The organism is Pseudomonas sp. GXZC (assembly GCF_026967615.1).
Lineage (GTDB): Bacteria > Pseudomonadota > Gammaproteobacteria > Pseudomonadales > Pseudomonadaceae > Aquipseudomonas > Aquipseudomonas azotoformans_A.
In genome coordinates this window covers 1997816-2054298 of record NZ_CP114115.1, presented here as the reverse complement: position 1 = coordinate 2054298, position 56483 = coordinate 1997816, and the positions used below count along the sequence as shown (strand labels likewise).

The window sequence follows — 56483 nt, the reverse complement described above, 5'->3', positions numbered from 1 at the left end:
CCTCGGCAATCGAAGCTGCCACCAGAAAGAACGCTGAAGAAGAAATATCCCCCGGCACTTCTATATGGGCAGCCGTCAGCGCATGACCGGACTCCACCGACGCCGTCGCGCCCTCCACCGCCACCGGATAACCAAAGCCACGCAACATCCGCTCGGTGTGGTCACGGGTCGGCGCAGGCTCGGTCACCGCGGTTTTACCTTCAGCGTACAACCCAGCCAACAACAGGCAGGATTTGACCTGGGCACTGGCCATCGGCATCGCATAAGCCAGGCCTTTCAACGACTGGCCACCGCGAATGGTCAGCGGCGGACGCCCTTCCGGCCCCGTCTCGATCACCGCTCCCATTTCCCGCAGCGGCCTGGCCACACGACTCATCGGGCGCTTGGACAGGAATGCGTCACCGGTCAGCACGCTGTCGAAGCTCTGCGCCGCCAGCAAACCGGACAGCAAACGCATGGAAGTACCTGAGTTACCCAGGTAAATCGGCCCCGGCGCCGGCTTCAAGCCATGCAGCCCCACGCCATGAATGGTCACGCGCCCATGATGCGGGCCCTCAATCACCACGCCCATGTCGCGAAACGCCTGCAAGGTCGCCAGGGCATCTTCGCCCTCAAGGAAGCCTTCGACCTCAGTCACACCCTCAGCCAACGAACCCAGCATGATCGAACGATGGGAGATCGACTTATCGCCCGGCACCCGAATGCTTCCGCTCAAGCGGCCACCCGGTTCCGCGAGGAAGGTCAACTCATCAGCGTTCACAGCGGTTTCCATGTAGGCCCGGCGCGCCAGGATCTTGCTGAAATGCTCACGCGCCACCCGCGCACGGGTGAACACGCCCAATAATTGATGGCCATCTCCAGCATCAACCGCGTCGCGCAAGGCGTCGAGGTCGCTGCGGAAGGTGTCCAGGGTGCGCAACACCGCTTCGCGATTGGCGAGGAAGATGTCGTGCCACATCACCGGGTCGCTGCCGGCAATCCGCGTGAAATCACGGAAGCCACCGGCGGCGTAGCGGAAAATCTCGAGGTTTTCGTTGCGCTTGGCCAGGGAGTCCACCAGGCCAAATGCGAGCAAATGCGGCAGATGACTGGTCGCGGCCAGCACTTCGTCATGGCGCTCGACCTGCATATGCTCGACATCCGCGCCCAGCTCACGCCACAAACGATCCACCACCGCCAACGCAGCCGGATCGGTTTGCGCAAGCGGCGTCAGAATGACTTTATGGCGACGGAACAGCTGCGCATTGGACGCCTCCACCCCGCTCTGCTCGGAGCCGGCAATCGGATGGCCCGGTACGAAGCGCGCCGGCATACCACCAAAGGCCAGTTGCGCCGCACGCACCACATTGCCTTTGGCGCTGCCGACGTCTGTCAGGATCGCCTGGCCCAGGTCCATGCCCGCCAGCACGGCAAGCAATTTCTCCATGGCCAGGATCGGGACGGCCAACTGGATCACGTCTGCACCCTGGCACGCGAGCGCCAGGTCCGCCTCACAACGATCGACCACGCCCAACTCAACCGCCAGCTTGCGCGATTGCGGGTCCAGGTCCACACCGACCACTTCGCCACACAGCCCACTTTCACGCAGGCCTTTGGCGAAGGAGCCGCCGATCAACCCCAGACCGACCACCACCAGGCGACCGATCATAGGCACAGCAGGTTGCAATGCAGTGACATCAACCACGGGCCAGAACCTTGGCCAGCGCCTCCAGGAAGCGGGCGTTTTCTGCCGGCAGGCCGATGGTGATACGCAGGTGGTTCGGCATGCCGTAGTTGGCGGTCGGACGCACGATCACGCCTTCGCGCAACAGGCCCTGGAACACCGGCGCAGCCACTTGGCCGAGATCGACACAAATGAAGTTGCCCTTGGACGGGATCCAGCCCAGGCCCAGCTCACGGAAGCCTTCCTGCAGTTGCAGCATGCCGCTTTCGTTGATACGACGACCTTCTTCCAGGTACTCGGCATCCTTCACCGCCGCACACGCCGCCGCCAAGGCGAGGCTGTTGACGTTGAACGGCTGACGCACACGGTTCAGCACATCGGCCACCACTGCAGTGGACAGGCCATAGCCGACCCGCAGCGACGCCAGACCATAAGCCTTGGAGAACGTGCGCGAAACCAGCAGGTTCGGGTACGCCGCCAGGAAGTCCAGGCCGTTCGGCAAATCACTGCCTTCGGCGTATTCGATGTAGGCCTCGTCCAGCACGACCAACACGTGTTCCGGCACGTCTTGCAGGAAGTCGTTCAGCGCTTGCGCGTCGAACCAGGTGCCGGTCGGGTTGTTCGGGTTGGCGATAAACACCACGCGGGTCTGGGCATCGATGGCCGCCAGCATGGCTGGCAGGTCGTGCCCCCAATCCTTCGCGGGAACAACGCGTGCATCAGCACCGACCGCCTGGGTCACGATCGGATAGACCGCAAACGCGTGCTCACTGAACACCGCGTTCAAGCCCGGCGCCAAGTATGCACGGCCAACCAGCTCAAGAATGTCATTGGAGCCGTTGCCCAGGGTGACCTGGCTCAGCTCGACCCGGCATTTTTCCGCCAGCAGTGACTTCAGGGCAAAGCCGTTGCCATCGGGGTAGCGGGTCAGTTCAGCCAGTTCTTCACGAATCGCCGCCAATACTTTTGGGCTCGGGCCCAGCGGGTTTTCGTTACTCGCCAGCTTGACGATGTTCGCCGGATCCAGGTTCAACTCACGCGCCAACTCGTCCACAGGCTTGCCCGGAACGTAAGGCGACAGTTGTTGCACGCCCGGCTGCGCCAGGGCGAGGAAGTTGCCACTCATGTTAAAGCCTCACAGAACCGCTTTCGGGTAAGAGCCCAGCACCTTGAGTGCCACGGCTTCCTGACTGATTTTCTCCAGCACACCTTTGACCAGTGGGTCGCGGTGGTGGCCGATGAAGTCGATAAAGAACACGTAAGTCCATTTACCGCTGCGCGAAGGACGAGTCTCGATGCGCGTCAGGTCAATCCCGTTATCGTGGAACGGCACCAGCAGCTCATGCAGCGCGCCGGGCTTGTTGCTCATGGAGACGATGATGGACGTCTTGTCGTCGCCCGTTGGCGGCACTTCCTGGCTGCCGATCATCAGGAAGCGCGTGGAGTTGTCCGGGCGGTCCTCGATTTTCTCGGCCAGACGCGTCAGGCCATACAGGCCCGCTGCCATATCACCGGCGATGGCCGCCGAGTTCCACTCACCCTTGACGCGCTTGGCCGCCTCGGCATTGCTGGAGACCGCCACGCGCTCGACGTTCGGGTAGTGCGCGTCCAGCCACTTGCGGCACTGGGCCAGGGACTGGGCGTGGGAGTAGATACGGCTGATGCTGTCGGTCTTGGTGTTCTCGCCCACCAGCAGGTGGTGGTGGATACGCAGCTCGACTTCACCGCAGATCACCATGTCGTGTTCGAGGAAACTGTCCAGCGTATGGTTGACCGCGCCTTCGGTGGAGTTTTCTACCGGCACCACGCCAAAATTCACCGCACCGGCCGCCACTTCACGGAACACTTCGTCGATCGCTGCCATTGGCTTGCTGATCACCGCGTGGCCGAAGTGCTTCATGGCCGCCGCTTGGGTAAAAGTGCCTTCCGGGCCGAGGTAAGCCACTTTCAGCGGCTGCTCCAGGGCCAGGCACGAAGACATGATTTCGCGGAACAACCGCGCCATCTCCTCGTTGCCCAGTGGGCCTTTATTACGCTCCATCACACGCTTGAGCACCTGGGCTTCACGCTCCGGACGGTAGAACACCGGGACTTCGCCTTCAGCCAGGGACGCCATCTTCACCCGTGCCACTTCCTGGGCGCACCGCGCGCGCTCACTGATCAGCTCCAGGACTTTCTCGTCCAGGCTGTCAATGCGTACGCGCAGGGCCTTGAGTTCTTGCTCAGACATTAGCCGTGTTCCTTTTCGAACTCTGCCATGTAGGCAACCAACGCGTTGATCGCGTGGATGTCGACGGCGTTGTAGATGGAGGCGCGCATGCCACCCACCGAGCGGTGGCCCTTGAGGTTGAGCAGGCCGCGTTCGTCGGCACCGGCCAGGAACGGCTTGTCCAGGCGGTCGTCAGCCAAGCGGAACGGTACGTTCATCCACGAGCGGTCGGTGAGGTTGATTGGGTTGCTGTACAGGCCGCTGGCGTCAATGAAGTCGTACAGGGTGCGCTTCTTCACTTCGTTGAGCTTACCCATGGCGGCCACACCGCCCTGCTCTTTCAGCCATTCGAACACCAGGCCGGAGAGGTACCAGGCAAACGCCGGCGGCGTGTTGTACATCGAGCCGTTATCCGCCGCGACCTTGTAGTTGAGCATGGTCGGGCACAGCGAACGGGCGCGACCGAGCAGGTCTTCGCGGATGATGTTGACCAGGATGCCGCTCGGGCCGATGTTCTTCTGCGCACCGGCGTAGATCATGCCGTACTTGGAGACATCGATAGGACGCGAAAGGATGTCCGAGGACATGTCGCACACCAGCGGCACGTCACCGACTTCCGGCACCCAGTCAAACTCCAGGCCGCCGATGGTTTCGTTCGCAACGTAGTGCACGTAGGCAGCGTCCTTCGACAGCTTCCACTCGTTCTGACCGGGAATGGCGAAGTAGTCGTACGGCTTGGCGGTACCCGCGACATTGACGTGACCGTAACGAGAGGCCTCTTCGATGGCCTTCTGACCCCAGATGCCCGTGTCGATATAGTCAGCCGTGCCGTCTTCCGGCAACAGGTTCAGCGGGATCTGGGCGAACTGCTGGCTGGCGCCGCCCTGCAGGAACAGCACTTTGTAGTTGGATGGAATGTCCAGCAAGTCGCGCAGGTCCTGCTCGGCCTTGGTGGCGATGGACACGAACTCATCGCTGCGATGGCTCATTTCCATCACGGAGAGGCCTTTTCCATGCCAGTCGAGGAGTTCACCCTGCGCACGCTGCAGGACTGCTTCAGGAAGCGCCGCGGGACCGGCACAGAAGTTATAGGCTCTCTTGCTCACATCCAATCTCACTCTGATCTGGTGGGGTGGTGCAATAAACAGGTGTTTCAATACTTTCAGAAGGGACAAACAACAAGGGGGCGAATCTTCATCCGCCCCCTGTGTGTCCGCTTATTCCTGCGGTTCTTCTTCGTCTGCGGCAGCGTCGAGGGTCGGCTCGTCGACGTTGTCATCGCCAGCTGCGATCACCTCGCCGTCAAACTCTTCACCTTCCAGCTCTTCGCCTTCGACTTCCGAAGGCTCCTGGACACGTTCAAGGCCAACCAGTTTTTCGTCCTTGGCCAGCTTGATCAGGGTCACGCCCTGGGTGTTACGGCCCAGGCTCGACACTTCAGCCACACGGGTACGTACCAGGGTGCCCTGGTCGGAAATCAGCATGATTTCCTCGCCGTCGAGCACCTGCACTGCGCCGACCAGACGGCCGTTGCGGTCGTTGCTGACCATGGCGATCACGCCCTGGCCGCCACGCTTGTACTCCGGGAACTCGCTGATGGCCGTACGCTTGCCATAACCACGCTCGGAAGCGGTGAGGATCTGGCTGCCTTCTTCCGGGATCAGCATCGAAATCAGCTTCTGCCCTTCCGGCAGACGCATGCCGCGTACACCACGGGCGGTACGGCCCATGGCGCGAACGTCGGATTCCTTGAAGCGCGTGACCTTGCCGCCGTCGGAGAACAGCATGACTTCACGCTCGCCATCGGTGATGGCTGCGGAGATCAGTACGTCGCCTTCGTCCAGCTCCAGGGCGATCAGGCCCACGCTGCGCTGACGGCTGAAGGATTCCAGCGGGGTCTTCTTCACGGTGCCTTTGGCGGTGGCCATGAAGATGAAGTGACCTTCGGTGTATTCCTCGACCGGCAGCATGGTGGTGATGTATTCATCACTGTCCAGCGGCAGCAGGTTGACCAGCGGACGACCACGGGCGGCACGGGACGCTTCCGGGATTTCGTAGGTTTTCAGCCAGTACACCTTGCCTTTGCTGGAGAACAGCAGCAGCGTGGTGTGGCTGTTGGCGACCAGCAGGTGAGCGATGTAGTCCTCATCCTTCACGCCGGTAGCCGATTTACCTTTACCGCCACGACGCTGGGCCTGGTACGCCGCCAATGGCTGGGTCTTGGCATAACCACCGTGGGAGATGGTCACCACGCGCTCTTCTTCCGGGATCATGTCACCCAGGGTCAGGTCGAGGCGGGCATCAAGGATCTCGGTACGGCGCACGTCGCCGTATTCGGCGCGGATCACTTCCAGTTCTTCGCGGATCACTTCCATCAGGCGCACGGCGCTGCTGAGGATGCGGATCAACTCGCCGATCTGGTTGAGGATCTCCTGGTACTCGGCCAGCAGCTTCTCGTGTTCCAGGCCGGTCAGGCGGTGCAGGCGCAGTTCCAGGATGGCCTGGGCCTGTTCCGGGGACAGGAAGTACTTGCCTTCGCGCAGGCCGTATTGTGGGTCCAGGGTCTCTGGGCGGCACGAATCGGCGCCGGCACGCTCAACCATGGCCACCACAGCGCTGGATTCCCAAGGGGTGCTGATCAGCGCTTCCTTGGCTTCCGACGGGGTTGGCGAAGCCTTGATCAGGGCAATGACCGGGTCAATGTTCGACAGCGCAACCGCCTGGCCTTCCAGGATGTGGCCGCGTTCGCGGGCCTTGCGCAGTTCGAACACGGTACGACGGGTCACTACTTCACGACGGTGACGAACGAAGGCTTCCAGCAGATCCTTGAGGTTCAGGATGCGCGGGCGGCCGTCGATCAGTGCAACCACGTTGATACCAAACACGCTTTGCAACTGGGTCTGGGCGTAGAGGTTGTTGAGGATCACCTCAGGCACTTCGCCACGACGCAGCTCGATCACCACGCGCATACCGTCTTTGTCGGACTCGTCGCGCAGCTCGGTAATGCCTTCGAGCTTCTTCTCTTTAACCAGCTCGGCGATCTTCTCGATCAGACGCGCTTTGTTCAGCTGGTACGGGAGTTCAGTGATGACGATCTGCTGGCGGCCACCGACCTTGTCGATGTCTTCGATCATCGATCGGGCGCGCATGTAAATGCGCCCGCGACCGGTGCGATAGGCTTCGATGATACCGGCGCGACCGTTGATGATCGCGGCGGTCGGGAAGTCCGGGCCGGGGATGTATTGCATCAGCTCATCGACGGTCAGCTCAGGGTTGTCGATGAGGGCCAGGCAACCGTCGATGACTTCACCGAGGTTGTGCGGCGGGATGTTGGTCGCCATGCCCACGGCGATACCGCTGGAACCGTTGACCAGCAGGTTGGGGATCTTGGTTGGCATGACGGCCGGGATCATTTCGGTGCCGTCGTAGTTCGGCACCCAGTCCACGGTTTCTTTATGCAGTTCGGCCAGCAGCTCGTGCGCCAGCTTGGTCATGCGCACTTCGGTGTATCGCATGGCCGCGGCGTTGTCGCCGTCGACCGAACCGAAGTTGCCCTGACCATCTACCAGCAGGTAGCGCAGGGAAAACGGCTGGGCCATCCGAACGATGGTGTCGTACACCGCAATGTCGCCGTGGGGGTGATACTTACCGATCACGTCACCGACAACACGGGCAGATTTCTTGTACGGCTTGTTCCAGTCGTTACCCAGCTCGCTCATCGCGAACAGCACACGCCGGTGCACGGGCTTCAAGCCATCGCGCGCATCAGGCAGTGCCCGACCGACAATTACGCTCATCGCGTAGTCGAGGTAGGACTGTTTCAGCTCGTCTTCGATATTGACCGGGAGGATTTCTTTGGCCAGTTCGCCCATGAGAAGCCTGATTCCTTTTTCGGGTGAAACCTCGTCACATCCATATGGGACGAACGAAGCTCGCCGCTGCCGGCAGAGTGCCTGACAACGACTTACGACAAATCAACGAGTTATGACACGGATCTGCACGTTATAGGCCACCCCTCGGGGCAACCCTGGAAACCGCCGGATGTTATCACAATCGCCGCCACGCACCTATCCCCCTGATGCGCATGGAGCATAGTAAGTTGACGGATGACAGGCTTGAGGGCGACGAGAGGGGCTCAGAGCTGGATCCAAGCCCAATTTTGATGACGAATTGGCTTAATGCAGGCGCTTACGGCACATCAACTTGGCCAGCTTGGCGGTGTCCGGCCGTTCGACCACGCCTTTTTCGGTCACGATCACGTCGATCAGGTCGGCCGGGGTCACGTCGAACACCGGGTTGTAGGCGCTCACATCCGCAGCAAAACGCTGGCCGGCGACTTCCAGCAACTCGCCGGTATCGCGTTCTTCCAGGGCAACGTCATCACCAGTGGCCATCATCAGGTCCAGGGTTGAACTCGGCGCCACCACCATGAAACGAACACCGTGGTGCATCGCACACACCGCCAACTGGTAGGTGCCGATCTTGCTGATCACATCGCCATTGGCGGCAATGCAATCGGCGCCGACGATCACCCAGGTCACGCCTTTGGTCTTGAGGATGTGCGCGCCGGCCGAATCGGCATTCACCGTCACCGGGATGCCCTCGCCCGCCAACTCCCAGGCGGTCAGCCGCGAACCTTGCAGCCAAGGCCGGGTTTCATTGGCGTAGACCTGCTCGACCATGCCCTCAAGATAAGCCGCACGAATCACCCCGAGCGCCGTCCCCACGCCGCCGGTCGCCAGGGCGCCTGCGTTGCCGTGGGTGAGGATGGCCTGGGCATTGCCCTGATGCTTGCGGATCAGCTCGACGCCCAGTTGGGCCATGGTGAGGTTGGCTTCGCGATCACTTTCATGGATGGCGATGGCTTCTGCCTCCAGCACCGCCAGCGGATCGGCGTGCTTTTTGACGCGGTCTAGGCGGTCGCGCATGCGTTTCAACGCCCAGAACAGATTCGACGCGGTGGGTCGGGTATCGGCCAGCAGTGCGTAGTCTTCTTCCCACGCGGCCTGCCAGTCACCGCCCTCGGCGATGCGCTCACGGGCGGCCAGTACCAGGCCATACGCGGCGCTGATGCCAATGGCCGGCGCACCGCGCACCACCATCGAACGAATGGCGGCCGCCACGTCATCAACCGTCACACAGGCCACCCAGCTTTCCCGGGACGGCAAGGCACGCTGATCGAGCAGGAACAGCGCGCCATCACGCCAATCGATGGCCTTCACTTTCTCCGCTGCCAACAGTCGATCGCGCATCCCTTACTCCGCACTCATAAACAAAGCCGCCGATTATAGCGATCCGCCAGCCAGGACGCTCGGGTATACTTCGCCCTTCTTTTATAGCTGCCTGGGAAGAAGCCTGCGATGACCGCCACTGCCGCCCCGCTCGACTTATTGTTGCTGCCAACCTGGCTGGTGCCTGTCGAACCGGCCGGTGTGGTGCTCAAGGAACACGGGCTTGGCATCCGCGACGGGCGCATCGCGTTCATCGGCCCACGGGCCGCAGCGTTGAAGCTTTCGGCCAACGAAGTACGCGAACTGCCCGGCATGCTGCTCAGCCCCGGCCTGATCAACGCCCACGGGCATGCGGCGATGAGCCTGTTTCGCGGCCTGGCCGACGACCTGCCGCTGATGACTTGGCTGGAAAAACATATCTGGCCCGCCGAGGCCAAGTGGGTCGATGAAGCCTTCGTGCGCGACGGCACCGACCTGGCCATCGCCGAACAGCTCAAGGGCGGCATCACCTGCTTCTCCGACATGTACTTCTACCCCAAGGTCGCCAGTGACTGCGTGCACAACAGTGGCATGCGCGCGCAGATTGCAATCCCGATCCTGGACTTCCCGATCCCCGGCGCCAGCACCGCCGATGAGGCGATTCGCCAGGGCGTCGAGCTGTTCGGCGACCTCAAGCACCACCCACGCATCAAGATCACCTTCGGCCCGCACGCGCCCTACACCGTGTGCGACGACAACCTGGAGAAAATCCGTGTAATCGCCGAAGAGCTGGACGCTGCTATCCACATGCACGTTCACGAAACCGCCTTTGAAGTGCAGCAAGCCGTCGAGCAGACTGGCGAACGGCCATTAGCTCGCCTGGGTCGCCTCGGGCTGTTGGGCCCGCGCTTCCAGGCCGTTCATATGACCCAAATCAGCGAGGATGACCTGGCTTTGCTGGTAGAAAGCAACACCAGCATCATTCACTGCCCGGAATCGAACCTGAAACTGGCCAGCGGCTTTTGCCCGGTGGAGCGGCTGTGGCAGGCTGGCGTGAATGTGGCCATCGGCACCGATGGCGCCGCCAGCAACAATGACCTCGACCTGCTGGGCGAAACCCGCACCGCAGCGATGCTCGCCAAGGCTGTCGCCGGTTCGGCCACCGCGCTGGATGCCCATCGCGCCCTGCGCATGGCCACCCTCAACGGTGCCCGGGCCATGGGCCTGGAAAGCGAAATTGGCTCGCTGGAGGTCGGCAAGGCGGCGGATATCGTCGCCTTCGATCTGTCGGGGCTGGCGCAACAACCGATCTACGATCCGGTCTCACAGCTTATATATGCCACCGGACGCGATTGCGTGAAACACCTTTGGGTCGCCGGCAAGCAGTTGCTCGACGACCGGCAATTGACCCGCATGGATGAACAACAGTTGACCGCCACGGCCATTGCCTGGGGCCAACGCATCAGCGGGCACCACGAATAACGAAGGTTTTGAACCCCAGGGTTCAGGACTGACCCAACGATTTATCAGATTTAGAGGATTCACCATGAGCAACGTCGACCACGCCGAAATCGCCAAGTTCGAAGCCCTGGCCCACCGCTGGTGGGACCGCGAAAGCGAGTTCAAGCCACTGCACGACATCAACCCGCTGCGGGTCAACTGGATTGACGAACGCGTCAACCTGGCCGGCAAAAAGGTGCTGGACGTAGGCTGCGGCGGCGGCATCCTCAGCGAAGCCATGGCCCAGCGCGGCGCGACCGTGATGGGCATCGACATGGGCGAAGCCCCACTCGCCGTGGCCCAACTGCATCAACTGGAATCCGGCGTGAGCGTGGAATACCGCCAGATCACCGCCGAAGCCCTGGCCGAAGAAATGCCCGAGCAGTTCGACGTGGTCACCTGCCTGGAAATGCTCGAACACGTACCGGACCCGTCCTCGGTGATCCGCGCGTGCTTCCGCATGGTCAAGCCAGGCGGCCAGGTGTTCTTCTCCACTATCAACCGCAACCCCAAGGCCTACCTGTTCGCGATCATCGGCGCCGAATACATCATGAAGCTGCTGCCGCGCGGCACCCATGACTTCAAGAAATTCATCCGCCCGTCCGAGCTGGGCGCCTGGAGCCGCCAGGCCGGGCTGACCGTCAAGGACATCATCGGCCTGACCTACAACCCGCTGACCAAGCACTACAAGCTGGCCAACGACGTTGACGTCAACTACATGATCCAGACCCTGCGCGAGGAATGAGCCTGTGAAGTTGCGAGCGGTTCTCTTCGACATGGACGGTACCCTGCTGGATACCGCGCCGGACTTTATCGCCATCTGCCAGGCCATGCGTGCCGACCGTGACCTGGCGCCGATCAACCCCCAGCACATCCGCGATGAAATCTCCGGCGGTGCGAAGGCGATGGTGGCCGTGACCTTTTCCATGGACCCGGAATCCCCAGGCTTTGAAGAGCTGCGCCAGGAATTCCTCGAGCGCTACCTCAAAGGCTGCGCGGTCCACAGCAAACTGTTCGACGGCATGGCCGAGCTGCTGGAAGACATCGAGAAGTCCAAGCTTGTCTGGGGAGTGGTCACCAACAAACCCCTGCGTTTTGCCGAACCGATCATGCAGCAGTTGGGCCTGGCCGAGCGCTCGGCGCTGCTGATCTGCCCGGATCACGTGAAGAACAGCAAGCCGGACCCGGAGCCGATGATCCTGGCGTGCAAGATGCTCGACCTGGACCCGGCCAGCGTGCTGTTCGTGGGCGATGACCTGCGCGATATCGAGTCCGGCCGCGACGCCGGCACCCGCACAGCGGCGGTCACCTACGGCTATATCCACCCGGACGACAACCCGCGCCACTGGGGCGCCGATGTGGTGGTGGATCACCCGCTGGAACTGCGCAAGGTGCTGGATAACGCACTGTGCAGTTGCTGATCGAGACTACTTGCGGCTGATGCGCCTTTGTGGCGAGGGGGCTTGCTCCCGTTGGCCTGCGCAGCAGGCCTATCTTTTGGGGCCGCTTCGCGCCCCAGCGGGAGCAAGCTCCCTCGCCACAAAAGCCCTGGCTGCGATCAATCACATGGATTTTCTGTGAATTCTGTCGAGGTTGTTTATGTTTGATTACTCTGCACGTCCAGAACTGCTCAAAGGCCGGGTGATCCTGGTGACCGGCGCCGGTCGCGGGATTGGCGCGGCGGCGGCAAAAACCTACGCCGCCCACGGCGCCACCGTGCTGTTGCTGGGCAAGACCGAAGCCAACCTGGCCCAGGTGTATGACGAAATCGAAGCCGCGGGCCAGCCGCAACCGGTGGTGATCCCGTTCAACCTGGAGACCGCCCTGCCCCATCAATACGATGAGCTGGCCGCGATGATCGAAAAGGAGTTCGGCCACCTCGACGGCCTGCTGCACAACGCCTCGATCATCGGCCCGCGTACGCCGATCGAGCAGTTGTCCGGTGAGAATTTCATGCGGGTGATGCACGTGAACGTCAACGCGATGTTCATGCTGACCAGCACTTTGTTGCCGCTGCTCAAGCTGTCCCAGGATGCGTCGGTGGTGTTCACCTCCAGCAGCGTTGGACGCAAGGGTCGGGCTTACTGGGGCGCCTATGGCGTGTCGAAGTTTGCGACTGAAGGCTTGATGCAAACCCTGGCCGATGAGCTTGAGGATGTAGCCGCGGTACGCTCCAACAGCATCAACCCCGGTGGCACGCGCACCAGCATGCGCGCCCAGGCGTATCCGGGGGAAAACCCGATGGAGCGGCCTGCTCCTGAAGAGATCATGCCGGTGTATCTGTACCTGATGGGGCCGGACAGTGCCGGCATCAATGGCCAGGCGTTTGACGCGCAGTAGGCCCTGAACACCCCGTAGCCGGCGTGGAAGCGGGCTTTTGTGGTGAGCGGGCTTGCCCCGCGCTGGGCTGCGAAGCGCCCCCCCGTGAAGCCAACGCGATCTAACAGAGAGATCGCGGTGGCAGGTTTTGGGGTCGCTTCGCAACCCAGCGCGGGGCAAGCCCGCTCACCACAGGTCTCGTCCCACATCAGGTGCGCAGGGTTAGTTTTTCACCACTTCCTCAAGGGTGAAACGCCCCAGTGGGTTTTGCAGGAAGTTGCTCACGTTCTTGCGTGAGATGTTGATGTACGGGCTGTAGTACAAGTCGATCCAGTTCACGTCCTGTTTCGCCAGTTTCTGCAACTCGACATACATCTGCTCGCGCTTGGCCGGGTCCGCCTCGATGCGCGCCTGTGCCACCAGCGCCTTGACCTTGTCGTTCTTGTAGCGGGTCATGTAATTCTGGTTGGTGTCGTGGCCCAGCACGAAGGTGGTCTTCTGGTCCGGGTCGAGGATGTCATTGGTCCAGTACATCACCGAAATGTCGTACTCACCGTCCACCAGCATCTGCCAGCTCTGGGTCGGGTCGACCTTTTGCAGGTTGGCCGTCACACCGACCTTGGCCAGTTGGTCCTTGATGATCACCGCAATCTGCTCGTCGGCTTCGTTGCCGGCGTTGACCACGTAGTTGAGCTTCAAGTCCTTGGCACCGGCCTGCTCCAGCAGCTTCTTGGCGGCGGTCGGGTCGTACGGGCGTTGCAGGTTGTTGGCGTAGTGGTAGAGCGAGCCCTTTGGAATGTAGGAATAAGCCACGGTGCCTTGACCGTAAGTGGCGGTCTTCACCAGCGATTGTTTGTCGATGGCCATGTCCAGCGCCTGACGCACCTCCGGCTTGGCCAGCAGGCCGTGGTCGTGGTTGATCAGCAGGTGATCTTCACGGGTGGACGGGTCGGCGTGGATCACCACGTTCTTGTCTTTCTTCAGCTCTTCGACCCGCGAGAAGGGTACGAAGATCGCCGTGTCCAGCTCGTTGTTCTGCACCATGCGCATGCGCGTGTTGTCGTCGGTCACGGAGACCCACTCCACGCCATCCAGGCTCACGTTCTTGGCCTGCCAGAAGTTCGGGTTCTTCTTGAGGATCACCCGATCCCCCTTGCGCCACTCGTCCACGGTAAACGCGCCGGAGGTCACCGGGTTTTCCGAGTAGGCGTCTTCACCCATTTTGGTCATGGCTTTTTCCGACAGGATCGACACCGTCGGCGACGCCAATTGCGAGAGAAAGGCTACCGCCGGGGTCTTCAGGGTGACCACCAGGGTTTTCGGATCAGGCGCCTTGGCCGTGTTGATCAAGTTGAACGGATCGGCCCACAGCGAAGCCTTGTTGTCGCGGATGCGCAACAGGCTGAACGCGGCGTCCTCAGCGGTGATCGCCGAGCCGTCGGAGAACTTCGCATCACGCAGTTTGAAGGTGTAGGTCAGGCCATCCTTGGAAATGTCCCAGCTTTCGGCCAGGCCCGGTTCCATCTTGGTGCCCAGGTTGTCGACGCGTACCAGGGTGTCGTAGACGTTGGCGAATACCCAAGTGTCGCGGTTTTGCGCGCTTTTGATCGGGTCGAACGTGGTGCTGTCTTCACGGCAGCCGATGGTCAGCACGCCGGCGGCGTGGGCCAGCCCGGCAGTGAGGGACCATGCGGTCAATGTAGCGGCGGCGAGCAACTTCAAGTGGCGCGATTGCATATCACAACTCCTTGTTAATGAATGGCAGGGGGTCAAAGCAAAGGTTCTTCAAGCACGCAACTGTACCGATGCTCGTGCAGGAAATGCGTCGGCGGCAACACCACGGAACACAAGGCTCGGGCATGCCGGCAACGCGGGTGGAAGGCGCAGCCTGTAGGCAAATTCAGCGGGCTCGGTGGTTCACCCGGCAAGGGTTCGGTGGGCAATGGCCGATGGGGATCGATCTCGGGAATCGCCTGGATCAACGCTGCCGTGTACGGGTGACGTGGGGCGGTAAAGACCGCCTCCACTGGGCCCTCCTCGACGATTTTGCCCAAGTACATCACCGCCACGCGGTCGCACAGGCGACGCACGATGGCCAGGTCATGGGCGATGAACAGGATCGCCAGGTTCATGCGCTGTTGCAGCTCCAGCAACAGGTTGATGATCTGGCCCTGAATCGACACATCCAGCGCCGCCACACACTCATCAGCAATGATCAGCCGTGGCTCCACCGCCAGTGCCCGGGCAATGCCGACGCGCTGGCATTGCCCGCCGCTGAGGGAGCCGGGTTTGCGGCTGGCCAGTTCGGGGCGCAGGCCGACCAAGTCAAGCAATTCATTCACACGCGCCGGAACCTGCTCCGGCGCGACCTTGCGCTGCACCCGCAACACTTCGGCAATCGTCTCGCCGATGGTGTGGCGCGGATTCAGCGCGGCATACGGGTCCTGGAAGATCATTGCGGTTTCATGGCGCAGACGAGTGATGTCGATGGCACTACCGTGGGCCATGTCGATGCCATCAAACAACACCTGCCCGGCGCTGATCGGATTGAGGTGCAGGATGGCGCGACCCAGGGTGCTTTTGCCGCTGCCGGACTCACCGACCAACCCCAGGGTTTCACCCGCCGCCAGCTCTAGCGACACCCCGTTCACCGCCCTCACCCACTGTTTGTTCAAGCCAAACAAACCGGTGCCGGACGCGGCAAACTTCACCTCAAGGTCCTTGATCTGCAGCAGGCTCATGGGTGCACTCCCAAGGGGTAATGACAGGCGACTCGCGCGCCTTCCGGCAGCACCTCGGTGCACAAGGTGCCGACCTGCGGGCAGCGCGGGTTGAATCGGCAGCCGGCGGGCAATGCGTCCAGCAACGGCGGCTGTCCAGCAATTGTGCGCAGCAAGGCGTGTCCGCTGCTGTGGGCAGGTTGGCAATCAATCAAGCCTGCGGTGTAAGGATGCTGCGGATGCGCCAGCAAATCATATTTGCTGCCGTGCTCACACAGGCGCCCGGCGTACATCACGGCGATGGCGTCGCAGGTTTGCGCGACCACGCCCAGATCGTGGGTAATCATGATGATCGACAGACCGCGCCGGTCACGCAGTTCCAGCAACAGCCGCAGGATTTGCGCCTGCACCGTCACATCCAGGGCGGTAGTGGGTTCGTCGGCGATCAGCACTTTCGGGTTGCAGCCCAGGGCCACGGCGATCATCGCGCGCTGGCGCATGCCGCCGGAAAACTCGTGGGGGTAGTTGTCGACCCGCGCCTGGGGATCAGGGATGCCCACTTGGCGCAGCACGTCGATGGCTTGCAGCCGCGCATCTTTTTTCGAGGCGCCTTGGTGCAAGCGAATACCCTCGGCAATCTGCTCACCGATGCGCATCAACGGGTCGAGGTGGCTGCTGGGGTTCTGGAAAATCATGCCCAACTGACCGCCGCGCACGGCACGCATGCCGGCGTCATCCAGTGACAATAGATCCTGGCCGGCCAGCCTTACTGCACCGCCTTGCACCCGCAGATTGGGGGAAGGCAATAAACGCATCAGGCCGCGACAGGCCATGGTCTTGCCCGAGCCGCTTTCCCCGACCAGGCCGAGGATCTCGCCCTCGGCCAGATCGAAGGACACGCGATCAACCAGGGTCACATCCCGCCCGGCGTTATTGGCGATCACACTGAGGTCGCGCACTTGCAACAGGCTCATGAGCGATCTCCCAGCACTTGCGCCACGCCATCAGCAAGCAGGCTGAAGCCCATGGCCAAGGTCACGATGGCCAGCCCCGGAAAGGTGCAGATCCACCAGGCAGTGGTGATGAAGGCCTGCCCTTCGGCCACCATCGTGCCCCATTCGGCGGTCGGCGGTTGCACGCCCAGGCCCAGGTAACTCACGGCGGCGCCATTGAGCAACACCAACACCGCGTCCGACATGGAAAACACGATGGAGCCGAACATCGCATTGGGCAACAGGTGCCGGAACAGAATCCGCCCATGGCCAAAGCCCAGGCTCTTGGCGGCCAGGGCAAAGTCGCTTTCCTTGAGCACCAGGATCTGTGAGCGGATCAGTCGGGCGTAGGACACCCAGCCCACCAGCGCCATGGCGATATAGAAACTCTTCAAGCCCGGACCGAGGATGGCCATGATCGCCAGCATCAGCACCAGGAACGGGAATGCCAGGATCACATCGATCACACGCATGCAGACACTGTCAAAACGCCCGCCGATGTAACCGGAGACCGCGCCGACGAAGGTGCCGATCATGAACGGGAAAATCACCCCGACGATGGCCAGTTGCAGGTCAATACGTGCCCCCCAGATCACCCTCGAAAGAATGTCCCGACCATAGTTATCCGTACCAAACGGATGAGCCAGGCTGGGTCCGAGCAAACTGAAATCTGTGTTCTGCGCAATCGGGTCGTAGGGCGCGATCCACGGCGCAAACAGCGCAAGCACCAGCCACGCCAGCAGAATCAGCGGGCCCCACGCCGCCGTCAGCCGGCCATTGCGAAAGCCGAAGCGCAGGCGCAAGCGCCAAGGAGCAATCAACGGGCGACTGCTCATTGCATCTTCACCCGTGGGTCAAGGGCCACCGTCGCTACGTCAGCGATGAAGTTGACGATCACCGTCGCGCAGGCCAGCACCATGGCCACGCCCTGCACCACCATGTAATCGCGGGTAAAAATCCCGCGCACCAACAGTTGGCCGATGCCAGGGATGGCGAACAGGCTTTCGATCACCACCGTGCCGCTGATCAGCCAGCCGATGTTCACCGCCAGCAGGTTGACCGCCGGCACCAGGGAGTTGGGCAACACATGGCGACGAAACACTGCGGCTTCCGACAATCCACGTGCCCGGGCGGCGGTCACGTGGTCGGCCTGCAATTCCATCAGCATGCTCGCCCGCAGGTTGCGCACCAGCACTGCCGACAGTGCCAAAGCAATCGTCAAGCACGGCAGCACCATGTGATGCGCCTTGTCCAGCCAGGTTCGCCCGTAGCCCGACACTGGAAACAAACCCCACTGCACACTCAGCAACAGGATCAGCATCAAACCCAGCCAGAACGCCGGCATGCCCAGGCCGACCGTGGTGAAGACACGAATCAGGTTATCCGCCCAGCCGCCCTTGTTGCGCGCAGCCAAGGTCGCCAACGGCACCGCGATCAACAGCGCCAGCAGCACGCTGCCAAGCACCAGCACCAGCGTGGGTTCAATGCGCGTGACGATCAGTTTGAGGGCGTCGACCTTGTACAGCAGCGATTGGCCGAGGTCGCCCTTGAGCAGGTTCTTCAGAAAGTAGAAGTATTGCAGCCACAGCGGCTGGTCGAGGCCGTACTGGGCACGGATCTTCAGCAAGGCGTCCGGTGTGCTGCGCGAGCCCAGCAGCGCACGCGCCGGGTCGCCGGGAATCGAGCGCACCAATACAAAGGTGATCAGGCTGATGCCAAACAGCACCGGCAGCAATTGCAGCGGCCGGGACAGCACAAAACGGTAGCGCGCCAGGTTCATCCGTCAGCCTCGGTGACGAGCGAGGAAGTTCAGCAGCACCGGGAAGTACGCCTGGGGTTCTTCATAAAACGGCATATGGCTGCTGTTGGGGAAAACGTGCAGTTCGGCGTGCCGGGCCGCCATTTTCATGCGCATGGCGCAGGCCGGGGTGAGTTCGTCATGCTGGCCGGTGGTGATCAGGATCGGCATCTTGAACTCGGCCATCTCGGGGATGCGGTTCCAGTCCTTGAGGTTGCCGATGTAGAGGAATTCGTTGGGACCTTGCATGGTTTCGTAAGGGCCCATGTTCCAGTCGTCGAGGGAGCGTTTGACCGGCGCGGGCCACTCGTCCAGGCGGCACACGTGGCGATAGTTGAGCAAGGTGATCGCCGCCTGGTATTGCGGGTGGTCCAGGGTGCCCATGGCTTCGTGGCGCTGCATCATCGCCACGGTTTCGCTGCCGAGGGCGCCGCGCAGGCGCTCCAACTCCTGGGACAGGTGCGGAATGTCGCCCACGGTGTTTTCCAGGATCAGGCTTTTCAGCGCGTCGGGGTAATGGATCGCGTATTCGATACCGAGCCAGCCGCCCCAGGAATGCCCGAGCAGGTGCACGCGGCCCAGATCCAGGGCCTGACGCACGGTTTCGACTTCTTCGACATAACGGCGGATTTCCCACAGCGAAACGTCGGTAGGTCTGGCTGATGCGCCCGTGCCAAGCTGGTCGAATGCAACCACTCGCAGGTTATGCTCTTTGAGCCAGCCATGGGCGTCGCGCAAGTAGTCACACGGCAGGCCTGGCCCGCCGTTGAGGCACAACAGCACCTCATCGCCTTCGCCAAAGCTGTAGACCACGAGGTTATGGCCGTCGACTTGCACGTTGTACTGCTGGTCGGGGGCAATTTCACGCCACATGCATACATTCCTTGTGTTGTATCGGCCTGGCAGGTAGCGGCCGTTTATCAGGCCAACACTACCGAGGATGCCGTGCGTCCATAACCTAGTATTTCTTATAGGTTTGGCCTGGCAGTCCTTCGCCGGGGCGTGGCATTCTACTTGCCGCAAGTCGAGATTCAAATGAATTCGGGAGCCGAACGGATGCTGGCCAAGCTGACTGCGTTAAATCACCGTCTGATGCCGGGCAGGAGCCTGGACGAGCAGATGGACAATACCTTCATCCTCGCCCAACAACTGGGCTTCGATGCATTGGTGTATGACTACACCCCGGTGCCGATGGACCAGGACGGCGCATTGATCACGCCCTCGGTGCTCGCTCTGCGCAATACCCCGCCCGACTGGCATGCCTTATGGTGCAGCGAAGGGTTCTACCAGATCGACCCGGTGCAACACCTGGCCCTGAGCACGGTGTCACCGTTCGTGTGGTCCTACGACGTCAAGGCCGATACCCCACTGCAAAAGATCATCGATCCCTGCCATGCGCCGGTTTCGTCCTACTTGCACGACCAGCAATTGACCTGCGGCGTCAGCGTGCCGATCCACCTGCCCCGTGGCGGCTTCGCCTCGCTGACTGGCCTGCGCACCGGCAACGCCCGCACCGTGTTGAAGGATGCGCAGCAGACCTTGTCGGATTTCAGCCTGATTTCCCATGCCTTGCAGGAAGCGGCCTACCCGCTGTTCAGCAAGGAGCTGCGCACTTATCCGCATATTCACCTGACCAAACGCGAACGCGAGTGCCTCAAATGGGCCGCCGACGGGCTGACAGCCGCCGAAATCGCCACGCAATTGAGCCGCTCGCTGGCGGTGGTTACCCTGCACCTGGCCTCGGCGATGCATAAGCTGGGGGCCAAGAACCGCGTGCAGGCGGTGGTGCGCGCCACCCATTACCGCCTGCTCGAAGACTGACCGGTGGGCAAAACCTAGCTGTTTTGCTAGTTACTTAAATTTCGCCCACGCATTATCGTGTCCCTGATCCTTTTTTCAGAGCAGGGTACGAAATGGAATTCATCGAAAAAATCCGCGAAGGGTATGCGGCGTTTGGCGCCTACCAAACCTGGTACCGCGTCACCGGTGACTTGTCGAGCGGCCGCACTCCCCTGGTGGTTATCCACGGCGGCCCCGGATGCACCCACGATTATGTCGACGCCTTCAAGGACGTCGCCGCCAGCGGCCATGCCGTGATCCACTACGATCAGTTGGGCAACGGCCGCTCCACTCATCTGCCCGACAAAGACCCGTCCTTTTGGACCGTGGGCCTGTTCCTCGCAGAACTCAACAACCTGCTGGACCACCTGCAGATCAGCGACAACTACGCGATCCTCGGCCAATCCTGGGGCGGCATGCTCGGCAGTGAACACGCGATCCTGCAGCCCAAGGGCCTGCGCGCGTTCATCCCGGCCAACTCGCCCACCTGCATGCGCACCTGGGTCAGCGAAGCCAACCGACTGCGCAAATTGTTGCCGGAAGGTGTGCATGAAACCCTGCTCAAGCACGAAGCCGCTGGCACCTACCAGGACCCGGAATACCTCGCCGCCTCGCGGGTGTTTTATGACCAGCACGTGTGCCGAGTCATCCCGTGGCCAGAGGAAGTGGCACGCACATTCGCTGCGGTCGACGCAGACCCGACGGTGTACCACGCCATGAGCGGCCCGACCGAGTTCCATGTGATCGGCAGCTTGAAAGACTGGAAGTCTGCGGGCCGTCTGTCGGCGATCAATGTGCCGACGCTGGTGATCTCCGGCCGACACGACGAGGCCACGCCGCTGGTGGTCAAGCCGTTCCTGGATGAAATCGCCGATGTGCGATGGGCGCTGTTTGAAGACTCCAGCCACATGCCCCATGTGGAAGAACGCCAGGCGTGCATGGGGACTGTGGTGAAGTTTTTGGATGAGGTGTGTTCAGCGAAGTACAACGTACTCAAGGCTGGCTGAATCAGTATGGGGGCTGGCAGGTCAGCCCCCCCTTACTTACTTCAGACCTCGGTAGCCTCAGCTTTGGTTGCCCTTTTCGGGGCATCCGGCACCAGCGGAATCTCCCGCCCCTCGGCATCAAACAACTTGCCGCCTTTGAAGTAATCCCCATCGCGCAGTTCCGACACATCACGGAAGCACAGGCTACGCTCGGTCCCCGCCACAAACACCGACTGCTGGTCTGAGTTACCAGCGGTGAAGTGGTTGAATGCGAGGTTCAACAGGATCGCCATGATCGCCGACGAACTGATGCCCGAGTGAAAAATGGTCGCGAACCAGGTCGGGAAGTGATCATAGAAGCTCGGTGCCGCAATCGGGATCATGCCAAAACCGATGGAAGTGGCCACGATGATCAGGTTCATGTTGTTGCGGTAATCCACCTTCGACAGCGTGCGGATGCCACTGGCCGCCACGGTGCCGAACAGCACAATCCCGGCCCCGCCCAACACGGAAGTCGGCACCGCCGCGATCACCCTGCCCATGAAGGGCAACAAGCCGAGAATTACCAGGAACAGCCCGCCCGTGGCTACCACAAAGCGGCTCTTGACGCCGGTCACCGCCACCAGGCCGACGTTCTGGGCGAAGGCGCTTTGGGTGAATGAGCCGAAGATCGGCGCAAACATGCTCGACAGCATATCGGCGCGCAGACCGTTGCCCAGGCGTTTCGAATCGACCTTGGTGTCGATGATCTCACCTACGGCCAGGATGTCCGCCGAGGTTTCGACCAGGGTCACCATCACCACGATGCACATGGAAATGATCGCGGCGACATGGAAGGTTGGCATGCCGAAATGGAATGGTGCGGGGAAACCGAACATCGGACCCTGGGTCACGCCGGAGAAGTCGGCCATGCCGAGGAACACCGCAATCACCGTGCCGATGACCATGGCCAGCAAAATCGACAGACGCGAGATGGTCGCGCTGCCGATCTTGCTCAGCAGCAACACCAGCACCAGGGTCAGCGCCGCCAGGCCGATGTTGGACATGCTGCCAAAATCCGCCGCGCGACTGTTGCCGCCCATGGCCCAGCGCGCCGCAACAGGCATCAGGGTCAGGCCGATGGTGGTGATCACGATGCCCGTCACCAGCGGCGGGAAGAACTTGGTGATCCGTGAAAACACCGGGGTTATCAATAACCCGATCAACGACGCGGCCATGACCGCCCCGAGAATCGCCGGCACCCCGCCAGCGCCATCACTGCCGACAATCGCCACCATGGTTGCCACACCGGCAAACGACACGCCCTGCACCAGCGGCAACTGACAGCCAAAAAACGGCAGACCCAAGGTCTGCAACAGCGTGGCCAAGCCACCGGCAAACAGCGACGCGGCGATCAACAGGCCGATATCCGCCGGGGACAACCCGGCCGCCTGGCCGACAATCAAGGGGACCGCAACAATGCCGCCATACATCGTGAGCACATGTTGCAGGCCGTAAGCCATGTTGGCGGCGACGCCGAGATTCTCATCTTCTGGCCGCTGCGGTGACGCCTTCGGGATAGTCATGGTGAGGGGTTCTCTGTTTTTGTTGTGCGGCCACTGTATGCAATGTTTGGACTGGATGTCCATAGAGTTGTATACAATCAATCGAACAAGTTACCCTCCATCGGCGTTACAAAAACAATCCGGCCGTGATGAGCCAGAACGCCAAAGGACCCAGAACAATGAAAAAGGCACTACAGGGCGCAACCGTCGCACTCACCCTGCTCGGCGGCGGGGAGGCCGTCGCAGTGGAATGGATGAACAACAGCGTAGGATTCCGCTACGGCCAGCAGTTCACCAATCCGAATAACCCCGACGAATTCAGCAAGCGCATCTACAGTTTCACCCACGCCAGCGGCTACCAGTACGGCAGCAATTTCCTCAACCTCGATGTGTTCCTGTCCGACAGCCGTGACCCGCGCAAGGGTACTGATCATGGCGGGAGTGAGGTGTACGCGGTGTACCGCCACCAACTGTATGCGTCGCGGGTGTTCGATGTGCCGTTGGGCACCGGCCTGGTCAAGGATTACGCGCTGACCCTGGGTTTTGACGCCAACCGTAACAACAACTTCGCCTCAGCCAAGAAACGCGCACTGGTGATCGGCCCAACGCTGAAGTTCAACACCGTCGGCGTTCTCGACCTGAGCCTGATGTACTACAAGGAAAGGAATCACACCGGCATCCCCGGCGCGAAGGAGTCGAACCACACGTTCGATGACACCTACATGCTCAACCTGACGTGGATGCGCCCCTTCGAAATCGCCAACCATGCGGCGAAATTCCAGGGTTTCATCAATTACGTCGGGGAAAAAGGCGAGGACTACCACGGGCGCGATACCGCGCCCGAGGCCCTGATGCGCACCGCGCTGATGGTGGCGGTGCGACCGGGCAAAAGCGTCAAGCCAAACCTCTACCTGGGGGTGGGTTACGAGTATTGGCATAACAAATTCGGCGTGGATGGCGGCCGGGGTAGCCGCACGTCGACGCCGACGGTGAACCTGGAAGTGACGTTCTAGGCGGTCGCCAGTTCCGAATCACCGGCTTTCGGCCGCGCCAGCCAGTAACCCAACACCGCCAGTGGCGCGGTCGCCAGCATCACGATCACGGTAATCAGCAGCGGTTGCTCGATCATCGACGACACCAGCAGGCTGCTGAGGAAGCACAGGCCCAGTTGCAGGGTGTTTTGCAATGCCGCCGCCTTGCCGGAATTTTCCGCAAATGGCATCAGCGCATTCGCCACGACGATGGGGTAACTGGCACCGTTGACCAGCGCCATCAGGCAGAACGGAATCAGCAAGGTGGTGAGGGTCGGCACCGTCAGCGTGGCAACCAGGTACAACGCCAGCATGCTGATGCAATACGCCAGCAGCAACCAAGGCAACAGCGTCTTGCCCTGGAAGTGCTGCAAGGCGCTGCGGCAACTGTAGCCACCGACCAGGAAGGCCAATGTCGGCAATACGTAGCTCAGGCCAATGTCATTGGGGCTGTAGCCCATGTCGCCCAGGATGAAGGGCGAAGCGGTCAGCCAGGCGAAGAAACTGGCCGAGCAGGCGGCGAAGATCATGACGTTGCCGGTAAACACGCGAGACGTCAGTAACTGCCCATAACCGAGGTGCGAACGCTCACTCGCCTCTGCCGGACGTTTCGCCGTGGTGCGCAGAAACAATGTCGGTAGCAGCAACAGCAATGAGACGCCCAGCAATACGCCAAAGATCGCCTGCCAACCCAAGTGATTCAGCACCATCGCGCCCAGCAACGGCGCCAACGCTGGCGACAACGACATCAGCGGCATGATGCTGGCGAACACACGATGAGCCTTGTCGGCCGGGTAGCGATCGATCACCAGTGCCTGCCAACTGACGGCAGCGGAACACACGCCAATCGCCTGGACAAAACGCAGCGCCAGCAACTGCGGGGCGGTCTCGACCCAGAACATCCCCGCGCAGCCCAGTACAAACAGGCTCAGGCCGGCGAGCAGGACGGGCTTGCGCCCCAGGCGGTCGGACAATGGCCCCCACAACAACTGCCCCACCGCAAAGCCGGCGAGGAAAATACTCAAGCTGGCACCCACCGCGCCGGCGCCTATCTGCAACTGTTCGCCCATGGCGCCGAATGCCGGCAAGTACATGTCCATGGCGAGGTAACCGAGCATGCTCAGCCCGGCCAGATACCAAGTGAAACCGAAAGAATTTTTCATTGAAGCCTTGTTAATCCTGCCATCAAACTATTTGCTGACTGGCGCCCATTATGAAGCTGACAGTTTCTGTGTGAAGCGATAATAATTGGACACTCTTATCAATAAATTTGAAGGCAGCCGCCATGTGGTCAGAATATTCCCTGGATGTGGTCGATGCCGTGGCGCGCCATGGCAGTTTCAGCGCCGCCGCTCAGGAACTGCATCGCGTGCCGTCGGCCGTCAGCTATACCGTGCGCCAGTTGGAAGAATGGTTGGCAGTGCCACTGTTTGTGCGGCGCCACCGGGATGTGGAACTGACGCCCGCTGGCCGCCTGTTTATCGACGAAGCCCGTGGCGTGATGAAAAAAATGCTCGGCACACGACGCCTGTGTCAGCAGGTGGCCAACGGCTGGAGCGGCCAGTTGAAGGTGGCCGTGGATTCCATCGTCAAACCTCAGCGCTGTCGGCAGTTGGTGCTGGATTTCTATCGACAATTTCCCGAGGTCGAGCTGTTGCTGGAGTACGAGGTGTACAACGGCGTGTGGGATGCCCTGGCCGATGAACGCACCGACATCGTGATCGGCGCGACCAGCGCCGTGCCGGTGGCCAGTCACTTCACTTTCCGCGATATGGGCTTGTTGAACTGGCTGTGCGTGGTCAGCGCGCGACACCCGTTGGCGAGCGTCGAAGGGTTGTTGAGCGACGATCAACTGCGCCCCTTTGCCTCGCTGTGCATGACCGACACCTCGCGCAACCTGCCCAAGCGCGACACGTGGACATTGGATAACCAGCGACGCCTGGTGGTGCCGAATTGGGCTTCTGCCATCGACTGCCTGCGCGACGGCCTGTGCGTTGGCATGGCGCCAGCGCATCAGGTGTTGCCGTGGATCGAGCGTGGTGAGCTGGTGGCGTTGCGACTGAGCCGGCCGTTTCCGGCCAGCCCGTCGTGTGTGGCCTGGGCGCAGAACAAGCTGTCCCCGGCCATGGCCTGGCTGTTGGACTACCTGGGCGATACCGAGACCCTGAACCAGGAGTGGCTCAACGGCCCTACGCCAGCAACCGAGTAATGGCCCGCACGATCATCTCGACCTCTTTTGCATCCAAGGTCAGCGGCGGCAGCAAGCGAATGATTTTGCCCCGCGTGACGTTGATCAGCAGCCCGTGTTCCTGAGCGGCGCGTTGAGCCAGGTCACGGTAGGGGCTGGCCAGCTCGATGCCGATCATCAGCCCCTGGCCACGAATCGCCAGGACCTGCGGATGTTCACTCAACTCCACGCGCAACCGCGCCAGTAGGCGCTCGCCCTGTTGCGCAGCGTTCTGTAGCAAACCTTGCTCCTCGATGATGTCCAGCACGGTACACCCCACACGACACGCCAGCGGGTTGCCACCAAAGGTGCTGCCGTGACTGCCCGGCGTGAACAGTTGGGCCACGGCGGACCGAGCCAGACACGCGCCGATCGGCACACCATTGCCCAGGCCTTTGGCCAGGGTCATCACGTCCGGGACGATGCCTTCATGCTGGAAGGCAAACCATGCACCGGTGCGGCCGATGCCGGTCTGGATTTCGTCCAGCATCATCAGCCAGCCATGGCCTGTGCAGTGGTCGCGCAGGGCTCGCAGGTAACCCGGTGGTGCAGGCAGTACGCCACTTTCCCCCTGGATCGGCTCCAGCAGCACCGCTGCAATGCGCGGGCCAAATGCCTTTGTGATCGCTTCCAATGCCGCCAGATCACCAAAGCGCACCTTGAGAAAATCCCCCGGCAACCGCTGGAAGCCCAGCCGCACCGAGGGGCCATCGCTCGCGGCCATGGTGCCGAGGGTACGGCCATGAAAGGCGTTCTCCATCACCACCACCAACGGCTCTTCGATGCCCTTTTTCCAGCCATGCAGGCGCGCCAGCTTGAGCGCTGTCTCATTGGCTTCAGCACCGGAATTGTTGAAGAAAGCGCGGTCCAGGCCTGACAACTGAGAGAGGCGCTGGGCCAGCCGTTGTTGCCAGTCGATGCTGTAGAGGTTGGAGGTGTGCAGCAAGAGCCCAGCCTGCTCGCTGATCGCCGTCACCAGCCGGGGGTGCGAATGGCCGACATTGGTCACCGCCACGCCGGCGACCGCGTCCAGGTATTCGCGGCCCTGCTGGTCCCAGAGTCGCGTGCCCAGGCCGCGCGTGAAGCTCAGGGCCAAGGGTTGATAAGTGGTCATCAGGCAGGCGGCGGTCATGGTGCGGGCTCCAGTGCATCGTAGTGATGGCTGCAGTATCGTTAGCCACCTGAGCTGGATAAACTGCACATTCCTGCAATGACTTTAAATCAAGGCTTGATAATGGATCTGTTCCAGGCAATGTCGGTGTACGTGAAAGTGGTCGAGACCGGCAGCATGACGGCCGCAGCCCAGGCCTGTGGGATGTCCACCACCATGGTCGGCAACCATCTGCGTGCCTTGGAGCAGCGCCTGGGCGTGAGCCTGCTCAAACGCACCACGCGCAAACAAAGCCTCACGGAATTCGGCGGGCAGTATTACCAGCGCTGTCTGGAAGTGCTGGGGTTGGTGGCCGACTCCGAACAGCTCGCCGAGCAAGCCCACAGCGATATCCCCAAAGGCAATCTGCGCATCACTGCGCCCCCCGTGTTCGGCACCGAACGCCTGACACCGGCCTTGAGCGAATTTTCCCGGCGCTACCCACTGATCAACCTGTACGTGGTGCTGAGCAATGAGCGGATGGACTTGGTCGACAGCGGCTTCGACGTGGCGATCCGTCTTGGTGAACTGGAAACCTCCAGCCTGATCGCCCGGCCAATGCAGGACTACACCCTCACACTCTGCGCGTCACCTGAATACCTGGCACGACGGGGCACGCCGCAAACGCCCGATGAGCTGCAGCACCACGACTGCCTGGCGTTTGCCTACCCGGCAAGTGACAACTGGCGCGACGCCGACAAACTGTGGCGAATGACCGGCGAGGGCGGCGAGGTGGAGGTCCCGGTGTCCGGCTCATTGACCATCAACAGCTCGCAAGGCTTACGCCAGGCGGCCGTCAACGGCATGGGCATCATCATGCTGGCCGACGCCCTCGTACAACCGGACCTGGAAAGCGGCAAGCTGGTGGCCTTGCTCACTGCCTATCGACTCCCCAGCCGCCCCATGCACCTGCTCTACGGCCAGGACCGTTATCGCCTGCCCAAACTGCGCGCCTTCGTGGATTTCGCCATGGAAAAGTGGGCGCGCTAGAAGCTCACGCCCAACGCTCGCAATTGCGCGGCGGTACCTTCGGCCGACACGTGGTGGATCCCCTGCCAGCCGAGGGCGATGGCCGCCTCGATATTGCCGGCAACATCATCGATAAATACAACTTCAGAGGGCTGGATGTCCGGCAGGTGGCCGCGTACCTGACTGAGACTGGCGTCGTAGATTGCCGCATCAGGCTTGATCAGTTTCAGCTCGCCAGACACCACGATATCGCGAAAGCACTGCAGGAAAGGGTAGTTGGCCCGCGCATAAGGAAAGGTTTCCGCCGACCAGTTGGTGAGCCCGAACAACGGCATATCGGCCTGGTGCAGCGCCTTGAGGATCGCCACGCCTTCCGTTAATGGGCCACGCAGCATTTCGTGCCAACGGTCGTAATAGGCCTGGATCAGTCGCTCATGATCTGGGTGCTGCTCGATCAGGATGCGGGTACCTTCGGCCAAGGAGCGACCGGCGTCCTGCTCGGTGTTCCAGGCCTGGGTGCAGATATTCTCGAGAAACCATTGCCGCTCGTGATCATCGGCAATCAGCTTGCGGTACAGGTGCTGCGGGCTCCAGTCGAACAGGACACCGCCGAAGTCAAAAACCACTGCACGAATTGTCATACGCTCCTCCCATTCATTTGCACGACAGTTTCCCATGCTGATCGCACCCAGCCGCGAGTCAACACGCGTAGGATCGCTCTGATAATTTCACCGTTCAAACGCAACAAACACCTAGGCCGCATCACGTTTGCGCACCGGAACGACCCGCCTCCCATTGCGTTTCATACAAGCCGTCATACTTTTTCCTCCCCGCCGAAGAATGGCTTCTTTAATGTCTCCCGTGCAATCGAAGGAATACTGGGATCTGGAAGGGATCATCCAACATGCCAATAAAACATGATTTGGAGATGCACCATGATAGGCGTACTGAGTTCAGCCCAGATATCGCGTCAGCTTGGCTTGAATGCTTTGCAAGGCTCTCCACCGCGTCAGCCGACGGCCACTGCACCAGAGGCAAACGACTCGGTAAGGATCGCATTCGAGCGCACCAGGAAACAAACGGGAATAGTCCCGAGCCACCTTGTCCCTTTGCAGGAAATCGCGGCGCAGACCAACTCCATCATCGGCGTGCGTCCAGTCGAAACCGTCGCCACCGGGTTGATAGAAGCCGGCCACCCCACCAAGAACTTTCATATCAAGGGAAAAAGTGCCAACTGGGGACCGCAGGCCGGCCTGATCTGCACGGATCAAGCCTTCAGCAAGCTTGAGAAATTCAAGCACGAAGCCCCCGAGAAACTGAACCGCGCCAATGAGCAAGTCGCGGACTGCATCCGCAAGAACGATGCAGTCGCCATCCCTCTGGAGATCTCACAAAATCGCCTCGGTGAATTGATGAGACTCGGCCACATCGTTGAACTGGCGCCCACAGAGAAGGACGGCATACTGAGTTTCAGCTCCAAGGGGCCTAGCCAGCAGGTGTATGCATTTGAAGGCAAACGCACTTCACCCTCAGCAGATGACTATCTGATCAGCCATAAGGGCAAGCCTATTGAAGTGCTGGCGGAACGCGCGGGAGGCAAACCGTTGACGGCCGACTATGACCTGCACATGGTGGCGCCCCACCTCAGCGACTACGGCGCTGAAGACAAGCTGCCGGTGCCCGATGTCGCGCACAGCGTTTTGACGCAAAGGGTTGATAGCTACAGACAGCATCATTCAGACCCCAAGGCTTACCAAGTACCGATGGCGTTGAGGGCAGACTATGAAAGCCCCCTTCACTTCTATGAAAAGGAAGACAAACATCTGGGCAACGCCTCACCGCGAATAAAGCAAATGATTGATTTGATTAATCATCGGTTGGTCGGTAATGGCGAGAAGGTGGTCCACCACAACGCGGACTCCGGCAGCCCGGCAACAGATGTCGCCGCCAACTACCCGGCAACGTTCTTCCTACCGACCAAGCTGGGGCGGTTCGATGAAATCTGCATGATCCACGACAGCAAAGAAATGGCGGAATTGGTCAAGACAGCCAAAGACAGCGGCTATCACGTGCCCCTGAATCCGCTGTGGGAGAAAGAGGTGGTGAGTATCAAGCGTACTGGTTTTAGCAAGGCCCTTCGAGTGTTCAACCAAGGCTGAACGCGCGTTGGGGAAGCACAAAACAGCAGCCTCATAATCGAGACTGCTGTCTATTCCATCACTTAAGCCGAGATGAGACCGTTGATCTTCACGGTCGGATTCACGTCAGCCTCGTAATCCACACCGTCGATTTCAAAGCCGAACAAACGCAGGAATTCAGCCTTGTAGCCGGCAAAATCACTGATCTCGTTGACGTTGTCGTCGGTGACCTGATTCCACAGTGCCGCCACGGCGTCCTGGACCTTCGGCTCCAGCTCGGCCAGGTCAGCACGCAAGCGGCCATCGGCGTCGAGTTTTGGCTGGCTGCCGTACAGGCTGTCCTTGAACAGACCGTAGACCTGCTCGATGCAACCTTCGTGGGTGCCCTGCTCTTTCATCACTTTGAACAGCAGCGACAGGTACAGCGGCATGATCGGGATAGCCGAGCTGGCCTGGGTGACCACAGCCTTTAGCACCGACACACGGGCGTCGCCCTTGAGTGCCGCGAGGTTGTCGCGCAAGGTCAGGACTTTCTTGTCGAGGTCTTTCTTGGCTTCGCCGATGGAGCCGTTCCAGTAGATGTCCTGGGTCAGCTTCTCGCCAAGATAGGTGAAGGCGGTGGTTTTCGCGCCTTCGGCCAAAACGTCGGCGTCACGCAGGGCGTCGATCCACAGCTGCCAGTCTTCGCCGCCCATCACCTTGACGGTGCCGTCGATCTCTTCCTGGGTCGCAGGCTCAAGCGTGGTGTCGACCACAACGCCCTTGTCGGTATTGATACCGCGCAGGGTCACAGCCTTGCCGATCGGCTTGAGGGTGGAGTTGTGCACCACGCCTTGCGGGTCGGTACGGCGTGGCGCGGCCAGGCTGTAGACCACCAGGTCGATCTTGCCCAGGTCTTTCTTGATGGTTTCGATGGTCAGGCGCTTGATCTCGTCGGAGAACGCGTCGCCGTTGATGCTCTTGGCGTACAGGCCTTTCTCGACGGCAAACTTCTCGAACGCAGCGCTGTTGTACCAGCCGGCGGAGCTCAGCTTGCCTTCTTCGCCTTCTTTCTCAAAAAACACGCCCAGGGTGTCGGCGCCGCAGCCAAAGGCAGCACTGATGCGCGCGGCCAGGCCGTAGCCGGTGGAAGCGCCGAGGACCAGCACCTTTTTCGGGCCGCCTTCGATGACGCCGTGTTGAGTCACGTAGTCGATCTGCTCTTTGACGTTCGCTTCACAGCCAACAGGGTGAGCGGTCACACAGATAAAGCCACGAACCCGCGGTTTGATGATCATAAAATTTCTGCCTCTTCCAAGGTGCCGAAGGCCAATGGTGGCCATTCAACTTCAATCGTACCGGTCTATGACGTCCAAAAAACCGAAGCGTCACGATAGTCGCAAATCTTCTGTTTACAAAATCCAATCCACTCAACGCTGATCCGGTTAAAAACTGTGTAGCGCCTTCACAATTTTGCAATATTTAAAACGCCTCTCCAGCGCCGAACGCCTTATCATGACGTAGTTGTTTCAATATGTTTCACCCCTTCCCACTCGCAGCCACGGATCCGGACCTGTCGAATGGCGTCCAGCTGGAGCTGAGTTTCATGAGCAAGTCTGCCTTACGCAAAAAAGCCGTGTCGGTCGCCTGGGTACTCGGCGTCCTGTTGATCATTTGCCTCATCCCCCTGACAACGGTGGTGTTTCTCGGCCTGGTGGTGGTCTGCGGGGTCTATGATTTCCTGCGCAACGGCCTGTATGACCGTGACACTTTCAAGAAATATTTTATCGGCAGTGGCCGCAACACTTGGCTGCTGGCGCCGTTCAACACCCTGTTCGACCTGTTCAGCTCGCCTAACCGCCACGTCTACGCGATGGCGGACCTGCCACCGGCCTGGCGTGAAGACCTGCAACAGGTCATCGACGATGCCATGGCGCACAAGGACCAAATCATTGGCTATCTCGACGAGCGCATGGCCGAGAAGAAGCGCGGCATGTTGTTTTTCCAGTGGTATGGCCAACCCATCGAGACCACCCTCGACATCCCGGAACTGCGCAAAAAACTACCGTTCGTGAAGACCATCGGCGTGTCGGTATTCAATGAAAACCGCTCCACCTCCTTCCACTTCGGCCCCCTGCGCATGATGTTCCGCGTGCTCTACAACATGGCGCCGGCGCCCCATCACGAAGGCGTCTACATTCAGGTCGGCAAGCACAAGCATTACTGGCACGACGACCCGCTGTTTATCTTCGATGACACCCTGATGCACGCGTCTTTCAACAAAAATGATGCCAAGCGTTACTGCCTGTTTATCGACATCGTGCGGCCAACACCGGTGCCGATGGTTCTTAACGCTGTGATCGCTGGGTTTGCCGGGATGGCCTTTACCCTGCGTCGGGTTTTCTACAAAAACTGGAAGCTGATTCAGTGAGTTCTGCGGCATGATGGTGCTGGACGGTGTTTGCGCTCGGCCTTGCGCCTGAGGTAAATATCCGTCTCGTGCGACCGAATTCGGCGCCCATCATTCTCAAGCCATCGCGGCCCCTTGCAGGTGCGGTGGCTGCGCTTTCAAGGAATCAGAATGCCCCAACGTCAAGTCATCAATGCCTCCGTCAGCCCCAAGGGCAGCCTCGAAACCCTGTCCCAACGTGAAGTCCAGCAACTGAGCGAAGCCGGCACCGGCAGCATCTACACCCTGTTCCGCCAGTGCGCCCTGGCGATCCTCAACACCGGTGCACACATCGACAACGCCAAGACCATCCTTGACGCCTACAAAGACTTCGAAGTGCGCATCCACCAGCAAGACCGTGGCGTGCGCCTGGAACTGCTGAATGCCCCGGCCGATGCCTTCGTCGACGGTGAAATGATCGCCAGCACCCGTGAAATGCTGTTCAGCGCCCTGCGCGACATCGTCTACACCGAGAACGAGCTGGACAGCCAGCGCATCGACCTGAGCAATTCCCAGGGCATCACCGACTATGTGTTCCACCTGCTGCGCAACGCCCGTACGCTGCGCCCCGGTGTCGAGCCGAAGATCGTGGTGTGCTGGGGTGGGCACTCGATCAACACCGAAGAATACAAATACACCAAGAAGGTCGGCCATGAACTGGGCCTGCGCAGCCTCGACGTGTGCACAGGCTGCGGCCCCGGCGTGATGAAAGGTCCGATGAAAGGCGCGACCATTTCCCACGCCAAGCAACGCATTACCGGCGGGCGCTACCTGGGCCTGACCGAGCCCGGCATCATTGCCGCCGAAGCGCCGAACCCGATCGTCAACGAACTGGTGATTTTGCCGGATATCGAAAAACGCCTGGAAGCCTTTGTGCGTGTGGGCCACGGCATCATCATCTTCCCAGGCGGCGCCGGCACGGCCGAGGAGTTCCTGTACCTGCTGGGTATCCTGATGCACCCGGACAACCGCGACCTGCCGTTCCCGGTCATCCTCACTGGGCCGAAGCATGCAGCGCCGTACCTGCAACAGTTGCACGCGTTTGTCGGTGCCACTCTGGGCGAAGCGGCGCAGGCGCACTATCAGATCATCATCGACGACCCCGCCGAAGTGGCGCGCCAGATGACCGCCGGCCTCAAGGCCGTGAAGCAGTTCCGTCGCGAGCGCAACGACGCGTTCCACTTCAACTGGCTGCTGAAGATCGACGAAGGCTTCCAGCGCCCGTTCGACCCGACCCACGAGAACATGGCCAGCCTGCAACTGAGCCACGCGCTGCCACCCCACGAACTCGCCGCCAACCTGCGCCGTGCGTTCTCGGGGATCGTAGCGGGTAACGTGAAGGACAAGGGCATCCGCCTGATCGAGCAGAACGGCCCCTACGAGATCCACGGTGACCCGGCCATCATGAAACCGCTGGACGAGCTGCTACAGGCGTTTGTCGCCCAGCACCGCATGAAGCTGCCGGGCGGCGCGGCGTATGTGCCGTGCTATCGCGTGGTTCAGTAAGCTAGCGCTGCACTGCCACGCATTTGATTTCCACCAGCAGACCGGGGTGTGCCAACTCGGACACTCCGATGGTGGTCCAGGCGCAATGCCCGCGTGGGAACAGGCGGTTTTTCACGTCACGGAAAACCGCCATGTGCTGGCTCATGTTGACGTGATAGGTGGTCATGTCCACCACGTCCTCGAACGTACAGCCACCCTCCTCCAGCACCTGCCTCAGGTTCTCCCAGGCGGCGATGAATTGCGCCTCTGGATCGTCAATCACCGCCAATGCCGCCGTGCGTCCGACCTGTCCTGCGCAGTACAACCTCTTGCCGACCTTGACGGCGGGCACGTAACCAGCACGTTCGACAATGGGGCGCATGGCAGCAGGGATAATGAGCTGGCGATCGGTCATATGTTGTATCTCTTTGCGGGTGTTTTCGGACGTGCCCGAGGCATAACTCGGGCTATCTTTTTACCTGTTCCGATCAACTCACACCAGAAGAGCAACCTATGGACCAACGGATCTTGTCCTCCATAATTCCTTACCCTAAGGTAAGGAGCATCACGATGGAGATCTTCACTATGGCCACCGCCACGCTTACTTCAAAAGGGCAAATCACCATTCCCGTCCAGGTCAGAACTGCCCTGGGCCTGGAGACAGGCGATCGCGTTGAATTTGTCGAAATGGAAGACGGCAAATTTTCCATGATTGCCGCCAGCAAAACCGTACACGACCTCAAAGGCCTGATCCAAAAGCCCGCCAAGGCCATCTCGCTGGATGAGATGAACCGTGCCATCGCGGCACAAGGGGCGAAAGCGGGATGATCGGGCTGGATACCAATGTACTGGTGCGCTATGTCACCCAGGACGATCCCGTCCAATCGGCCAAGGCATCTGAATTGATTGAGTCGCTCACCGCCTTTGCACCGGGCTTTGTCAGCCTGGTGTCCGTGGTGGAGTTGGTATGGGTCCTGCAAAGTTGTTATCAGTCTGCCAAAGGGGATGTGGTGACCGTGCTCGAAACGCTGCTACGCACCCGGGAACTGACCATCGAGCACGCCGAGATCATCTGGCAGGCACTGCGACGATTCACCGCCAGCACAGCCGATTTCGCGGACTGCCTGATAGAACGCTGTGCTCATGCTGCAGGCTGTGAATACACCGCCACCTTTGATTTGAACGCTGCGAAGGCCGCGGGGATGAAACGACTGATCTAGGCCTTTGCCGTTGCGACGCCCGCCAGGCTTTGGTAAAAGTCGCGTTCAACCTCTATCGAGAGAAAGACCTACGTGCGCACGCTTCTTCTCGCTACCTTGGCGATGGCGTCCAGTACGGTGATCGCCGAACCGATCACCTGGCCCGACCTGCCAAAAACCTGCTTCGTCAGTGGTCGCTCCGCCACCAGCCTGGATGTCGACGCGGGCTGTGCAGCCTTCCTGATCAACGTGAAAGGCCAGGCCGCAGGCACGCCGATCAAGCTGGATATTCCGCAGTACGCCCTGCACGTTGACGAAGCCACCGGCAAGGAAACCCCGGTGATCCTCATCCAGGCAGAAGAGAATGGCGAAATCAAAGCCGTCGGCTACAAGGAGCTGGGCACCGATCAACTCGGCGCCGCGCTATTGCGTGAGGTTCGGCTTCTGGGCACGACCAAGCCGATCTGACCAAGGCTCAGCGAACCCAGCCACCGCCTTGCCAATGGTAGCCATCGTTGCGTTGGACCCAATGTGGATGCACGTAGCGATAACCTTCGCGCACCGGTTCCCAGTGGCCGTGTACTGCGACATAGCGCCCGCCTTCCCAACGCCAATAACCGCGTGACCAAATGTACCCATAGCGCACCGGCGGTTCGACTTCGATCACCTGCACCGGCGGCGGTTGTGGCGCGATGACTTCCACATACTCGCGTTGTACCGGCCTGCGCTCATGCACCACGCGCTCTTGCACACACCCGGATGCTGCGACGACCATGGCCGTCAATGCCGCATAACGTAGCCACATACAAAACCCTCGGGCGCTGACGCCCAACACTTGCACCGCGAAAAATCCCCCGTTGTGACAGCCGCGCTCCTGCTTGGCTGTGGGTATTTTTAACAGGTGATGTCTGTCAGCTTGCTGAACCCGCAAGCCTCAAGTGGCACACGCGACAGTCGGTCGTTTCAGGCGCATCAACAGCAGCCCGACGACGACCACGGCAATGCCGGCGTAGGTCGACCCGTGGATCACATCGCCAAACATCAGCGCTGCCCACACCAGCGTTACTGGCGGCTCCAGGTAGACCAGCGCAGCGACGTGGGTTGCGGTCATGACGCGCAGCAGCATCCAGAGGCTCAAATAGGCAACGAAGGTTGAAAACACAGTGAGCCAGACAATTGAGATCACTACGTCTGGGTCGCGGGGAATGCTCAGCGTGTCGGTATAGAGCACGGCGACGGTAAAGCCGATCAAGGTCAGCAACGACTGGATGAAGAGCGGCAGGACCAAGCCTGCGTCATGGGTTTGCACCGTGCGGCGCTCATACAGGGTCGCCAGCGTCAGCCCCAGCGCCGCAGCCAAGGGCAGCAGGTAAATGACAAGACCAACGCCTTCCCCGCCACTGCCGTACTGCCCGGCAATCACGATGGAAACGCCAACGAAACTGATCATCAGGCCAACCCACTGCCAGCCGCCACTGCGCTCGGTTGCGCTGCCGGTCGACAACGCCGCCGTCATCAACGGCTGCAGGGCCGCGATGATGGCGGCAATGCCGGGGGGCAAGCCGTTCTGGATCGCGACGTAGAGGCAACTCAGGTACAGGAACTGCGAGAGAAACCCAATGACGGCGTAATGGCGAACCTGCGCCCAGGAAACCTTCAACAACCTGACGTTCAGGAACAGCCCCAGGCACACCGAGACCAACAGGAATCGCCAGAACAACAGGTTGAACGCCCCGCCGCCCTGCGTGCCCAATTTGGCGCCGATATAGCCAGAGCTCCACGACAGCACAAATGCCGCCTGCAACAGCAGCCGCTTTAAGGTTGATCGCGTCATGAAACCTCCGGTCAGTACACATTGACTGAAAGGCTAGAGGCCATACATCATTCTGTATATTTGAATAACCTGCACCATCAATCCATAAAAGTGGAATCATGGCTAAACAACTGAATATCGACCTGCTGCGTACCTTTCACGCCGTGGCGCGCTTTGGGCGTTTCAACGAAGCGGCCGAGCAGGTGCATCGCAGTGCGTCCACCGTGACCACACAGATACAAAAGCTCGAAGATCAGGTGGGTCAACGCTTGTTCAGCCGCAGCAACCAAGGCGTGGAGTTGACGCTCTACGGTAAGAAACTGCTGGGCGAAACCACCGAATTCCTCAAGAGCCATGATCGCCTGCTGATTTCGCTGATGCCGCAGCGCATGCAGGGCAAGATCCGCCTGGGTGTACCGGACACCTATGCACCGGCCTTCATTCGGGAGTTTTTACCTCGGTTGATCGCTGACAACCCGCTGCTGGAGCTGGAGGTCGAAGCCCGCACCAGCGGCGAGTTGCTCAACCTGTTCACGGCCAATCACCTGGACCTGACCCTCACCGTCAGCGCACACCCGCTGGCCCAAGGAGAACGCCTGGGCCCGGTACAGCCGCTGTGGGTCGCGGCCGAGCACTTTAGCTGTCCGTCGAATGCACCGCTGCCCATCACCGTCCCCATCGCCGGCTGCCCCTATCGCGCCGCCGCCTTGCAGGTACTGAAGGATCACGGGATTTATCACCGGATGCTGCTGGAAAGCCCCAATTCATCCGCCGTCGAGGCCTGTGTGCGCAGTGGCGTGGCGGTAGGCCTGATGGAGGAAAGCCGCATGGGTGAAGGGCTCAGGCAGATGACAGACCTGCCTCCGTTGCCAGCGCAACATCTGTACTTGTTGTGCGATAGCAGCAATGCACTGGCGTTGCATCTGCATGAGCAGCTCAGGCACTTCCAGGTCTGAACGCCAGGGACAAAAAAGCCCGCTGACCGTTACCGGTTCAGCGGGCTTTTTACATCGGCTCGATACTTGGCTTACAGCGCCAGGTCAGAGGCCGGCTTGCTTGGCTCAGCTGCTGGCTTGGCAGCCTCGGTGGCCTTCGGAGCAGCACCTTGAGGAATCGCAGGTGGCGTCGGCAGTTGCAGGATTTCGGCGGTGTACGCCCATTCCTTGGCAACGGCTTCAGGGCTGTCGTTCAGCTTGGTGCCGTAGCTCGGTACGATCTGGTGCAGCTTGGTCTGCCACTCAGGGGTCGCGACCTTGTCCTTGAAGACTTTCTGCAGCACGGTCAGCATGATCGGAGCCGCGGTGGACGCGCCTGGCGATGCACCCAGCAGGCCTGCAATGGTGTTGTCGGCGGAGCTGACCACTTCGGTGCCGAGTTTCAGGACGCCGCCCTGCTCTTCGTCACGCTTGATGATCTGCACGCGCTGACCGGCTTGCCACAGGCGCCAGTCGGATTGCTTGGCGTTCGGGAAGTATTCCTGCAGCGCCTTGAAGCGGTCATCATCAGACAGCATCAGTTGGCCAGCGAGGTACTCGACCAGTGGGTATTCACGAATACCGACTTTGGTCATTGGCCAGATGTTGTGGGTAGTGGTGCTGGTCAGCAGGTCCAGGTACGAGCCTTCTTTCAGGAACTTGGTCGAGAAGGTTGCGAATGGGCCAAACAGGATCACGCGCTTGCCATCCAGCACGCGGGTGTCCAGGTGCGGAACCGACATCGGCGGTGCACCCACCGACGCTTTGCCGTAGGCCTTGGCCAGGTGCTGCTCGGCCACGGTTGGGTTATCGGTCACCAGGAACGAGCCGCCTACCGGGAAGCCTGCGTATTCCTTGGCTTCAGGAATGCCCGACTTTTGCAGCAAGTGCAGTGCACCGCCGCCCGCGCCGATGAATACGAACTTGGCGTCGGTTTCGGTCTTGGTGCCGTCTTTCAGGTTTTTGTAGCTCACACGCCACGAACCGTCGGCGTTCTTGGTGATGTCCTGCACTTCGCTCGACAGCTTCAGGTCGAACTTAGGCGTGGTCTGCAAGTGAGCGACGAACTGGCGGGTGATCTCGCCGAAGTTCATGTCGGTACCCAGCGGGCTCCAGGTAGCCGCGATTTTCTGGTTCGGGTCACGCCCTTCCATCATCAGCGGAACCCACTTGGCGATCTGCGCCGGGTCTTCGGAGTACTGCATGCCAGCGAACAGCGGGCTCGCTTTCAAGGCTTCGTAGCGTTTTTTCAGGAACTTGATGTTGTCATCGCCCCACACAAAGCTCATGTGCGGTGTGGTGTTGATGAACGAACGCGGGTTCTTCAGCACGCCCTGCTGGACCTGCCAGGCCCAGAACTGACGGGAGATCTGGAACGCTTCGTTGATCTCGACCGCTTTCGGGATCTCAACGTTGCCGTTCTTGTCTTCCGGGGTGTAGTTCAGCTCAGCCAGGGCCGAGTGACCGGTACCGGCGTTGTTCCAGCCGTTGGAGCTTTCTTCGGCCACGCCGTCGAGGCGCTCGACCATTTCCATCGACCAACCCGGCTCCAGCTCATTGAGCCATACGCCCAGGGTTGCACTCATGATGCCGCCGCCAATCAGCAGCACATCGACTTTCTTTGCCTCTTCCGCGTGAGCAGAGCTGATCCCCAGCGACAAAGCCAGCCCCAGCAGGGCAGTGTTTACTTTTTTAAACATCAGTAGCACCTATGATAAAACGCCATCCGCCCTACCGTCCCTGATCGTGGGCAACCCTCAATCACGTTGCGCCAGGCAACGCACCGCGGGATTTGCACATTCACGAGAGAACCGCAGGGTGGGCACACAAGGCCGACGTATCGACCTCACTGTTTATGTCCCTTCTGCGCTGACTTCTTATCATTATTGGCTTCAGCTACCTGGGCGACAGCCAATCGCTGGGACGTATGCGGATGTACGCACCCAGGAAAGACTAGACCAAGACGGCGCGCAGAATATCACGGCAAACAGCGTTTATGCGCCGTTTGGCCAATTGACAGCTCTAAATCGCGGCTTTTAATGCTCTGATGTCAAGCCTGGCAGGCGCGACCTGGGGTCACAGGCGCGGAACTCTGCCGAAAAAGGCTGTTCTAGACACCCTCGGCGCCGCTTGCGTAGCATCGACGGCTCCCCTTCGTGCAATCCATTCCAATAGAGTTACCCATGACTATCCAGCAAACACCCGGGCATGTGCTGCCCGCGCGCAGCGCCGCCAAAATGGAAGCTGCCATGGCCGTGGGCGCCTTCGCGATCGGCACTGGCGAGTTCGCCATCATGGGCCTGATGCCCGACATCGCCCACAACCTCAACTTGAGCGAACCCCAGGTCGGCCACGCGATCAGCGCCTATGCCCTTGGCGTGATGGTCGGCGCCCCGCTGCTGGCAATCCTCGGCGCCAAACTCCTGCGCAAACATATGCTGCTGTTGCTGATGGGGCTGTATGCCCTGGGTAACCTGGCCACGGCCTTCACCCCGACCTTCGGCTCACTGGTAGCGTTCCGTTTTATCAGCGGCCTGCCCCACGGTGCCTATTTCGGTATTGCCGCAGTGGTGGCTTCGAGCATGGTGCCGAACGACAAACGCGCCGGCGCTGTAGCACGGGTGATGATGGGACTCACCCTGGCAATGCTCCTGGGCAACCCGATTGCGACCTTCCTTGGACAATATCTGGGCTGGCGCTCGGCGTTTGCGTTGGTGAGCGTCATCGCGCTGTGCACGATTGCACTGGTCTGGCAGTTCGTTCCCGACCGACGCGACGAACCCCGTAGCGACCCACGCAAGGAACTGCGTGCCTTCACCAAACCGCAGGTGTGGATGGCCCTGGCCATTGGCGCCATTGGTTTTGCGGGAATGTTCTGCGTGTTCAGTTACCTGGCGCCGACCATGCTCGAAGTCACCAAAGTCTCGCCGCAATGGATCCCCTTCGGCCTCGCGGCATTTGGCGTGGGTGGGATCATCGGCAATATAGCTGGCGGCAAGCTGTTCGACCGCCTGCAGTTTCGCGCGGTGGGCTTGATCCTGGTGTGGTCGATGGCGGTGTTGGTGTTCTTCCCGTTTGCCGCAGGCTCGTTGTGGGGCGTGCTGCTGGGGATCGGACTGGTCGGCACCATGGTGTCATTGGCGGCGCCGCTGCAGATCCGCTTGATGGATATCGCCCACGAAGCGCCGAGCCTGGCGGCGGCGTCCAACCATGCCGCATTCAACCTCGCCAACGCGCTGGGGCCGTGGTTTGGCGGGATGGCGATCACAGCTGGACTGGGGTGGACGAGTACCGGGTATATCGGCGCGGTGACGGCGTTGGTAGGGCTGGGCGTTTATCTGGTAGCGCGGCGAATGCAGGGCGGCCATTGAGCCCTACCTACCTGAACGAAAACACTAACTAAGTCGGCGCAGCTCTTTAAAGAGTCGCGCCGAAATTAACAAACACGAACTATTCGCATCTTCTGCGCCATCACACTAATACATGGGCGTTTTGTGTTTTTTTCTCTACAATTCCGGAACGCAAATAAAGGAATTTTTCGTGAGCAGTCCAACGAATCTTAAAGCCCAGTCCAACGATGATGAAATTGATTTGATCCCGCTTGTTCAAGCATTGTGGAAAAGCAAGATAACTATTATTGCAACCACCGTAGTGGGTATCGTGGTGTCTTTGGCACTCGCAGCCACATCACCTGAACAATGGACTGCCAGCACTTACATCACCAAACCTTCACTGTACAGCCTGTATAAAGAGCTCAATGAAAAAGACGCTCCCGTCACTGCCAGCAAGCTGGGTGCGGAAACCAAGCTGTACAGCACTATCCAGAACGATGTGTTCTATTCCGCCATGGGCGTCATGGCTGCCAAATCCGTTAGCTTGAAAGACACTCCACCAAAATCAGGTGGAAGCGAGCCCGTGCTCTATATCGCCTCAACCACTGCCACCAGCGCAGAACTGGCCACTGCCCAGCTGAAATCTGCGATGGCGACCGCCAACACGGAAGCCATAGCACTAAACTTGCCGACATTGGCTACCAGCAATACATTAAAAGCATTTAACACCCTTGACGATGTAAAAACCTCCACCACTAATAGCACTAAGAAATTTATTTTTCTGGGTGCCTTTTTAGGGCTGATTTTAGGAAGTGTCTTTGTCATGGGTCGTTTTCTGATCCGACAATACAAACAGTCGAATGGAGTCTGAGCTGAGCTATAGAAACTCTTCAATCAGGAAGAACGTGGCGCAGACCAGCAGGGAAGCAACAAAAACAATAAACAATTTCGCGGAAAAAGTTGTTTTCATCAAGAGTACTTTAAAAAGTAGAATAATGGCCCTAAGCCATTATTGCACCGTGACTGGTTTTTTTCACCGTAATTTTGCTGAACGCAACGCGCCCCTGCTGACGAACCTCTCCCCTTGCGTCAAGAAAAAACCTGCGCCCGTCAGCACGGGTTTAATTTTCGTTCAGCTTCGGTTCAGGTTGGATCCAAAATCGATAGCTTGTAACATATCTGTCATATTTAAATGACAAGGATGTGTTTTGAGCTTTCCTGACAGCAGTGTGCTCCAGAGTTTCCCCTCGACATTCAACCACCGCAACGCCACGGTCTTCACCACGCAGAGCACTGATGACAGCGCCCTGCAGGCGATTCAAGACCTGATCGACACCCGCTACCAGTTAAAAGACCGCGTCAGCGCCCCGCTGAAAGGAATGGAAAGCGACCTGTTCGCCAAATCCCAACCGCTCGACAGCCTCAGGCCCAAATTGCGCGTCACATTCGGCCGCTCAAAGCGCGACGGCACATTCGACTGGCCAGTGGAAGAGGTCATCAACACCTTCAGCGCACAGAAACGCGGCGCCCCCGTCGCCGGCCTGTATGGCTTCGGCTACAGAAAATCAGCGCTAGGCCTGATCCAGGAGTTTTTCATCTTCACCGAGATGCTCGACGGCTACCTCAGTGGACTGGCTTGGCTTGAACAAGAGCGCGACATCCACAGCCTGATCACTGCATCGTTCAAATTGCTGCGTACCCTGCACAGCAAAAACGTGGTGCACATGGACTTCTGGGTCGAAAATGTGATGATCAATCTGGCGCATCCTACCCTCGCCAAGGCGATCGACCTGGAAAACTGTTTCCTCACTCCGACAGAACACCTCAGCGAGGTACTCGCATTCCAGTTCGGTTTCTATTATCGGCGGGAGATTTTCCGGTTCGTCATCGAGCAGGATTACGATCGTATGGTCATGGAGGAATTGGGTAAATATGAAGGGATTGATCGCAATCGCTTTGATGAAATGTACGCGTCAAGCAAGCACGAAAACATAAGCCGTCGAGCGCGGCGTGAGATTTTTCATAAAGGGTCCACTGTTACAAGTTGATCCAGCCGGCCGACTCAGTTGCCTGAAGCAACGCCATTCGTCGCGCAGCCATCCGGATGGCTGCTCACTGAAACGCTCCCCATGGCAACACCACCCAGACTCATGTTGGTGGTGTTGCGTATAGCACTTCCGACAAATAACAGAGTAAAATTAAGCAGGTGAGATCGCTGAGCCCTCTGCTTTAACGAGGGGCCGAGGCGCTAGTTTCTGCCTGATAATTTTCTGCATTGGAAGTTCAAAATAATGATAGCTAGCCAGCGCCAAAACCACCAGAACCACCAAAAACAATAGCAATGAATAAGGCGAGTAGAAAACTTCTAGATTAATTTCCAGCACCACCGCAAGGCTGTAAAACACCAACTGCAACGGAAAATGCAAGAGATAGACGGAGTAACTTATATCTCCCAAAAACGAAATCTTTCTACCCAACACACCTCGCCACGCTTCCACTAATGCACACATCAATATGACACTTGGAAAAACCACTGCCGTTATTGAGTATTTGGAGAGCCTGAAAATTATGCCAGGTATGCGAAACTGCTGCGACGCCGGAATTACAGCCTCCAAGGCACTGCCGACCACATCAGAAAAGAAGGGGGTTTTGAAGTCTGCATACACCAGATAGCAAAGAAAAATGGCGATAACCGTGAATAAAACGGCCAAGAGCTTCAGGTATTTAGAAGCTGTTATTTTCGTGAACAACCAAAACGTCAACCCGCCAATGAAGAAAGAAAAAACCCCTCGCCCTACATCGGAGGCAACTTGTATAAGCGCTAAACCGATGATAGCGATACACGCGCCCACCCAGTATCGTCGCCTAGACAAAAGGCAGACCAGAAAGAACAAAATATATAAAAGCGCCTCAACAGACAACGACCACGCCGGACCGTTGAAGGAGTGCTCATTATTAAACAACCAACTGTTCACCATGAAAACATTGAGTACAGCATGATAGAAGTCGACATTTTCAAATGCAAACACGCTTCCCGTCTTTGAGCGTACAAAAACCTGGGCAATCAAGACAAACAGAAACGTTGCAAAGTGGAGTGGATACAATCTAGAAAAACGCATGACAAAAAAACTGAACCCGCTGACTTTTTTACTCCTTATCGCATCTGCATACAGCCAGTAAAAAACAAAACCCGATAATGAAAAAAACAAATCAACCGCCAGCCAGCCATAATTATAAAAAACACCAAACACATTATAAAAAGGCTGAGCGTCCATTCTGAAAGGTGACGTTATGTCCACCTCCAAAAAATAGCGCCAATGCACAAGCACAATTACGAGAGCGGCTACACCTCTTAAAACATCAAGGGAATATAGATGTTTCGGAAAATAATTATTTGTTGTCATTCGTGCCCTGCATTGTGTCTATTTTGATAACGTCTCGAAATATTACAGCACAATGGTTGTAAATCGCCATTACTTCAGTGCTTACCTCGCACGCCTCGTTGTGCCGTCGGTGCCGCGACTCCTCCTCCACGTCAAAAGCCCATCCACCTCTCCCGCCCCCCTCAGCACACTCGGCAGTACATTACATTGCTCGCGGTAAACACCGAATCAACCCAAAGGCCCTCCCGCTGTATCAGATGCGCACAGGCTTGCCGTTGAGGCGAAGCCATACCGCGTGAGAGATAGACTCATGCTCGTGGAGTGAGAAGAGCAGGATTAGGCGGTCATTTCAGGGCGCAGACACCGCACAACCCACCTGAAGCGACCGGCTTGAAGTCGAACGCCTGGCTTTCCTGATAAACTGCGTTGCAATCCCGGTTACCCCGTATTTGCAACGTTTAGCTTGTCGAGTCACCCGCGCGTTTACATGCGGGTGATCGCGCCCATCTCCGGTTGCTACGGCCTCGAATTCAATCGGCAGAACGTAGCAACCGCTTTTGAAGACACGTGAAGCGGACAAAAACTGCTGTATTAAAGATTAGTATTAATGACTTCCGAAAATACCGTATCCCCAACAAGCAACAGCCAAGCCAGTCCTGAGCTGTCTCGCCGCTTCAGCGTCGCGCCGATGATGGATTGGACGGACCGCCACTGCCGGTTCTTCCTACGCCTGCTCTCCAAACACGCCCTGCTCTACACCGAAATGGTCACCACGGGCGCCATCCTCCACGGCGACCACGAACGCTTCCTGCGCCACAACGAAGCTGAACACCCTCTAGCCCTGCAATTGGGCGGCAGCGTTCCCGCTGATCTGGCCGCCTGCGCGCGCATGGCGCAGGCGGCCGGCTACGACGAGGTGAATCTGAACGTCGGCTGCCCCAGCGACCGGGTGCAGAACAACATGATCGGCGCGATCCTGATGGCGCACCCAGCCCTGGTGGCGGATTGTGTGAAGGCGATGCGTGACGCAGTAACGATCCCGGTGACGGTGAAGCATCGCATCGGGATCAATGGGCGGGACAGTTATGCCGAGTTGTGTGATTTCGTCGGGACGGTGAAGGACGCGGGCTGCACCAGTTTTACGGTGCATGCGCGGATTGCGATTCTGGAGGGGTTGTCGCCCAAGGAGAATCGGGACATCCCACCGCTGCGCTACGACGTCGCGGCCCAGTTGAAGCGAGACTTCCCCGAGCTGGAGATTATTCTCAACGGCGGAATCAAGACGCTGGAGCAGTGTCATGAGCATTTACAAACGTTTGACGGGGTCATGCTGGGGCGCGAGGCTTATCACAATCCGTATTTGCTGGCGGAGGTGGATCAGCAATTGTTTGGCAGCACGCAGCCGGTGATCAGTCGAGCCGAGGCGCTGGCGCAGTTGCGGCCTTACATTGCCGAACATTTGGCCGGTGGCGGGACGATGCACCACATTACCCGGCATGTGCTGGGGTTGGGCACGGGTTTTCCGGGGGCGAGGAAGTTCAGGCAGTTGCTGTCGGTGGATATTCATAAGGCCCCGGACCCGCTGGCATTGCTGGAGCAGGCGGGAGCGCTGCTAGAAGGGCGTTGAGCGTTCTGAAGGTTTTAGGGCTGCTTCGCAGCCCAACGGGAGCAAGCTCCCTCGCCACAGGGATCGAGTCTGGCCATTTGTGATTGGGTTGAACCTGCTGGCCGTTTTGCCCTCCTATTTAACAGCCAGACCTGCCATTCAAACGGCTGTTTTCAGGTTGTTGCCCTCGCAAACGATCGAACGCATTTGCGCCCTTGAGCGCCTGCCGGCGCTCGGGTAATGTCATCAGACCCATAGGACAGAGCACGCCCATGACTTCCAAGCTGGAACAACTCAAGCAATTCACCACTGTCGTTGCCGATACTGGCGATTTTTCCACCCTCGCCAAGCTCAAGCCGCAAGACGCCACCACCAACCCTTCCCTGCTGCTCAAGGCTGCGTCGATCCCTGCGTATGCCAAGCTGCTGGATGAGGCCGTGCAAGACTGCAACGGTGACGTGGGCTTGGCCAGCGACCGCTTTGCGGTGGCAGTGGGTCAAGAGATCCTCAAAGTGGTACCTGGGCGTATCTCCACTGAGGTGGATGCCCGCCTGTCGTTTGACGAAGCCGCTATTCTCAAGCGCGCACACCGTCTGATCGACCTGTATGACAAAGCCGGCGTTGGCCGCGACCGCGTGCTGATCAAAATCGCTTCCACCTGGGAAGGCATCCGCGCCGCCGAGCAGCTGGAAAAAGAAGGCATCCAGACCAACCTGACCCTGCTGTTCTCCTTCGCCCAGGCCGTGGCCTGCGCAGAGGCCGGTGTGTTCCTGATCTCGCCGTTCGTGGGCCGTATCTACGATTGGTACAAAAAGGCCAATGGCAACGACTACACCGGTTCGGATGATCCGGGCGTGCAGTCGGTGACGCGCATCTATAACTACTACAAAGCCAATGGCTACAAGACCGTGGTGATGGGCGCGAGCTTCCGCAACCTCAGTCAGATCGAGGAGCTGGCCGGGTGTGATCGCCTGACCATCAGCCCGGACCTGCTGGAGAAGCTGGCGGCTGACGAAGGCACGCTGGAGCGCAAGCTGTCGCCAGGCCATGCCGGTGAAGCCCGTGTGCATTTGACTGAAGCGCAGTTCCGCTGGGAGTCCAACGAGGACGCGATGGCAACAGAGAAGCTGGCCGAGGGCATCCGTCAGTTTGCTCGGGACCAGGAAAAACTCGAAGCGCTGTTGTCCGCCAAGCTGTAAAGCAGCCACGGCAAAAAGGGCGGTCACCCTCACGGGGACCGCCCTTTTTTCATGCTTCGAATTCGTCTAGATCAATGCCGCTCCAGCGCATTCACCAGGTCATGGAACGCTTCGCGATTGGACTCGTTCAACCCCATCAGGATCTTGTGCGCTTCCAACACTTTGACCCGCACCACTTCCTCGGACTGGTCCTGGGACGGGAGGTCAGTCAGGCACTCCGGGCACGGAATCGGGCGGTCAACGATGTTGAACACCTGGTCGAAGCCCATGGACTGCAACAGACGCGTGATGTCTTCGTGGGTGGTGACCACAGTCGGCAACAGGCCGACCTTCTGCCGAGACAGAATGGATAACTTGGCCAGCAAGCCAAGGGTGGTGCTGTCGATGCTGCGGGTTTCGGTCAGATCGATCACGATCGCCGAGAAATTCAACGCTGTGAAGATCCGCTCAATCGTCGCATCCAGCGCCGAACACAAGGTCAGGCGCACTTCACCGACAAATTTCAGGACGAAGGTCCCGTCTTGCTCGGCGAATTGGATTCTTCCGGTACTCATCAAAGATTCCTGCTCAACACCAATAGGGCGATATCATCCGGCATCTCCCCTAGCGTGGCCAATCCAAAAACCTGCCGCAGGCCATCCAGGCTGCCGCCCGCCGACTTGACCTTTTGGGGCAAGGCGGCTTCTTTCTCTTTGAGTGTAGGCTCTGGAAGAAGGTCCAGGATGCCGTCTGACATCAGCGTGAGGCTGAACGTCGGCGGCAGCTCCAGGATGTGGTCTTCGTAGGTGGCTTCATTGAACAAGCCAACCGGTAGACCACGCCCTTCCAGGTAACGCACACTGTCAGGAGTGTATAAAACCGGCATCGGCAGGTGACCACCGATGCTGTAGGTCAAAAGACCGGTTTCTTCATCAATCACGCCGCCAACCATCGTCACGTGCTTGCCCAGCTTGCAGCTGATCAGGCCCCGGTTGATGTGGCCCAGCACCTCGGAGGGGGTGAACTCCGGCAAGGTGCCATTGCGCTTTGATTCGAACAGCAACCGCGTGGTCATGAATTTCAACAACACGGTGACAAAAGCCGAAGAAGCACCATGACCGGAGACGTCGGCCAGGTAGAACGCCACACGTCGCTCATCCACACGGAAGTAGTCGACAAAATCCCCCGACAGGTACAGCGACGGGATGATCTGGTGAGCGAACTGGAAGTCGTCGATGGTCCAGGGGCTGACCGGCAGCATGTTCATCTGCACCTGGCGACCGGCATTCTGGTCTTCCTGGAGCAGGTTGAGGCTGGCTTCGAGTTCGCGGTTGGCGGTTTCGAGCTTTTCGCGGTAGCGCTGGTTCTCCACCAGCAGGCGTGCACGATCCAGGGCACGACGCACCGAGTGCTCCAGCACCGCCAGGTCTTCCAGGGGCTTGATCAGGTAGTCGGCGGCGCCCAGGCGCAAGGCTTCGACAGCATCGTTCATCACCCCGGCACCCGACACCACAATCACCGGCGTCTGCGGGGCGAGCTCAGTCACCTGGCGAATCAGCTCCAGGCCGCCCATCTGGGGCATGCGCAGGTCGCAGATCACAAGGTCGGGCTGGTCGCGCTCGAATACCTGGAGACCCTGTTGGCCATTGCTGGCCTGCAGGACGCTGAAGCCACTGTCTTCCAAATAGGCCGCGAGGCTCGCGCGCACTACTTCGTCGTCATCGATTATCAGCAGCGTGGCACTGGTTTTTTGCATGTGGGCAAACGGCGCCAGAATTAGGTTGGCGTAGGTGGCGCGACAATGGCCGGGCTCACGTACTGGATTCGCTTTCTAGCCTCTCTGTCCTACAAAGCATTGGGATTTTCCCCATGCACAACGGTAAAGCAGAGGTGCCCTTCTAAGGCGCAGACGGTACTCCCATCCGTCAGGGGTTTCAAGCTCATGCCGATGGTCGCCGGGCGTCTTTACACCGCAAATCACCGGGAGTTATAAGAACAGGCACGACCACAACACAAAGTAAGGATGAAGCCCATGAGCGAACACGAGCGCGACTACGCCGAAAAACGCGATTTCATCCGCATGCGTGTGGATGCAGACGTGTCCCTGATCCATGCAGGGCAAGAGATTGCCGGGGTTTGCGTGGACCTTTCCAGTTCCGGCATGCAGGTGCAGGCGCCTCGCCAGTTCAACGTAGGCGACCTGCTGACCGTGCGCATCGATTCGGAGCACGCCGCGCTGAAGGGGCTAGAGGCCGAGACCGAGGTGGTATGGGCCAAGGCCACGGGCCAAGACCAGCACCTGGGCCTCAAGATCCTGAAAATGCGCTGAAAACCGCGCACAAAAAAGGCGACCGCTGAGGTCGCCTTTTTCATTTCAAAACGTCACAACTTAAAAGTCGTCGACGACCTTGCCGTCCTTTACCTTGAACTCACGGTTCTGCAGGTAGGCGTTACGGATGAAGGTGTACTTGTCACCGGTGATCAGCTTCTCGCTATCGAGCAGGCTGGCACGGGTGTCGACGATATTCAGGCCGAAAGTACTGTTGCGCCAGCCGATATCGTTCATGTAACGGTACGGTTGGGTGTAGCTGTCCACGTACTTGGACGGCGCATCACGCAAGGTGCTTGGGCCGAGCAGAGGCAGCATTACGTAAGGACCGCTGCCGACGCCCCAGTAACCGAGGGTCTGGCCGAAATCTTCATCGCTGCGTTGCAGCCCCATTTTGGTGCCGACATCGATAAAGCCCAGTACACCGAAGGTGGTGTTGACCAGCAAACGCGCGGTGTCGACACCGGCATTATGCGGCTTGAGCTGCAGCACGTTGTTGGCCAGGTTGCCTACGTCGCCGATGTTGCGGAAGAAGTTGTGAATGCCATCCTGTACGAACTGCGGCGTCACGAACTGATAGCCCTGGGCCAATGGCTTGAGGGCATAGGTATCTACGGTATCGTTAAAGGTGAAGATCGGGCGGTTGACGCTTTCCCATGGATCATCTTCCGACGCGGCCTGTGCGGCGAAAGGCGCCAACAAGACAGTGGCACACACCGACAGCTGAGCGAAGTAGTGGCTCCAGCGCATAGCTTTTGCTCCTTGAATGGTCTGTCATGGGCGCTATGCCCTGAATAAGGCCGTCAGTATATGACGGAAGTTGGCAATTAGGCAGTAACTAGGAAATGTCACAACAAAATGGACAAATTTCCTACAATTCACAATCCTGTCATCGACTTGTCATCCTGGCTCGATAGCGTTGGTGCTATTTCAGGGATGTCGACATGCCTCACGCCGAGATAGCCATCGCCAGCGCACCCACCTTGACTGCCGTCCTGTTTGGCTTGAGTGGCTGCCTGGTGGACTTCGGTTCCCGTGCTCGCACCGACTCGCCCTCCCTTGAATCCCAGGCTACGCCCGGCGCCCTGAACATCCTGCGCAGTCTCAAGGAACAGGGCATCCCTTGCGCCTGGCTGGATGAACTGCCTCCCGCCGTCACCACCCCGCTGGCCGCCACGCTGCCTGCGTGGGTCAAGGCGACACCACCCTCCTCCATTCGCTGGCCTGCGCCCCACGCCTGCTGGCAAGCCTTGATGCAGCTGAACATCGAACGCCTGGAAGGCTGCGTCTTGGTCAGCGGCGAACCGCGCTTGCTGCAATCCGGGCTCAACGCCGGGTTGTGGACCATCGGCCTGGCCTCCTGCGGCTCGCTGTGCGGCATGGCGCCGGAGCAATGGCAGGCGCTGAGCGAACAGGAGCGCGAGCATAAGCGCGGCAAGGCCACCGTCGCCCTGTACGGGCTGGGCGTGCACTCGGTGATCGACCACCTGGGCGAACTCGGCACCTGCCTGGCCGACATCAGTCTGCGCCAGCTCAAAGGCGAGAAGCCCTGACACGGATCATGCACACTCGACGCCAGTGGATTACTCTACAGGTCAGCCCGTAGACCTTTCTCGGCGTGCCGCGGTCTATGCCAGTGCCTATCGATAAAAGGAAACACGTCATGCCTGATCGCAAAAAACTGGAAGAACAGGTCGAAATCCTGCGCGGGCAGTTGGAACAGGAACCGCCGCTGTCGGAAGAAAAACGTGAAGCGCTGGAAGCCTTGATTGCCAAGTTTGAATTACAACTCGAACTGGAGCCGGCCACTCAAACACCGAGTATTTCCGACGATGTGAATCAAGCGGCCATCGAGTTCGATGCTGAGCACCCGGTTATTTCCGGGACATTGCGCAATATCATGATCACCTTGGGCAATATCGGGATCTGACCGCAAAAAGCCCCGCAATCGCGGGGCTTTTCAATGTTACTGACGAGCCAGGCGCACGTTCTGGAACGCCACGTCTTCCGTACTGCGATACGGGTTGATATCCAACCCACCCCGCCGCACATACCGCGCGTACACCGTCAGCTTTTCCGGCTTCAGCAAGCGCTGCAAATCCAGGAAGATGCGCTCTACGCACTGCTCATGGAAGTCCGAGTGCTGGCGAAAGCTCACGATGTATTCCAGCAGGCTAGCGTGATCCAACGCGTGACCACGGTATTGCACCACCACACTGCCCCAGTCCGGCTGGCTGGTCACCGGGCAGTTGGATTTGAGCAGGTGACTGTGCACGCTCTCCTCGACAACGCGCGAGTCATCGCAACGCAGCAATTCCGGGCGCGGATGCTCGTAGTTGCTGACGCTGATATCCAAATCGTCGATGCACGCACCTGGCAACGCCATCACGCCTTCGGCCTCGATCTCGGCCAGGCTGCGAATGCGCACGCTCACAGGCGCACCGGCGGCCGCGCTGAGGTCGGTGCGCAAGGTGGTTTCCAGGCTGGCCGTATCGGCAAAGGCGGTCTGGTTCAACGAGTTGAGGTACAGTTTGAACGACTTGGACTCGATGATGTTCGGCGAGTCGGCCGGGATGCTGAACTCACCGATGGCCACCACCGGCTTGCCCGACGGCAGCAGCCACGACAGTTCGAAGCAGTTCCAGAAGTCCACGCCCTTGTAAGGCAGGGTCTCGGCGCTCAGGCCCAACTCGGCCCACTTGGCGGCACGCGGGATCGGGAACAGCAACGAAGGTGTGTAGGTGGAGATGTATTCACTGGACTTGCCCAGCGGCGAATGTTCGGCTGCGGGATGCATGGCGGAAACCTGGCTAAATAAACCGCGCCAGTCTACCAGCCTTTGCCCCCGCGCCTAAGCGCCAGCGGATCAATCGACGTTGAGCTTGCCGACCATGCCCGCCTGGTAATGCCCCGGAAGGTTGCAGGCAAACTCCAGGCCCGTGGCCTTAGTGAACGTCCAGATCAGCTCGGCGGTTTTGCCCGGCTCGACCAGTACGCTATTGGGGTCATCGTGTTTCATCGCACCGTGGCCCATGGCTGCATGATCCATCTTGCCCATGCCCGTTGCCGTCAACATGCCGCTGGCCTGCATCTGCAGCATTTCCTTCTGGTGTTCGGCATGCATCGCCGCGTCGCCCAGGTTGAATTCGTGGAGCAACTGGCCTTTGTTGACCAGTACAAAGCGCACGGTCTCACCGGCTTTCACGTCCAGGGACTTGGGCGAAAAGGAAATGTCCTGCAGGGTTATTTCCACGGTACGCGTGGCTTTGCTCGCCGGCGCAGCCTCGCCGAAGGCATAGGTGTGGGCCGCATCGGCCATCGCATCAACACTCAATGCCAACAGGCAACCCGCCAACAACAGGGGTGTACGCAACGCCATCGGTCTTCTCCAAAAATAGATGAACAGCTTGGGCAGCACTCTAAGATTGCGTCGCTGCCAGCCAGCTGACTGCTAGATTACAACTTTGTCAGGTTGCTCCCCCGCCCTGGCACTCAAGGTATAAAGCCGTCGTCCACCGTTGCCAAGAGCTGCCCATGAAACTGCTGATCGTCGAAGACCAACCCAAAACCGGCCACTACCTGCGCCAGGGCCTGGCCGAGGCGGGTTTTACCACCGAACTGGTGGCCGATGGCACCAGCGGCCAGCACCTTGCGCTGACCGGGGACTACGACCTGTTGATCCTCGACGTGATGCTGCCGGGCCGCGACGGGTGGCAGATCCTCCAGGCCGTGCGCAGTGCCGGCATGGACATTCCGGTGCTGTTCCTCACCGCCCGCGACGCCGTCGAAGACCGTGTGCATGGCCTGGAGCTGGGCGCCGACGACTACTTGGTCAAGCCTTTCGCTTTCTCCGAACTGCTCGCCCGCGTGCGCAGCCTGTTGCGCCGTGGCAGCAGCACACCGCAGGAAACCGCGCTGCAACTGGCCGACCTGCGCCTGGACCTGATCCGCCGCCGCGTCGAGCGGGACGGCCAGCGCATCGACCTGACCGCCAAGGAGTTCTCCCTGCTGGAACTGCTGCTGCGCCGCCAAGGCGAAGTGCTGCCCAAATCGCTGATCGCTTCTCAGGTGTGGGACATGAACTTCGACAGCGACACCAACATCATCGAAGTGGCGATCCGCCGCTTGCGTCTGAAAGTCGACGACAACTTCCCCAACAAGCTGATCCACACAGTACGCGGCATGGGTTATGTGCTGGAGGAGCGGGTCAATTGATCAAGCGCCTGTCCCTGGCCAGCCGCCTGGCGCTGCTGTTTGCCGCCTGTACCGCTGTGGTGTCACTGATCGCCGGTGTGCTGTTCAATCGCGCCAGCGAGGCGCACTTCATCGAACTGGACCAACAGCAACTCGACACCAAACTGGTGGCGCTGCGCAGCACCTTACAGGGCGTCGACTCGCCGGAGGCCTTTGCCCGGCGTGAAGCGCAATTGCGCACCGAACTCAGTCGCCAGCCCGACCTTACCCTGCGCATCACCGCCGCCGGCCAACGCTGGCTGGACGATGCGCCAAGCGTGACCTTGCCCGACGCGCCCGGCCTGCACAACCTGCAAAACGCCGACACCGACTACCGGGTCTACAACGCGCCGTTGAGAGCCGGCCAACCCGACTCGCCGCAACTGAGCCTGATGCTCGATATCACTCACCATCAGCACTTCTTGCAACGCATGCAGCACCTGATCTGGCTCACCGTCGGCCTATCGGCCCTGGCGACCGCCCTGCTCGGCGCCTGGGCTGCGCGCAGCGGGTTGCGGCCACTTCGACGCATGGGCGAAGTGGCCGCCAGTGTGTCGGCCCACTCCTTGACCCAACGTTTGCCCCAACAGGAAATGCCCACGGAACTGGCAGACCTGGCCCAAGCCTTCAACGCCATGCTCGGCCGACTCGACGACGCATTCCAGCGCCTTTCGGCGTTTTCCGCCGACATCGCCCACGAACTGCGCACGCCGCTGTCGAACCTGCTGACCCAGACCCAGGTCATCCTCACCCAGCCGCGCCCGCTGGAGGACTACCGCGAGGCGCTGCACAGCAACCTGGAAGAACTGCAATGGATGGCGCAGTTGGTCAACGACATGCTGTACCTGGCCAAGGCGGATCACGGCTTGTTGATACCCAAACGCGAAACCTTGGCACTGGCGGATGAAGTCGACGCGCTACTGGAGTTTTTTACATTGCTGGCAGAGGACGGGCAGATCAGCCTAATGCGCGAAGGCACGGCCCGTACGACGGGTGATCGTGGGATGTTGCGCCGGGCCTTGTCGAATCTGTTGGATAACGCGCTACGGTTTACTCCGCCGGGTGGCGAAGTGCGTGTGCGAATCGAGGATGGTGTGAGGCTTTCAGTGGAGAACACCGGAGATGGCATTCCAACGGAGTTGCTGCCGAGGTTGTTTGACCGCTTCTACCGGGCAGACCCGGCACGCCATGAAGGCAGCAGTGAGCATGCGGGATTGGGGCTGGCGATTACCCAGTCGATTGTGCGGGCGCACGGGGGGAGAATTTATTGCGAATCTAAGGCGGGGTGGACAAGGTTTGTGATTGAGCTACCCGCTTAGACCGTCATCGCCAGCTTGCCGACGATGACGGTCTAAGGCTTACGAATATCTCAGGGCATGCGCCGGCTCAATCTTCGCCGCCCGATACGCTGGATACAACGTGGCCAGAAAGCTCAATACAAACCCGGCCGTGCAGATCAGCAGCACATCCCCGCCTTGCAGCTCCGACGGCAGGTTGCTGACAAAGTACACATCCGAACTGAAGATATGCTGCCCGGTAACCCGCTCGACCCAGCCCACCAGCTCACTCACGTTCAGCGCGGCAATCACGCCCAATACGCCGCCGATCAAGGTGCCAACGATACCGATCACCGTGCCCTGCACCATGAAGATCGCCATGATCTGCCGTGGCGTCGCGCCGATGGTGCGCAAAATCGCAATGTCCGCGCCCTTGTCGTTCACTACCATGATCAGCGTGGCGATGATGTTGAACGCGGCCACGGCGACAATCATCAGCAACAGAAGGCCGATCATGGTCTTTTCCATCTTCATCGCGCTGAACAGGCTGCCCTGGGTGTGGGTCCAGTCGTCAGGCTTGTAGGCTGCGCCCAGGCTGGCGGCGATGTCCGATGAGACCTTGGGGGCCGCGTACAGGTCTTTCACCGCCAGGCGCACGCTTTGTACCTGGTTTGGCTGCCAATGCTGGATCTCTGCGGCGTCGGCCATGTGGATCATGGCCATGGAGCCGTCCAGTTCAGCACCGACCTTGAAGATGCCCACCACGTTCAAACGCTGCATGCGTGGGGTGATGCCGCCCGGCGCGGTGCTGATTTCCGGCACGATCAGGGTCACTTTGTCGCCCACATTCAGACGGAAGCGCCGAGCCGTGATTTCGCCGACTACCACGCCAAACTCACCGGGTTTCAAGTCTTCCAGACTGCCGCGCACGATATGCTGGGCAACGATCGA

Annotated in this window: 54 protein-coding genes (2 of these 54 running past the window's edge); 26 read left to right on the top strand and 28 right to left on the bottom strand. The window is 59.7% G+C overall.

Annotation, left to right across the window (positions count from 1 at the left end; genetic code table 11):
• The 6 genes from OZ428_RS09800 to mtnA all read right to left on the bottom strand — a co-directional run.
• Positions 1-1648, bottom strand: partial view of a bifunctional prephenate dehydrogenase/3-phosphoshikimate 1-carboxyvinyltransferase gene (locus tag OZ428_RS09800; RefSeq protein ID WP_269134166.1) — the 5' portion only. It extends 563 nt beyond the left edge of the window; only the first 1648 of its 2211 coding nucleotides appear in the window; the start codon lies at positions 1646-1648; its stop codon lies off the left edge, out of view.
• Between the two features lie 28 nt (positions 1649-1676).
• Positions 1677-2789 carry a histidinol-phosphate transaminase gene (gene hisC, locus OZ428_RS09795; RefSeq protein WP_269133235.1) on the bottom strand — a complete coding sequence of 371 codons (1113 nt, stop codon included), beginning with the start codon at positions 2787-2789 and terminating at the stop codon, positions 1677-1679.
• Between the two features lie 9 nt (positions 2790-2798).
• Positions 2799-3893 (bottom strand): prephenate dehydratase, encoded by a 1095-nt coding sequence (gene pheA, locus OZ428_RS09790; protein ID WP_003172650.1) that lies wholly within the window; start codon positions 3891-3893, stop codon positions 2799-2801.
• A complete protein-coding gene (gene serC / locus OZ428_RS09785) occupies positions 3893-4978 on the bottom strand; it encodes a 3-phosphoserine/phosphohydroxythreonine transaminase (protein WP_016975319.1) in 1086 nt (361 codons plus the stop codon). Before serC ends, pheA begins: the two co-directional genes overlap by 1 nt.
• Positions 4979-5089: 111 nt before the next feature.
• The gene (gene gyrA, locus OZ428_RS09780) at positions 5090-7744 is read right to left on the bottom strand and encodes a DNA gyrase subunit A (protein ID WP_269133234.1); all 2655 of its coding nucleotides are present in this window, start codon (positions 7742-7744) and stop codon (positions 5090-5092) included.
• A gap of 303 nt (positions 7745-8047) precedes the next feature.
• A complete protein-coding gene (mtnA, locus tag OZ428_RS09775; protein ID WP_033902526.1) occupies positions 8048-9124 on the bottom strand; it encodes an S-methyl-5-thioribose-1-phosphate isomerase in 1077 nt (358 codons plus the stop codon).
• A gap of 108 nt (positions 9125-9232) precedes the next feature.
• Here mtnA and OZ428_RS09770 point away from each other — a divergent pair, with 108 nt between their 5' ends.
• From OZ428_RS09770 to OZ428_RS09755, 4 genes are all read left to right on the top strand, one after another.
• Positions 9233-10564 (top strand): TRZ/ATZ family hydrolase, encoded by a 1332-nt coding sequence (locus OZ428_RS09770; protein ID WP_033902527.1) that lies wholly within the window; start codon positions 9233-9235, stop codon positions 10562-10564.
• 64 nt (positions 10565-10628) lie between these two features.
• On the top strand, positions 10629-11327 hold the full coding sequence (gene ubiG / locus OZ428_RS09765; protein ID WP_003189760.1) for a bifunctional 2-polyprenyl-6-hydroxyphenol methylase/3-demethylubiquinol 3-O-methyltransferase UbiG: 699 nt from the start codon (positions 10629-10631) through the stop codon (positions 11325-11327).
• A 4-nt stretch (positions 11328-11331) separates the two neighbouring features.
• On the top strand, positions 11332-12003 hold the full coding sequence (gene mupP, locus OZ428_RS09760; protein ID WP_033902529.1) for an N-acetylmuramic acid 6-phosphate phosphatase MupP: 672 nt from the start codon (positions 11332-11334) through the stop codon (positions 12001-12003).
• A gap of 178 nt (positions 12004-12181) precedes the next feature.
• A complete protein-coding gene (locus OZ428_RS09755) occupies positions 12182-12922 on the top strand; it encodes a YciK family oxidoreductase (RefSeq protein WP_016975315.1) in 741 nt (246 codons plus the stop codon).
• Between the two features lie 201 nt (positions 12923-13123).
• Here OZ428_RS09755 and OZ428_RS09750 read toward each other — a convergent pair whose 3' ends face one another.
• Genes OZ428_RS09750 through OZ428_RS09725 form a run of 6 tightly spaced genes read right to left on the bottom strand, consistent with a single transcriptional unit; the run spans position 13124 to position 19284 of the window.
• The gene (locus tag OZ428_RS09750) at positions 13124-14638 is read right to left on the bottom strand and encodes an ABC transporter substrate-binding protein (RefSeq protein ID WP_269133233.1); all 1515 of its coding nucleotides are present in this window, start codon (positions 14636-14638) and stop codon (positions 13124-13126) included.
• A 32-nt stretch (positions 14639-14670) separates the two neighbouring features.
• Complete coding sequence (locus tag OZ428_RS09745; RefSeq protein WP_269133232.1) at positions 14671-15642, bottom strand: ABC transporter ATP-binding protein; 972 nt, start codon at positions 15640-15642, stop codon at positions 14671-14673.
• On the bottom strand, positions 15639-16595 hold the full coding sequence (locus OZ428_RS09740) for an ABC transporter ATP-binding protein (RefSeq protein ID WP_269133231.1): 957 nt from the start codon (positions 16593-16595) through the stop codon (positions 15639-15641). The genes OZ428_RS09745 and OZ428_RS09740 overlap by 4 nt, the downstream gene beginning before the upstream one ends.
• On the bottom strand, positions 16592-17449 hold the full coding sequence (locus tag OZ428_RS09735) for an ABC transporter permease (RefSeq protein ID WP_269133230.1): 858 nt from the start codon (positions 17447-17449) through the stop codon (positions 16592-16594). The genes OZ428_RS09740 and OZ428_RS09735 overlap by 4 nt, the downstream gene beginning before the upstream one ends.
• Positions 17446-18393, bottom strand: coding sequence for an ABC transporter permease (locus tag OZ428_RS09730; protein WP_269133229.1), 948 nt, complete (start codon positions 18391-18393; stop codon positions 17446-17448). The genes OZ428_RS09735 and OZ428_RS09730 overlap by 4 nt, the downstream gene beginning before the upstream one ends.
• A 3-nt stretch (positions 18394-18396) precedes the next feature.
• Positions 18397-19284: a proline iminopeptidase-family hydrolase gene (locus tag OZ428_RS09725; protein WP_269133228.1), complete on the bottom strand. Its 888-nt coding sequence runs from the start codon at positions 19282-19284 to the stop codon at positions 18397-18399.
• A 183-nt stretch (positions 19285-19467) separates the two neighbouring features.
• Here OZ428_RS09725 and OZ428_RS09720 point away from each other — a divergent pair, with 183 nt between their 5' ends.
• Both OZ428_RS09720 and OZ428_RS09715 read left to right on the top strand, forming a co-directional pair.
• A complete protein-coding gene (locus OZ428_RS09720) occupies positions 19468-20232 on the top strand; it encodes a LuxR family transcriptional regulator (RefSeq protein ID WP_038850381.1) in 765 nt (254 codons plus the stop codon).
• A 92-nt stretch (positions 20233-20324) separates the two neighbouring features.
• Entirely contained in the window at positions 20325-21257 is a 933-nt protein-coding gene (locus OZ428_RS09715) for a proline iminopeptidase-family hydrolase (RefSeq protein WP_269133227.1), read from the top strand.
• Between the two features lie 41 nt (positions 21258-21298).
• On the opposite strand, the gene OZ428_RS09710 is transcribed toward OZ428_RS09715, so the two are convergent.
• Complete coding sequence (locus tag OZ428_RS09710; RefSeq protein WP_269133226.1) at positions 21299-22801, bottom strand: nucleobase:cation symporter-2 family protein; 1503 nt, start codon at positions 22799-22801, stop codon at positions 21299-21301.
• 158 nt (positions 22802-22959) lie between these two features.
• On the opposite strand from OZ428_RS09710, the gene OZ428_RS09705 reads away from it, so the two are divergent.
• Positions 22960-23793, top strand: coding sequence for a nucleoside-binding protein (locus OZ428_RS09705; protein WP_177003500.1), 834 nt, complete (start codon positions 22960-22962; stop codon positions 23791-23793).
• On the opposite strand, the gene punC is transcribed toward OZ428_RS09705, so the two are convergent.
• Complete coding sequence (punC, locus tag OZ428_RS09700) at positions 23790-24974, bottom strand: purine nucleoside transporter PunC (RefSeq protein WP_269133225.1); 1185 nt, start codon at positions 24972-24974, stop codon at positions 23790-23792. The genes OZ428_RS09705 and punC overlap by 4 nt on opposite strands.
• Before the next feature lie 122 nt (positions 24975-25096).
• On the opposite strand from punC, the gene punR reads away from it, so the two are divergent.
• Positions 25097-26020, top strand: a complete 924-nt coding sequence (gene punR / locus OZ428_RS09695) for a DNA-binding transcriptional activator PunR (protein WP_269133224.1) — start codon at positions 25097-25099, stop codon at positions 26018-26020.
• On the opposite strand, the gene OZ428_RS09690 is transcribed toward punR, so the two are convergent.
• On the bottom strand, positions 26001-27170 hold the full coding sequence (locus OZ428_RS09690; RefSeq protein WP_269133223.1) for an aspartate aminotransferase family protein: 1170 nt from the start codon (positions 27168-27170) through the stop codon (positions 26001-26003). The genes punR and OZ428_RS09690 overlap by 20 nt on opposite strands.
• Positions 27171-27272: 102 nt before the next feature.
• On the opposite strand from OZ428_RS09690, the gene OZ428_RS09685 reads away from it, so the two are divergent.
• The gene (locus OZ428_RS09685) at positions 27273-28178 is read left to right on the top strand and encodes a LysR family transcriptional regulator (protein WP_033902542.1); all 906 of its coding nucleotides are present in this window, start codon (positions 27273-27275) and stop codon (positions 28176-28178) included.
• Here the strand turns inward: OZ428_RS09685 and OZ428_RS09680 are convergent.
• Positions 28175-28798: an HAD family hydrolase gene (locus tag OZ428_RS09680; protein WP_269133222.1), complete on the bottom strand. Its 624-nt coding sequence runs from the start codon at positions 28796-28798 to the stop codon at positions 28175-28177. The genes OZ428_RS09685 and OZ428_RS09680 overlap by 4 nt on opposite strands.
• Positions 28799-29092: 294 nt before the next feature.
• Here OZ428_RS09680 and OZ428_RS09675 point away from each other — a divergent pair, with 294 nt between their 5' ends.
• Entirely contained in the window at positions 29093-30316 is a 1224-nt protein-coding gene (locus tag OZ428_RS09675) for an anthrax toxin-like adenylyl cyclase domain-containing protein (protein ID WP_269133221.1), read from the top strand.
• Positions 30317-30378: 62 nt separating this feature from the next.
• Here the strand turns inward: OZ428_RS09675 and fabV are convergent, their stop codons facing one another.
• On the bottom strand, positions 30379-31572 hold the full coding sequence (fabV, locus tag OZ428_RS09670; protein ID WP_033902545.1) for an enoyl-ACP reductase FabV: 1194 nt from the start codon (positions 31570-31572) through the stop codon (positions 30379-30381).
• 308 nt (positions 31573-31880) lie between these two features.
• On the opposite strand from fabV, the gene OZ428_RS09665 reads away from it, so the two are divergent.
• Positions 31881-32705: an aspartyl/asparaginyl beta-hydroxylase domain-containing protein gene (locus OZ428_RS09665; protein WP_269133220.1), complete on the top strand. Its 825-nt coding sequence runs from the start codon at positions 31881-31883 to the stop codon at positions 32703-32705.
• 150 nt (positions 32706-32855) lie between these two features.
• Entirely contained in the window at positions 32856-34229 is a 1374-nt protein-coding gene (gene ppnN, locus OZ428_RS09660; RefSeq protein WP_025856956.1) for a nucleotide 5'-monophosphate nucleosidase PpnN, read from the top strand.
• 1 nt (position 34230) lies between these two features.
• On the opposite strand, the gene OZ428_RS09655 is transcribed toward ppnN, so the two are convergent.
• Positions 34231-34623 carry a RidA family protein gene (locus tag OZ428_RS09655; RefSeq protein WP_269133219.1) on the bottom strand — a complete coding sequence of 131 codons (393 nt, stop codon included), beginning with the start codon at positions 34621-34623 and terminating at the stop codon, positions 34231-34233.
• A gap of 155 nt (positions 34624-34778) precedes the next feature.
• On the opposite strand from OZ428_RS09655, the gene OZ428_RS09650 reads away from it, so the two are divergent.
• From OZ428_RS09650 to OZ428_RS09640, 3 genes are all read left to right on the top strand, one after another.
• Positions 34779-35036 carry an AbrB/MazE/SpoVT family DNA-binding domain-containing protein gene (locus OZ428_RS09650; RefSeq protein WP_269133218.1) on the top strand — a complete coding sequence of 86 codons (258 nt, stop codon included), beginning with the start codon at positions 34779-34781 and terminating at the stop codon, positions 35034-35036.
• On the top strand, positions 35033-35428 hold the full coding sequence (locus OZ428_RS09645; protein WP_269133217.1) for a PIN domain-containing protein: 396 nt from the start codon (positions 35033-35035) through the stop codon (positions 35426-35428). Before OZ428_RS09650 ends, OZ428_RS09645 begins: the two co-directional genes overlap by 4 nt.
• Before the next feature lie 102 nt (positions 35429-35530).
• Positions 35531-35875, top strand: a complete 345-nt coding sequence (locus OZ428_RS09640) for a hypothetical protein (protein WP_269134165.1) — start codon at positions 35531-35533, stop codon at positions 35873-35875.
• Between the two features lie 7 nt (positions 35876-35882).
• Here the strand turns inward: OZ428_RS09640 and OZ428_RS09635 are convergent, their stop codons facing one another.
• Both OZ428_RS09635 and OZ428_RS09630 read right to left on the bottom strand, forming a co-directional pair.
• Complete coding sequence (locus tag OZ428_RS09635; protein ID WP_033902551.1) at positions 35883-36212, bottom strand: YXWGXW repeat-containing protein; 330 nt, start codon at positions 36210-36212, stop codon at positions 35883-35885.
• A gap of 129 nt (positions 36213-36341) precedes the next feature.
• A complete protein-coding gene (locus tag OZ428_RS09630; protein WP_269133216.1) occupies positions 36342-37241 on the bottom strand; it encodes a DMT family transporter in 900 nt (299 codons plus the stop codon).
• 98 nt (positions 37242-37339) lie between these two features.
• On the opposite strand from OZ428_RS09630, the gene OZ428_RS09625 reads away from it, so the two are divergent.
• Positions 37340-38176: a LysR family transcriptional regulator gene (locus OZ428_RS09625; protein ID WP_269133215.1), complete on the top strand. Its 837-nt coding sequence runs from the start codon at positions 37340-37342 to the stop codon at positions 38174-38176.
• Positions 38177-38247: 71 nt separating this feature from the next.
• Here OZ428_RS09625 and mqo read toward each other — a convergent pair whose 3' ends face one another.
• Positions 38248-39894 carry a malate dehydrogenase (quinone) gene (mqo, locus tag OZ428_RS09620; protein WP_033902554.1) on the bottom strand — a complete coding sequence of 549 codons (1647 nt, stop codon included), beginning with the start codon at positions 39892-39894 and terminating at the stop codon, positions 38248-38250.
• Positions 39895-40377: 483 nt separating this feature from the next.
• On the opposite strand from mqo, the gene OZ428_RS09615 reads away from it, so the two are divergent.
• From OZ428_RS09615 to OZ428_RS09605, 3 genes are all read left to right on the top strand, one after another.
• Positions 40378-41565, top strand: a complete 1188-nt coding sequence (locus OZ428_RS09615) for an MFS transporter (RefSeq protein WP_269133214.1) — start codon at positions 40378-40380, stop codon at positions 41563-41565.
• A gap of 169 nt (positions 41566-41734) precedes the next feature.
• Complete coding sequence (locus tag OZ428_RS09610; protein ID WP_269133213.1) at positions 41735-42397, top strand: Wzz/FepE/Etk N-terminal domain-containing protein; 663 nt, start codon at positions 41735-41737, stop codon at positions 42395-42397.
• A gap of 337 nt (positions 42398-42734) precedes the next feature.
• On the top strand, positions 42735-43574 hold the full coding sequence (locus OZ428_RS09605; protein ID WP_269133212.1) for a hypothetical protein: 840 nt from the start codon (positions 42735-42737) through the stop codon (positions 43572-43574).
• 150 nt (positions 43575-43724) lie between these two features.
• Here OZ428_RS09605 and OZ428_RS09600 read toward each other — a convergent pair whose 3' ends face one another.
• Positions 43725-44930 (bottom strand): acyltransferase family protein, encoded by a 1206-nt coding sequence (locus OZ428_RS09600; protein ID WP_269133211.1) that lies wholly within the window; start codon positions 44928-44930, stop codon positions 43725-43727.
• Positions 44931-45516: 586 nt separating this feature from the next.
• Between OZ428_RS09600 and dusA the strand changes: the two genes are divergently transcribed.
• Complete coding sequence (gene dusA / locus OZ428_RS09595) at positions 45517-46536, top strand: tRNA dihydrouridine(20/20a) synthase DusA (protein WP_269133210.1); 1020 nt, start codon at positions 45517-45519, stop codon at positions 46534-46536.
• 251 nt (positions 46537-46787) lie between these two features.
• Entirely contained in the window at positions 46788-47714 is a 927-nt protein-coding gene (gene tal, locus OZ428_RS09590; protein ID WP_033902559.1) for a transaldolase, read from the top strand.
• Positions 47715-47785: 71 nt separating this feature from the next.
• On the opposite strand, the gene rssC is transcribed toward tal, so the two are convergent.
• Both rssC and rssB read right to left on the bottom strand, forming a co-directional pair.
• Positions 47786-48268 (bottom strand): anti-sigma factor antagonist RssC, encoded by a 483-nt coding sequence (gene rssC, locus OZ428_RS09585; RefSeq protein WP_003172602.1) that lies wholly within the window; start codon positions 48266-48268, stop codon positions 47786-47788.
• Positions 48268-49449: a two-component system response regulator RssB gene (gene rssB / locus OZ428_RS09580; RefSeq protein ID WP_016975286.1), complete on the bottom strand. Its 1182-nt coding sequence runs from the start codon at positions 49447-49449 to the stop codon at positions 48268-48270. The genes rssC and rssB overlap by 1 nt, the downstream gene beginning before the upstream one ends.
• 276 nt (positions 49450-49725) lie before the next feature.
• Here rssB and OZ428_RS09575 point away from each other — a divergent pair, with 276 nt between their 5' ends.
• The gene (locus tag OZ428_RS09575) at positions 49726-50022 is read left to right on the top strand and encodes a PilZ domain-containing protein (RefSeq protein WP_269133209.1); all 297 of its coding nucleotides are present in this window, start codon (positions 49726-49728) and stop codon (positions 50020-50022) included.
• A gap of 60 nt (positions 50023-50082) precedes the next feature.
• On the opposite strand, the gene OZ428_RS09570 is transcribed toward OZ428_RS09575, so the two are convergent.
• On the bottom strand, positions 50083-50772 hold the full coding sequence (locus OZ428_RS09570; protein WP_010212030.1) for an MlaA family lipoprotein: 690 nt from the start codon (positions 50770-50772) through the stop codon (positions 50083-50085).
• Between the two features lie 194 nt (positions 50773-50966).
• On the opposite strand from OZ428_RS09570, the gene OZ428_RS09565 reads away from it, so the two are divergent.
• Together OZ428_RS09565 and OZ428_RS09560 are read left to right on the top strand one after the other, a co-directional pair.
• Entirely contained in the window at positions 50967-51575 is a 609-nt protein-coding gene (locus OZ428_RS09565) for a hypothetical protein (RefSeq protein ID WP_061435738.1), read from the top strand.
• Positions 51576-51685: 110 nt separating this feature from the next.
• On the top strand, positions 51686-51952 hold the full coding sequence (locus OZ428_RS09560; RefSeq protein WP_005786202.1) for a DUF4404 family protein: 267 nt from the start codon (positions 51686-51688) through the stop codon (positions 51950-51952).
• Between the two features lie 36 nt (positions 51953-51988).
• Here the strand turns inward: OZ428_RS09560 and queF are convergent, their stop codons facing one another.
• Complete coding sequence (gene queF, locus OZ428_RS09555) at positions 51989-52819, bottom strand: NADPH-dependent 7-cyano-7-deazaguanine reductase QueF (RefSeq protein WP_269133208.1); 831 nt, start codon at positions 52817-52819, stop codon at positions 51989-51991.
• A 69-nt stretch (positions 52820-52888) separates the two neighbouring features.
• Complete coding sequence (gene copI / locus OZ428_RS09550; protein WP_269133207.1) at positions 52889-53401, bottom strand: copper-resistant cuproprotein CopI; 513 nt, start codon at positions 53399-53401, stop codon at positions 52889-52891.
• A 155-nt stretch (positions 53402-53556) separates the two neighbouring features.
• On the opposite strand from copI, the gene OZ428_RS09545 reads away from it, so the two are divergent.
• Together OZ428_RS09545 and OZ428_RS09540 are read left to right on the top strand one after the other, a co-directional pair.
• A complete protein-coding gene (locus OZ428_RS09545) occupies positions 53557-54237 on the top strand; it encodes a heavy metal response regulator transcription factor (RefSeq protein WP_038850357.1) in 681 nt (226 codons plus the stop codon).
• Positions 54234-55574, top strand: a complete 1341-nt coding sequence (locus OZ428_RS09540; RefSeq protein WP_269133206.1) for a heavy metal sensor histidine kinase — start codon at positions 54234-54236, stop codon at positions 55572-55574. Before OZ428_RS09545 ends, OZ428_RS09540 begins: the two co-directional genes overlap by 4 nt.
• Before the next feature lie 39 nt (positions 55575-55613).
• Here OZ428_RS09540 and OZ428_RS09535 read toward each other — a convergent pair whose 3' ends face one another.
• Positions 55614-56483: the 3' portion of a lipoprotein-releasing ABC transporter permease subunit gene (locus tag OZ428_RS09535; RefSeq protein ID WP_033902566.1), read on the bottom strand. Its footprint extends 375 nt past the window's final position; the window shows 870 of its 1245 coding nt (coding positions 376-1245); the start codon falls outside the window, past its right edge — the gene reads right to left on this strand; it ends in the stop codon at positions 55614-55616.

Bases quoted from the DNA above. Each gene is read 5' to 3' on its own strand.
- OZ428_RS09715 (WP_269133227.1), top strand. From the start codon at position 20,325: ATGGAATTCATCGAAAAAATCCGCGAAGGGTATGCGGCGTTTGGCGCC.
- OZ428_RS09600 (WP_269133211.1), bottom strand. From the start codon at position 44,930: ATGACAACAAATAATTATTTTCCGAAACATCTATATTCCCTTGATGTT.
- punC (WP_269133225.1), bottom strand. From the start codon at position 24,974: ATGAAAAATTCTTTCGGTTTCACTTGGTATCTGGCCGGGCTGAGCATG.
- OZ428_RS09770 (WP_033902527.1), top strand. From the start codon at position 9,233: ATGACCGCCACTGCCGCCCCGCTCGACTTATTGTTGCTGCCAACCTGG.
- dusA (WP_269133210.1), top strand. From the start codon at position 45,517: ATGACTTCCGAAAATACCGTATCCCCAACAAGCAACAGCCAAGCCAGT.
- OZ428_RS09575 (WP_269133209.1), top strand. From the start codon at position 49,726: ATGAGCGAACACGAGCGCGACTACGCCGAAAAACGCGATTTCATCCGC.
- OZ428_RS09645 (WP_269133217.1), top strand. From the start codon at position 35,033: ATGATCGGGCTGGATACCAATGTACTGGTGCGCTATGTCACCCAGGAC.
- rssB (WP_016975286.1), bottom strand. From the start codon at position 49,449: ATGCAAAAAACCAGTGCCACGCTGCTGATAATCGATGACGACGAAGTA.
- ppnN (WP_025856956.1), top strand. From the start codon at position 32,856: ATGCCCCAACGTCAAGTCATCAATGCCTCCGTCAGCCCCAAGGGCAGC.
- copI (WP_269133207.1), bottom strand. From the start codon at position 53,401: ATGGCGTTGCGTACACCCCTGTTGTTGGCGGGTTGCCTGTTGGCATTG.
- OZ428_RS09630 (WP_269133216.1), bottom strand. From the start codon at position 37,241: ATGACGCGATCAACCTTAAAGCGGCTGCTGTTGCAGGCGGCATTTGTG.
- OZ428_RS09735 (WP_269133230.1), bottom strand. From the start codon at position 17,449: ATGAGCAGTCGCCCGTTGATTGCTCCTTGGCGCTTGCGCCTGCGCTTC.
- OZ428_RS09655 (WP_269133219.1), bottom strand. From the start codon at position 34,623: ATGACCGATCGCCAGCTCATTATCCCTGCTGCCATGCGCCCCATTGTC.
- OZ428_RS09750 (WP_269133233.1), bottom strand. From the start codon at position 14,638: ATGCAATCGCGCCACTTGAAGTTGCTCGCCGCCGCTACATTGACCGCA.
- OZ428_RS09625 (WP_269133215.1), top strand. From the start codon at position 37,340: ATGGCTAAACAACTGAATATCGACCTGCTGCGTACCTTTCACGCCGTG.
- pheA (WP_003172650.1), bottom strand. From the start codon at position 3,893: ATGTCTGAGCAAGAACTCAAGGCCCTGCGCGTACGCATTGACAGCCTG.
- mtnA (WP_033902526.1), bottom strand. From the start codon at position 9,124: ATGCGCGATCGACTGTTGGCAGCGGAGAAAGTGAAGGCCATCGATTGG.
- OZ428_RS09615 (WP_269133214.1), top strand. From the start codon at position 40,378: ATGACTATCCAGCAAACACCCGGGCATGTGCTGCCCGCGCGCAGCGCC.
- OZ428_RS09640 (WP_269134165.1), top strand. From the start codon at position 35,531: ATGGCGTCCAGTACGGTGATCGCCGAACCGATCACCTGGCCCGACCTG.
- OZ428_RS09680 (WP_269133222.1), bottom strand. From the start codon at position 28,798: ATGACAATTCGTGCAGTGGTTTTTGACTTCGGCGGTGTCCTGTTCGAC.
- gyrA (WP_269133234.1), bottom strand. From the start codon at position 7,744: ATGGGCGAACTGGCCAAAGAAATCCTCCCGGTCAATATCGAAGACGAG.
- fabV (WP_033902545.1), bottom strand. From the start codon at position 31,572: ATGATCATCAAACCGCGGGTTCGTGGCTTTATCTGTGTGACCGCTCAC.
- tal (WP_033902559.1), top strand. From the start codon at position 46,788: ATGACTTCCAAGCTGGAACAACTCAAGCAATTCACCACTGTCGTTGCC.
- OZ428_RS09690 (WP_269133223.1), bottom strand. From the start codon at position 27,170: ATGACCGCCGCCTGCCTGATGACCACTTATCAACCCTTGGCCCTGAGC.
- OZ428_RS09635 (WP_033902551.1), bottom strand. From the start codon at position 36,212: ATGTGGCTACGTTATGCGGCATTGACGGCCATGGTCGTCGCAGCATCC.
- mqo (WP_033902554.1), bottom strand. From the start codon at position 39,894: ATGTTTAAAAAAGTAAACACTGCCCTGCTGGGGCTGGCTTTGTCGCTG.
- OZ428_RS09740 (WP_269133231.1), bottom strand. From the start codon at position 16,595: ATGAGCCTGTTGCAAGTGCGCGACCTCAGTGTGATCGCCAATAACGCC.
- queF (WP_269133208.1), bottom strand. From the start codon at position 52,819: ATGCATCCCGCAGCCGAACATTCGCCGCTGGGCAAGTCCAGTGAATAC.
- OZ428_RS09685 (WP_033902542.1), top strand. From the start codon at position 27,273: ATGGATCTGTTCCAGGCAATGTCGGTGTACGTGAAAGTGGTCGAGACC.
- punR (WP_269133224.1), top strand. From the start codon at position 25,097: ATGTGGTCAGAATATTCCCTGGATGTGGTCGATGCCGTGGCGCGCCAT.
- OZ428_RS09650 (WP_269133218.1), top strand. From the start codon at position 34,779: ATGGAGATCTTCACTATGGCCACCGCCACGCTTACTTCAAAAGGGCAA.
- OZ428_RS09545 (WP_038850357.1), top strand. From the start codon at position 53,557: ATGAAACTGCTGATCGTCGAAGACCAACCCAAAACCGGCCACTACCTG.
- ubiG (WP_003189760.1), top strand. From the start codon at position 10,629: ATGAGCAACGTCGACCACGCCGAAATCGCCAAGTTCGAAGCCCTGGCC.
- OZ428_RS09675 (WP_269133221.1), top strand. From the start codon at position 29,093: ATGATAGGCGTACTGAGTTCAGCCCAGATATCGCGTCAGCTTGGCTTG.
- OZ428_RS09745 (WP_269133232.1), bottom strand. From the start codon at position 15,642: ATGAGCCTGCTGCAGATCAAGGACCTTGAGGTGAAGTTTGCCGCGTCC.
- OZ428_RS09560 (WP_005786202.1), top strand. From the start codon at position 51,686: ATGCCTGATCGCAAAAAACTGGAAGAACAGGTCGAAATCCTGCGCGGG.
- OZ428_RS09665 (WP_269133220.1), top strand. From the start codon at position 31,881: ATGAGCAAGTCTGCCTTACGCAAAAAAGCCGTGTCGGTCGCCTGGGTA.
- rssC (WP_003172602.1), bottom strand. From the start codon at position 48,268: ATGAGTACCGGAAGAATCCAATTCGCCGAGCAAGACGGGACCTTCGTC.
- OZ428_RS09705 (WP_177003500.1), top strand. From the start codon at position 22,960: ATGAAAAAGGCACTACAGGGCGCAACCGTCGCACTCACCCTGCTCGGC.
- OZ428_RS09755 (WP_016975315.1), top strand. From the start codon at position 12,182: ATGTTTGATTACTCTGCACGTCCAGAACTGCTCAAAGGCCGGGTGATC.
- OZ428_RS09565 (WP_061435738.1), top strand. From the start codon at position 50,967: ATGCCTCACGCCGAGATAGCCATCGCCAGCGCACCCACCTTGACTGCC.
- hisC (WP_269133235.1), bottom strand. From the start codon at position 2,789: ATGAGTGGCAACTTCCTCGCCCTGGCGCAGCCGGGCGTGCAACAACTG.
- OZ428_RS09570 (WP_010212030.1), bottom strand. From the start codon at position 50,772: ATGCGCTGGAGCCACTACTTCGCTCAGCTGTCGGTGTGTGCCACTGTC.
- OZ428_RS09710 (WP_269133226.1), bottom strand. From the start codon at position 22,801: ATGACTATCCCGAAGGCGTCACCGCAGCGGCCAGAAGATGAGAATCTC.
- OZ428_RS09730 (WP_269133229.1), bottom strand. From the start codon at position 18,393: ATGAACCTGGCGCGCTACCGTTTTGTGCTGTCCCGGCCGCTGCAATTG.
- OZ428_RS09725 (WP_269133228.1), bottom strand. From the start codon at position 19,284: ATGTGGCGTGAAATTGCCCCCGACCAGCAGTACAACGTGCAAGTCGAC.
- OZ428_RS09720 (WP_038850381.1), top strand. From the start codon at position 19,468: ATGCTGGCCAAGCTGACTGCGTTAAATCACCGTCTGATGCCGGGCAGG.